This is a genomic window from Aneurinibacillus sp. REN35 (genome assembly GCF_041379945.2).
In the GTDB taxonomy this organism is placed as follows: Bacteria; Bacillota; Bacilli; order Aneurinibacillales; family Aneurinibacillaceae; genus Aneurinibacillus.
Genome location: NZ_JBFTXJ020000019.1, coordinates 1 through 57,671 on the forward strand (window position 1 = coordinate 1; position 57,671 = coordinate 57,671).

The 57,671-nt window shown below is 46.1% G+C and carries 59 protein-coding genes, 2 tRNA genes, 1 other RNA gene and 1 riboswitch (1 of these 63 running past the window's edge); of the genes, 13 read left to right on the top strand and 49 right to left on the bottom strand.

Annotation, left to right across the window (positions count from 1 at the left end; genetic code table 11):
* Positions 1-237: 237 nt before the first annotated feature.
* The 15 genes from AB3351_RS21730 to AB3351_RS21800 form a co-directional block, all read right to left on the bottom strand.
* Positions 238-504, bottom strand: a complete 267-nt coding sequence (locus AB3351_RS21730) for a pro-sigmaK processing inhibitor BofA family protein (protein ID WP_371149215.1) — start codon at positions 502-504, stop codon at positions 238-240.
* 53 nt (positions 505-557) lie between these two features.
* Positions 558-1,508 carry a CPBP family intramembrane glutamic endopeptidase gene (locus AB3351_RS21735; RefSeq protein ID WP_371149216.1) on the bottom strand — a complete coding sequence of 317 codons (951 nt, stop codon included), beginning with the start codon at positions 1,506-1,508 and terminating at the stop codon, positions 558-560.
* Between the two features lie 170 nt (positions 1,509-1,678).
* On the bottom strand, positions 1,679-2,275 hold the full coding sequence (gene recR, locus AB3351_RS21740) for a recombination mediator RecR (RefSeq protein ID WP_371149217.1): 597 nt from the start codon (positions 2,273-2,275) through the stop codon (positions 1,679-1,681).
* 19 nt (positions 2,276-2,294) lie between these two features.
* Positions 2,295-2,615 carry a YbaB/EbfC family nucleoid-associated protein gene (locus AB3351_RS21745; protein WP_371149218.1) on the bottom strand — a complete coding sequence of 107 codons (321 nt, stop codon included), beginning with the start codon at positions 2,613-2,615 and terminating at the stop codon, positions 2,295-2,297.
* 11 nt (positions 2,616-2,626) lie between these two features.
* Positions 2,627-4,357: a DNA polymerase III subunit gamma/tau gene (dnaX, locus tag AB3351_RS21750; protein WP_371149219.1), complete on the bottom strand. Its 1,731-nt coding sequence runs from the start codon at positions 4,355-4,357 to the stop codon at positions 2,627-2,629.
* Between the two features lie 112 nt (positions 4,358-4,469).
* Entirely contained in the window at positions 4,470-5,894 is a 1,425-nt protein-coding gene (locus AB3351_RS21755; RefSeq protein ID WP_371149220.1) for an ATP-binding protein, read from the bottom strand.
* A 152-nt stretch (positions 5,895-6,046) separates the two neighbouring features.
* Positions 6,047-6,310, bottom strand: an RNA gene (ffs, locus tag AB3351_RS21760) — signal recognition particle sRNA large type.
* Between the two features lie 125 nt (positions 6,311-6,435).
* Positions 6,436-7,161: a hypothetical protein gene (locus AB3351_RS21765; RefSeq protein WP_371149221.1), complete on the bottom strand. Its 726-nt coding sequence runs from the start codon at positions 7,159-7,161 to the stop codon at positions 6,436-6,438.
* A 442-nt stretch (positions 7,162-7,603) separates the two neighbouring features.
* The gene (locus tag AB3351_RS21770; protein WP_371149222.1) at positions 7,604-7,975 is read right to left on the bottom strand and encodes a DUF2512 family protein; all 372 of its coding nucleotides are present in this window, start codon (positions 7,973-7,975) and stop codon (positions 7,604-7,606) included.
* An 88-nt stretch (positions 7,976-8,063) separates the two neighbouring features.
* A complete protein-coding gene (gene thyA, locus AB3351_RS21775) occupies positions 8,064-8,897 on the bottom strand; it encodes a thymidylate synthase (protein WP_371149275.1) in 834 nt (277 codons plus the stop codon).
* A gap of 14 nt (positions 8,898-8,911) precedes the next feature.
* Positions 8,912-9,409 (bottom strand): dihydrofolate reductase, encoded by a 498-nt coding sequence (locus tag AB3351_RS21780; RefSeq protein ID WP_371149223.1) that lies wholly within the window; start codon positions 9,407-9,409, stop codon positions 8,912-8,914.
* A 182-nt stretch (positions 9,410-9,591) separates the two neighbouring features.
* Positions 9,592-11,187 carry a sensor domain-containing diguanylate cyclase gene (locus AB3351_RS21785; RefSeq protein WP_371149276.1) on the bottom strand — a complete coding sequence of 532 codons (1,596 nt, stop codon included), beginning with the start codon at positions 11,185-11,187 and terminating at the stop codon, positions 9,592-9,594.
* 279 nt (positions 11,188-11,466) lie between these two features.
* Positions 11,467-11,886, bottom strand: coding sequence for a DUF6678 family protein (locus tag AB3351_RS21790; protein ID WP_371149224.1), 420 nt, complete (start codon positions 11,884-11,886; stop codon positions 11,467-11,469).
* Positions 11,887-11,898: 12 nt separating this feature from the next.
* Entirely contained in the window at positions 11,899-12,387 is a 489-nt protein-coding gene (locus tag AB3351_RS21795) for an SMI1/KNR4 family protein (RefSeq protein ID WP_371149225.1), read from the bottom strand.
* 355 nt (positions 12,388-12,742) lie between these two features.
* Positions 12,743-12,835, bottom strand: a tRNA-Ser gene (locus AB3351_RS21800).
* Between the two features lie 168 nt (positions 12,836-13,003).
* Here AB3351_RS21800 and AB3351_RS21805 point away from each other — a divergent pair.
* From AB3351_RS21805 to AB3351_RS21825, 5 genes are all read left to right on the top strand, one after another.
* On the top strand, positions 13,004-13,591 hold the full coding sequence (locus AB3351_RS21805; protein ID WP_371149226.1) for a TetR/AcrR family transcriptional regulator: 588 nt from the start codon (positions 13,004-13,006) through the stop codon (positions 13,589-13,591).
* A gap of 36 nt (positions 13,592-13,627) precedes the next feature.
* Positions 13,628-14,902 (top strand): HlyD family secretion protein, encoded by a 1,275-nt coding sequence (locus AB3351_RS21810; RefSeq protein WP_371149227.1) that lies wholly within the window; start codon positions 13,628-13,630, stop codon positions 14,900-14,902.
* 2 nt (positions 14,903-14,904) lie between these two features.
* Complete coding sequence (locus AB3351_RS21815; RefSeq protein WP_371149228.1) at positions 14,905-16,095, top strand: ABC transporter permease; 1,191 nt, start codon at positions 14,905-14,907, stop codon at positions 16,093-16,095.
* 200 nt (positions 16,096-16,295) lie between these two features.
* Complete coding sequence (locus AB3351_RS21820) at positions 16,296-16,874, top strand: sigma-70 family RNA polymerase sigma factor (protein WP_371149229.1); 579 nt, start codon at positions 16,296-16,298, stop codon at positions 16,872-16,874.
* Positions 16,850-17,104: a helix-turn-helix domain-containing protein gene (locus AB3351_RS21825; RefSeq protein WP_371149230.1), complete on the top strand. Its 255-nt coding sequence runs from the start codon at positions 16,850-16,852 to the stop codon at positions 17,102-17,104. The genes AB3351_RS21820 and AB3351_RS21825 overlap by 25 nt, the downstream gene beginning before the upstream one ends.
* Before the next feature lie 38 nt (positions 17,105-17,142).
* Here the strand turns inward: AB3351_RS21825 and tadA are convergent, their stop codons facing one another.
* From tadA to AB3351_RS21890, 13 genes are all read right to left on the bottom strand, one after another.
* Positions 17,143-17,637, bottom strand: a complete 495-nt coding sequence (gene tadA, locus AB3351_RS21830; RefSeq protein ID WP_371149231.1) for a tRNA adenosine(34) deaminase TadA — start codon at positions 17,635-17,637, stop codon at positions 17,143-17,145.
* A 75-nt stretch (positions 17,638-17,712) separates the two neighbouring features.
* The gene (locus AB3351_RS21835; RefSeq protein WP_371149232.1) at positions 17,713-18,477 is read right to left on the bottom strand and encodes a phosphodiester glycosidase family protein; all 765 of its coding nucleotides are present in this window, start codon (positions 18,475-18,477) and stop codon (positions 17,713-17,715) included.
* 81 nt (positions 18,478-18,558) lie between these two features.
* Positions 18,559-19,836, bottom strand: coding sequence for a dicarboxylate/amino acid:cation symporter (locus AB3351_RS21840; protein ID WP_371149233.1), 1,278 nt, complete (start codon positions 19,834-19,836; stop codon positions 18,559-18,561).
* Between the two features lie 130 nt (positions 19,837-19,966).
* Complete coding sequence (locus AB3351_RS21845; RefSeq protein ID WP_371149234.1) at positions 19,967-20,608, bottom strand: cyclase family protein; 642 nt, start codon at positions 20,606-20,608, stop codon at positions 19,967-19,969.
* On the bottom strand, positions 20,601-22,145 hold the full coding sequence (gene zwf / locus AB3351_RS21850; protein WP_371149235.1) for a glucose-6-phosphate dehydrogenase: 1,545 nt from the start codon (positions 22,143-22,145) through the stop codon (positions 20,601-20,603). The genes AB3351_RS21845 and zwf overlap by 8 nt, the downstream gene beginning before the upstream one ends.
* A 178-nt stretch (positions 22,146-22,323) precedes the next feature.
* Positions 22,324-23,031, bottom strand: a complete 708-nt coding sequence (locus tag AB3351_RS21855; RefSeq protein ID WP_371149236.1) for an alpha/beta fold hydrolase — start codon at positions 23,029-23,031, stop codon at positions 22,324-22,326.
* 10 nt (positions 23,032-23,041) lie between these two features.
* Positions 23,042-24,178 (bottom strand): acyl-CoA dehydrogenase family protein, encoded by a 1,137-nt coding sequence (locus AB3351_RS21860; RefSeq protein WP_371149237.1) that lies wholly within the window; start codon positions 24,176-24,178, stop codon positions 23,042-23,044.
* A 1-nt stretch (position 24,179) separates the two neighbouring features.
* Complete coding sequence (locus tag AB3351_RS21865) at positions 24,180-25,040, bottom strand: 3-hydroxybutyryl-CoA dehydrogenase (RefSeq protein WP_371149238.1); 861 nt, start codon at positions 25,038-25,040, stop codon at positions 24,180-24,182.
* 26 nt (positions 25,041-25,066) lie between these two features.
* Complete coding sequence (locus tag AB3351_RS21870) at positions 25,067-25,828, bottom strand: enoyl-CoA hydratase/isomerase family protein (protein WP_371149239.1); 762 nt, start codon at positions 25,826-25,828, stop codon at positions 25,067-25,069.
* A gap of 181 nt (positions 25,829-26,009) precedes the next feature.
* Positions 26,010-27,371: a sigma-54 interaction domain-containing protein gene (locus AB3351_RS21875; RefSeq protein ID WP_371149240.1), complete on the bottom strand. Its 1,362-nt coding sequence runs from the start codon at positions 27,369-27,371 to the stop codon at positions 26,010-26,012.
* A gap of 96 nt (positions 27,372-27,467) precedes the next feature.
* Positions 27,468-28,487, bottom strand: coding sequence for a glycine-rich domain-containing protein (locus tag AB3351_RS21880; protein ID WP_371149241.1), 1,020 nt, complete (start codon positions 28,485-28,487; stop codon positions 27,468-27,470).
* A 354-nt stretch (positions 28,488-28,841) separates the two neighbouring features.
* Positions 28,842-29,684 (bottom strand): EcsC family protein, encoded by an 843-nt coding sequence (locus AB3351_RS21885; protein ID WP_371149242.1) that lies wholly within the window; start codon positions 29,682-29,684, stop codon positions 28,842-28,844.
* Positions 29,685-29,703: 19 nt separating this feature from the next.
* Entirely contained in the window at positions 29,704-30,393 is a 690-nt protein-coding gene (locus AB3351_RS21890; RefSeq protein ID WP_371149243.1) for a serine/threonine protein kinase, read from the bottom strand.
* A gap of 464 nt (positions 30,394-30,857) precedes the next feature.
* Here AB3351_RS21890 and AB3351_RS21895 point away from each other — a divergent pair, with 464 nt between their 5' ends.
* A complete protein-coding gene (locus AB3351_RS21895) occupies positions 30,858-31,151 on the top strand; it encodes a hypothetical protein (RefSeq protein ID WP_371149244.1) in 294 nt (97 codons plus the stop codon).
* On the top strand, positions 31,148-31,810 hold the full coding sequence (locus AB3351_RS21900; RefSeq protein ID WP_371149245.1) for a PspA/IM30 family protein: 663 nt from the start codon (positions 31,148-31,150) through the stop codon (positions 31,808-31,810). The genes AB3351_RS21895 and AB3351_RS21900 overlap by 4 nt, the downstream gene beginning before the upstream one ends.
* Before the next feature lie 65 nt (positions 31,811-31,875).
* Here the strand turns inward: AB3351_RS21900 and AB3351_RS21905 are convergent, their stop codons facing one another.
* Complete coding sequence (locus AB3351_RS21905) at positions 31,876-32,154, bottom strand: HU family DNA-binding protein (protein WP_371149246.1); 279 nt, start codon at positions 32,152-32,154, stop codon at positions 31,876-31,878.
* Between the two features lie 302 nt (positions 32,155-32,456).
* Complete coding sequence (locus AB3351_RS21910; protein WP_371149247.1) at positions 32,457-32,996, bottom strand: helix-turn-helix domain-containing protein; 540 nt, start codon at positions 32,994-32,996, stop codon at positions 32,457-32,459.
* Positions 32,997-33,161: 165 nt separating this feature from the next.
* Between AB3351_RS21910 and AB3351_RS21915 the strand changes: the two genes are divergently transcribed.
* Positions 33,162-33,398 (top strand): hypothetical protein, encoded by a 237-nt coding sequence (locus AB3351_RS21915; protein WP_371149248.1) that lies wholly within the window; start codon positions 33,162-33,164, stop codon positions 33,396-33,398.
* 82 nt (positions 33,399-33,480) lie between these two features.
* Here AB3351_RS21915 and cobA read toward each other — a convergent pair whose 3' ends face one another.
* The 15 genes from cobA to AB3351_RS21990 are packed head-to-tail and all read right to left on the bottom strand — an operon-like array spanning position 33,481 to position 48,051.
* The gene (cobA, locus tag AB3351_RS21920; protein ID WP_371149249.1) at positions 33,481-34,956 is read right to left on the bottom strand and encodes a uroporphyrinogen-III C-methyltransferase; all 1,476 of its coding nucleotides are present in this window, start codon (positions 34,954-34,956) and stop codon (positions 33,481-33,483) included.
* Complete coding sequence (locus AB3351_RS21925; protein ID WP_371149250.1) at positions 34,953-36,365, bottom strand: cobyrinate a,c-diamide synthase; 1,413 nt, start codon at positions 36,363-36,365, stop codon at positions 34,953-34,955. Before AB3351_RS21925 ends, cobA begins: the two co-directional genes overlap by 4 nt.
* A gap of 19 nt (positions 36,366-36,384) precedes the next feature.
* Complete coding sequence (locus AB3351_RS21930; RefSeq protein ID WP_371149251.1) at positions 36,385-37,530, bottom strand: cobalt-precorrin 5A hydrolase; 1,146 nt, start codon at positions 37,528-37,530, stop codon at positions 36,385-36,387.
* Positions 37,527-38,303, bottom strand: a complete 777-nt coding sequence (gene cobM, locus AB3351_RS21935) for a precorrin-4 C(11)-methyltransferase (protein ID WP_371149252.1) — start codon at positions 38,301-38,303, stop codon at positions 37,527-37,529. Before cobM ends, AB3351_RS21930 begins: the two co-directional genes overlap by 4 nt.
* Positions 38,303-39,010 carry a precorrin-2 C(20)-methyltransferase gene (cobI, locus tag AB3351_RS21940; protein ID WP_371149253.1) on the bottom strand — a complete coding sequence of 236 codons (708 nt, stop codon included), beginning with the start codon at positions 39,008-39,010 and terminating at the stop codon, positions 38,303-38,305. Before cobI ends, cobM begins: the two co-directional genes overlap by 1 nt.
* A complete protein-coding gene (cbiE, locus tag AB3351_RS21945; protein ID WP_371149254.1) occupies positions 39,011-40,219 on the bottom strand; it encodes a precorrin-6y C5,15-methyltransferase (decarboxylating) subunit CbiE in 1,209 nt (402 codons plus the stop codon).
* Positions 40,198-41,304 (bottom strand): cobalt-precorrin-5B (C(1))-methyltransferase, encoded by a 1,107-nt coding sequence (locus AB3351_RS21950; RefSeq protein WP_371149255.1) that lies wholly within the window; start codon positions 41,302-41,304, stop codon positions 40,198-40,200. Before AB3351_RS21950 ends, cbiE begins: the two co-directional genes overlap by 22 nt.
* A 5-nt stretch (positions 41,305-41,309) precedes the next feature.
* Positions 41,310-41,960 (bottom strand): precorrin-8X methylmutase, encoded by a 651-nt coding sequence (locus tag AB3351_RS21955; RefSeq protein ID WP_371149256.1) that lies wholly within the window; start codon positions 41,958-41,960, stop codon positions 41,310-41,312.
* Positions 41,938-42,747, bottom strand: a complete 810-nt coding sequence (gene cobK, locus AB3351_RS21960; protein ID WP_371149257.1) for a precorrin-6A reductase — start codon at positions 42,745-42,747, stop codon at positions 41,938-41,940. Before cobK ends, AB3351_RS21955 begins: the two co-directional genes overlap by 23 nt.
* Complete coding sequence (locus AB3351_RS21965; RefSeq protein WP_371149258.1) at positions 42,740-43,645, bottom strand: sirohydrochlorin chelatase; 906 nt, start codon at positions 43,643-43,645, stop codon at positions 42,740-42,742. The genes cobK and AB3351_RS21965 overlap by 8 nt, the downstream gene beginning before the upstream one ends.
* 53 nt (positions 43,646-43,698) lie before the next feature.
* On the bottom strand, positions 43,699-45,369 hold the full coding sequence (cobJ, locus tag AB3351_RS21970) for a precorrin-3B C(17)-methyltransferase (RefSeq protein WP_371149259.1): 1,671 nt from the start codon (positions 45,367-45,369) through the stop codon (positions 43,699-43,701).
* Positions 45,344-46,189 carry an energy-coupling factor ABC transporter ATP-binding protein gene (locus AB3351_RS21975; protein WP_371149277.1) on the bottom strand — a complete coding sequence of 282 codons (846 nt, stop codon included), beginning with the start codon at positions 46,187-46,189 and terminating at the stop codon, positions 45,344-45,346. The genes cobJ and AB3351_RS21975 overlap by 26 nt, the downstream gene beginning before the upstream one ends.
* A 23-nt stretch (positions 46,190-46,212) precedes the next feature.
* The gene (gene cbiQ, locus AB3351_RS21980) at positions 46,213-46,995 is read right to left on the bottom strand and encodes a cobalt ECF transporter T component CbiQ (protein WP_371149260.1); all 783 of its coding nucleotides are present in this window, start codon (positions 46,993-46,995) and stop codon (positions 46,213-46,215) included.
* Positions 46,979-47,290 (bottom strand): energy-coupling factor ABC transporter substrate-binding protein, encoded by a 312-nt coding sequence (locus tag AB3351_RS21985; protein ID WP_371149261.1) that lies wholly within the window; start codon positions 47,288-47,290, stop codon positions 46,979-46,981. The genes cbiQ and AB3351_RS21985 overlap by 17 nt, the downstream gene beginning before the upstream one ends.
* A gap of 2 nt (positions 47,291-47,292) precedes the next feature.
* On the bottom strand, positions 47,293-48,051 hold the full coding sequence (locus tag AB3351_RS21990) for an energy-coupling factor ABC transporter permease (protein WP_371149262.1): 759 nt from the start codon (positions 48,049-48,051) through the stop codon (positions 47,293-47,295).
* A 152-nt stretch (positions 48,052-48,203) separates the two neighbouring features.
* Positions 48,204-48,423: riboswitch (cobalamin riboswitch) on the bottom strand.
* Positions 48,424-48,663: 240 nt separating this feature from the next.
* On the opposite strand from AB3351_RS21990, the gene AB3351_RS21995 reads away from it, so the two are divergent.
* The 3 genes from AB3351_RS21995 (at position 48,664) to AB3351_RS22005 (ending at position 53,395) form a co-directional block, all read left to right on the top strand.
* On the top strand, positions 48,664-49,332 hold the full coding sequence (locus AB3351_RS21995; RefSeq protein WP_371149263.1) for a response regulator: 669 nt from the start codon (positions 48,664-48,666) through the stop codon (positions 49,330-49,332).
* Between the two features lie 40 nt (positions 49,333-49,372).
* Positions 49,373-51,334, top strand: a complete 1,962-nt coding sequence (locus AB3351_RS22000) for a sensor histidine kinase (protein ID WP_371149264.1) — start codon at positions 49,373-49,375, stop codon at positions 51,332-51,334.
* Between the two features lie 321 nt (positions 51,335-51,655).
* A complete protein-coding gene (locus tag AB3351_RS22005; protein WP_371149265.1) occupies positions 51,656-53,395 on the top strand; it encodes a right-handed parallel beta-helix repeat-containing protein in 1,740 nt (579 codons plus the stop codon).
* Between the two features lie 63 nt (positions 53,396-53,458).
* Here the strand turns inward: AB3351_RS22005 and AB3351_RS22010 are convergent, their stop codons facing one another.
* The 3 genes from AB3351_RS22010 to AB3351_RS22020 all read right to left on the bottom strand — a co-directional run bounded on the left by AB3351_RS22010 (position 53,459) and on the right by AB3351_RS22020 (position 55,554).
* Positions 53,459-54,244, bottom strand: coding sequence for a TPM domain-containing protein (locus AB3351_RS22010; protein WP_371149266.1), 786 nt, complete (start codon positions 54,242-54,244; stop codon positions 53,459-53,461).
* Positions 54,244-54,825, bottom strand: a complete 582-nt coding sequence (locus tag AB3351_RS22015) for a LemA family protein (RefSeq protein ID WP_371149267.1) — start codon at positions 54,823-54,825, stop codon at positions 54,244-54,246. Before AB3351_RS22015 ends, AB3351_RS22010 begins: the two co-directional genes overlap by 1 nt.
* A 252-nt stretch (positions 54,826-55,077) precedes the next feature.
* Positions 55,078-55,554, bottom strand: a complete 477-nt coding sequence (locus tag AB3351_RS22020; RefSeq protein WP_371149268.1) for a YqeG family HAD IIIA-type phosphatase — start codon at positions 55,552-55,554, stop codon at positions 55,078-55,080.
* A 259-nt stretch (positions 55,555-55,813) separates the two neighbouring features.
* Here AB3351_RS22020 and AB3351_RS22025 point away from each other — a divergent pair, with 259 nt between their 5' ends.
* Entirely contained in the window at positions 55,814-56,047 is a 234-nt protein-coding gene (locus AB3351_RS22025) for a glycine zipper domain-containing protein (RefSeq protein WP_371149269.1), read from the top strand.
* A gap of 597 nt (positions 56,048-56,644) precedes the next feature.
* Here the strand turns inward: AB3351_RS22025 and AB3351_RS22030 are convergent.
* Positions 56,645-56,717: transfer RNA gene (locus AB3351_RS22030), tRNA-Arg, on the bottom strand.
* 209 nt (positions 56,718-56,926) lie between these two features.
* On the opposite strand from AB3351_RS22030, the gene AB3351_RS22035 reads away from it, so the two are divergent.
* Positions 56,927-57,671: the 5' end (the start) of a succinate CoA transferase gene (locus AB3351_RS22035; protein ID WP_371149270.1), read on the top strand. It continues 770 nt past the right edge of the window; the window shows 745 of its 1,515 coding nt (coding positions 1-745); its start codon is at positions 56,927-56,929; its stop codon lies off the right edge, out of view.

The window sequence follows — 57,671 nt, forward strand, 5'->3', positions numbered from 1 at the left end:
GCACACATCGAGTGTCACTGTTCAGTTTTCAAGGAACTTATTAGTACGCTTTCGCACCGCGCTGTATCTCAGCGGCGACTTTATTAATTTATCACACTGTCACCTGATAAGTCAATAGGTAACTTGCATTTGTTTATGATAAATTTTCATTTGTTCTACCATGAAACAAAAAAATAAAAGCCCGCCGCAACGGACTTTTAATAATATATCATAGCATTCTCAGTCATGTCAAGAGTCCTACAAAATAAATTGCTTAATGATTACCAAAGCAGCTAAGCCAGGAAAGCCTAAAAAACCTGTCACTGTTACCGTTACTGGATTAATTGGAATTTCAAAGGTAAACGATTCTGCAACAAGATTGAAGAGAAAAAGAATCATGCTGCCCACAACTAAGTTTCCAACTACCCAGCCGATCCACTTTACCCATCTCCAACTGGCCTGATTCATTACAATAAAAACGAGACCAGCCACAGCAACGACAATTCCCAGTGTCAAGCTGTCCACTTTTCCTCCCCTTCCTATTCAAACTAACAACTTCAGCAATCTACACTACCTTGTTATTGAAAAAAATAAATGAGTACGGTGATGGTGTTGTTCAATGCATGAAATAAAATCGCTGCCCAAATACTTCGATAATAATGGCGCAGAAAACCAAGCATCAATCCCATCATAAATAGAGGCGGGAAAAGTACAGGGTCCACATGAATCGCACCAAACAATAAACTTGAACCAATAATACCTGCCAAGGCACCAAAGCGACGAACAATCGCTGTCTGTAGTACACCACGGAACATCACTTCTTCAGCAATCGGTACAAATAGACCCACTAAGAGCACTTCTAGAATGCCTGTGATTATACTGTTGTTTTTAGCTTGAAGTACTTCTCCAGAAATCTGCTCTTCTCTCCAGGAATCAAGCTCAAAATTAAAGTAATCCGCAATCGGCACTGTAATGATCGAATCTAATAAAAATGTAGAAAATAAATAAAAAAGAAGAACTGTAAAGAATAATTGCTTTCCTTTAATCGGACGGACAAAGCCGATATCATGCAGCCGCCCTCTAAATAGAAGCAGCGCAAACAGCATCATCATACACTGCGGAAGAAACCCTTCTACAAACCCTAAAATCGATTGCTCTGAAAACCACGGATATGGAAAAAACATGTACAGCAACAGAATCAGACCACACGCTACTTGATACAGAGCAAAATAGTACATAGCATATTTCCCAGAAACCCCTGCTTCCCATCCGGGAAACTCATTCCGTATTGTTTTCAACAGAGCGGGAATATAGAAAAATGCGGGCGCAATACTGAAGAATACTGTACTTAAAAAAAGAAGAAAACCTAATAAGGACATACCATCGGAAGACTCTACACGCCACTTCCCATCCTCGGTGGACACCCACTGCAGAAATGAGAACTCCAGCATGAAGCTGCTAACATAGCCTATAAGCAGCAGTACAGCCGAATAAAACGCAATCTTCTCCCACCGCTCTTGTCTATTCACATATTCACCTCGCCATCTGTACAAACTTATTCACGTTGTCCCACAAAAAGAACAAGCCAACAGAAAAAGCGATGGCTCAACACCTCTCCGTCCCCTCTTCGATAATAAAGAAAGAACAACCACGTGTTGAACTCACCGCCTTATTCTTTACCTCGGGCAAAACGATACCTCTATAGCTCTCTTCTTCCTTCTAGAGCTTTAGAGATTGTTACTTCGTCCGCATATTCTAAATCTCCGCCAACCGGAAGACCGTGTGCAATTCGAGTAACACGAATACCGAACGGCTTTACAAGGCGGGATATATACATCGCTGTGGCTTCCCCCTCAATGTTCGGGTTCGTGGCCAGGATTAACTCCTTTACTTCCTCATCCTCTAAACGACGAAGCAGTTCCGGAATACGGATATCCTCCGGCCCAATCCCCTCCATAGGAGAAATTGCTCCATGCAGCACGTGATAATATCCATTATATTCCCGCGTCTTTTCCATCGCAATTAAATCTTTTGGCTCTTGGACAACACAAATAATCGATTTATCACGGGACGTATCCGAACATATCCGGCATGGATCTACATCCGTAATATTCTGGCATACAGAACAATACACCAGATTGCGTTTGGCATTAACCAACGCCTTGGCGATCTCTAGAACCTCGTCTTCCTTCATGCTTAAAACAAAGAAAGCCAGACGCGCTGCCGTCTTCGGTCCAATGCCTGGCAATTTCATAAATCCATCGATTAGCTTTGCTATTGGTTCAGGATAATACACACAGCTCTCCTCTATATCTTTAGAATAAGCCCGGCAGGTTCATTCCTCCGGTAAACTTGCCCATGCTCTTCGATACCATCTCATCCGCTTTATTCATTGCTTCCGTTACAGCAGCCAACACCAAATCTTCAAGCATTTCCACATCATCTGGGTCTACTGCTTCCGGTTTAATTTTAATGCTCATAATTTCTTTATGACCGTTAGCGACTACCGTGACCATGCCGCCACCGGATGTGCCTTCTACTGTCTGATCTTTCAGTTCCTCCTGCGCCTTTTGCATCTGCTGCTGCATCTTTTTCATTTGTTTCATCATATTTTGCATATTTCCGCCACCGAACATATTTGTTCCTCCTAATCTTTTATATCTACCAGTTCTTCGCCAAATAGCTTCATCGCTTCCTCAACCACAGGTTCAGCTTGCGGCTCCGTTTCCACATCCGTCTGATTTTCTTGCTTAGACGGACCGACAGACGCCTCAATCTCTTTCCACTGGTTCTCCATCAATGTAAACAATTCAACAGGCCGATTGATAAATCCTTTTACAACTTCCTCAATAAGCTGTTTATTCAGCTCGCGGGCCGTCGTTTCACAATGAATAACGCTTTTAAAGCAAATGACCAGCCCATCCTGGGATAAAGCGACGGGAATTCCGTCAAGCAGCCATGCATGCAGACGTACGCTTTTTGCCTTTACCTGCTGCAAAATATCCGGCCAAATGGAACGAAGACGGTTCAATTGAGGGTCAATGGAAGCGGAAGCAACCTCACGAACCCGCCCTACCGGGATCTTGACAGTCGGCTGTACGCTCGAACGTCGTGCCTCTCTTCGAGGGACAGACGCAGACACGGAATCCGCAGCGCCGCCACCTGCTGCGAGCTGCTTAATCTGCCGTTCTAGCTCCGTAATGCGCTGCTTGAGCTGATTGACCTCTTCCGAAGAGGTCGCTGCAGGAGGATGAGCTCCTTCATGGGATTGCAAAGTTCCTGATGAGTAAGGCGCTTCCGTCTGGCAAAGCTGAATTAGAATTAGCTCTAACATAATCCTTGTCTGACTTGCACGCTTCATATCATTCTTCGCCTGATTCAGCTTATCGATGATCTGAAAAAGACGGGAGCGCTCTGCATGCTCGCCCAGTTCTTGAAATCGTTCATCTAATATGATCCGGTCTTGAATCTCTTCTAGTTGAGACGCTGTCTTATACAACAGCAGATCACGGAAATAAAAGAGCAGATCATCGAGGAATTGCTCCGGGCTTTTGCCACTCTGCACAAGCTGCCTTACGACGTCCAACGCCTCAGATGCGGAACCTTGCATAATATGATGCGCTGTCTCAGCCAACGTCACTTGCGATGCAGAACCGGTAATGGCCATGACATCTTCAAGACCGATATGATTGCCTCCAAATGATAACGCTTGATCCAAAAGGCTTAACGCATCCCGCATACCACCTTCTGCCATCCGTGCAATGAATGTCAGGGCTTGATCGGCTACCTCCACATCTTCATCGGCAATCGCTTGCTTCATTCGATCAACAATCTGCGCGCTGCCAATGCGGCGAAAATCAAACCGCTGACAACGTGAGATGATTGTAGCTGGAAGCTTATGCGGATCAGTAGTCGCCAGAATAAAAATCACATGGGCCGGTGGTTCTTCCAGCGTCTTCAATAACGCATTGAACGCTTCCGGGGTCAGCATGTGTACTTCATCTACAATATATACTTTATACCGAACCTGGGTGGGAGCGTATTTCACCTTATCCCGAATATCACGGATTTCTTCGATCCTGCGGTTAGAGGCAGCATCAATCTCCATGACATCTACAACTGAACCCTCTGTGATACCCATACAGGCAGCACATGTATTGCAAGGCTCCGCAGCAGGACCATTTTCGCAGTTAACCGCTTTAGCCATAACTTTTGCGGCGCTCGTCTTTCCGGTTCCGCGGGGTCCGTTAAACAGATATGCATGTGAGAATCTTTGCTCTCTTAACGCATTTTGCAATGTCCTTGTGATATGCTCCTGGCCTACGATATCGGCGAATGTCTGGGGCCGCCAGATTCGATACAATGCCCGATAAGCCATCTTGCATCGCCATCTTTCTTGCGTCACATAAAAATGCACGCAGATAATAAATAAATTATACAGCCATTATTATATCATTTTACTGGTTGGACAGAAAAGGGAAAGAGAAGGATTAACAGGAGGGAAGAATAATATGAAACGTTGTGCCGTAGCCTTTGTTTGATACACGGATCGTACCGCCCATATCATGAATGATTTTTTGGCATACAGGTAGGCCAAGACCTGTTCCTTCTTCTTTTGTGGTAAAAAACGGTTCGAAAATTTTATCAGCTAAATACGGTGGGATACCAGGGCCTGTATCATGAATATTGATCTCTATGTGACTTCCCATAGGAAAAATCTTCACTGTCAGCGTTCCTTTTCCTCCCATTGCTTCCATACCGTTCTTACTAATATTGAGCAGGACCTGCTTTAATAGCTCGCTATCCCCCATAACCGGCGGCAGCGTTCCTTCTTTTTTCACGATAACTTCGACACCACGTAAAAGTGCTTCATTCTCTACGATTGGAAAGATCTCCATGCACACCTGTTCAATATCAACAACTTTATATTGTATTTCCTTTTGTTTGCTTAACAGTAAAAACTCGCTGACCAGATCATTGATTCGTTTTACTTCAATCAGCATAATATCCGTATACCCTTTTTCCTTTTCTAATCCGGCCTCAGCGAGAGATCTGCTCATCATCTGCAAAAATCCATTAATGGATGTAAGTGGGTTGCGGATTTCATGCGCTGTACCCGCAGCAATCTGTCCAATCATGGCCAGCCTATCGCTTCGCTCAATCTTATCGGCGAGCGAGCGCATATTCGTTACGTTCTTAAATAAATAATAACCGCCTTTAATCTGCCCTGATGAATCCCTGATTATGTCCGAATCAACAAGTAATTCAAACCGCTGATTGCCATTGAACCAGGAATACGCCTTGTCTGTCACCGTAACACCTTTTAATATCGCAGAGGAAATAAACCCCTGGTCTTCTTTCATACCAGGAAAAGCCTTTTCAATCGTCTGATTAATCACATGCTGTTTCTCGACCCCGAGAATAGTACACGCAGCTTTATTGATTTCCGTAATGCGGGCGTTTTCATTTAATATGATTGCACCTAAATTCATATCCTTAATCATCTGCGGATAAAAATACGGGAGTAACACATTATTAGAAGCCTCTTGAATAGACGGAAGAAGAAAAAAGTGGAGGCCATCCTCATGTTTGGCATCACTGCAGATAATTAAATCGCACATACAAGTATCACCTGAATATAATTTGAAAAGTCCGCGCGGTATACGCTTCAATTTCGTCTGCATCCTGTTACAGTAGCGCACCCATGATGCAAAGGTATCTTTAGTCACAAACAAATCGCGGAATGTCTTCTGCTTTATTTCTTTATATGTATGTCCAGTAGCCTGAAGCATAGCGGCATTAGTCTCTACGATGTTTCCCTCTCCATCGAAAAAAGCGGCAGCAAAAGGAATATTGTGTAATTGATGCCTCATCTCATCGATATCAATTTCCACTTGAAATAAGTTTCCAGGCATTTCTTTCTCACCCCACCGCTGGCGATATTTGCATAATTGTTATATTCGGTTTATTTTTATAATCTCCTTTTTGTTTTCCGATAATGTTACACAAATTAGACAAAATAAAAGCTCTCGGTGTAGAGTACACCGAGAGCTTTATAAAATTATAGCCGCACACCTGTCGTCGATACGCTCATCCGAGCGGCCCCGTGCAGTTAGCTCAAACCAGGCCACCCTGCGGCACACGGAAGGATCCACTTATGGCTGCTTCCTTCCGGACCTGACCAGGTTCATGGGTTCCCGTTGCGCAGGACCCGGTTCTCAACACCACTTACACAGACCTGACCTCACATGAAGCGCACCTCAGACAGGAATTCAACCCCGCTACAGCGGATTGCGGGTACAGGGCACCGCTACCTCCCCGTCTAGTGCGACAAACTTATACACTTGATTATGCAGCATGGCTGCCTAATCATCTTATCAAAAAAGAAAATGGAACGCAAGCAGTCATCCCGGACTGCTTCTACACAATTTTTTGCACAGGAAGAAAAACCTTCATCTACTCCTTTTTCTCTTCTACTTTATCGAAATTCACCAATTTATCTACTTCTTGAATAATCTTAGCGGCTTTATCAAAGGAGGCTTTTCCTTTGGTGATGTATGTATTTACTTCGACGAGTATACCGGTCACTTCAATTAAATCAAGAGAATCCATATACTTTTGCAACTCAGTTACCTGTTTCATCACATCATATGCCAATTGAGTCGTGTACGGTTTCTTTGTCATCTCCGCAATGTCTGCGATCATGACCCGAACAACAGGAAGTGTCTGTCCCTTAGATGGCGACGTGTCTTCTGGAATTTTCGTAGCCCGTCCTTCTCGATTGATGACAACCCCATTCGTATACTTCGCATCCCCTGTAAGCGGATCAATTGTCATTCTATCGGGCTGTCCCTTTTTCGGTTTTTCTAGCGGCTTTTCAAACGGCTGTTCAATTAAGGAAAACGTCTCCTGGATTTTCTCTAGTCGATAATCAGATACGGGGATTTTTGGCTTTTCTATCCTCTGTAATACCAGACGCTTACGCATCTCCTCCTCAAACTGAGATGGAGTAGTATTCTCGTCGATATTCACTTGGTAAGGTGGTTCATTCATAGGCACAATATCTGTAATTCCTTCATCTTCCGCCTGGGCGTTCTGCCAGACAGCAGACGTAATAAATATGCCGGCACTTGTAAGAGACGTAGCAACAATCAGGGACAACACGATATTTCTCTTTCTCATACAGGATTCTCCTCTTCCATACTTCTCCTGAAAGGGAACAAGCCTTCTCTCTTCTGAAATTCCTCTTACTTTATCTCCTCACATTAGTCAAGAGATTTTTTCTCTCTGACTAAGGAATATGCATGTTCTACAAGACGAATTTCTCGAATGCTCTCCCAATCATTATCTATCTCTTCTATAATGCACCTGACCAGCCCAGTATAGCAAGCATGCAGATCGGCCTGAGTTAGACAGGCTTCAAATACCGCGCAATAAATGTCCTGTTTCCCCATGATAATATACCCCCAACAAGATGAATAAAATTGGTTAAATAGTATTACTTTGGATTTTACGGTTGAAATATTGTTAAGTAAAGAGATTCGACAAAAATTCTTATTGATTTACATAAAAAAACGCCTCCGGTTTTTAACTGGAAGCGATTCTTTATTTTTATATCCTATGCTTATTTTGCTTTTTGCTCATGTAGAACATTTTGCATCACAATATGTAGCAGATATTCCCCAAAAGCAACCGCAGCGGCGGCAATAAGAGAAGCTTGTAACACAGGTGTATCCGGATTAAAAAAACCAAGACCGATTAGATAGATGATAAAAAATGCAATAATAAAATCGGCAATTGTTGCAATGAGATTACTGGTAAGCGGTAAAATAATCAAATCCCCTATATAATAACCAATGATGCACAGAAGAAAACTCATGCCTACTATGTCCCTGATGTCTTCTTGGTAAAACAATCCCAGCACAAAAGCTAACATGCCTGTTACTGCCACCACTTTGATTATAATTGTATCGATACTCTCCAATGGTTCATGCACTCGTATCATCCCTTTTACCAGTACTTTTCATATTTATGGTTGCATGGTTATCGGGATTTTATTCACCACTAAACCGAAAGAGGAGAGGTTAAATCGCCACTTCCATCTTGATGGACGGATGGTGCTGGTATTCAATCAACTGAAAATCATCAATGGTAAAATCATCAAAATTCTTTATCTCTGGATTCATCCAAAGAGTAGGGGCAGGGTAAGGCTCACGTTCAATCTGCTCCTTCAATGGTTCAATATGCTTCTCATAAATATGGGGATTATTAATATTGAACGTTAACGTGCCGAGCTGATAGCCTGTTACCTGCGCGATCATCCGTTGTAATACATAGTACTGGAACACATTAAACGGATTTCCCAATGCCATATCATTACTGCGAACTTGAACAACCAGGTGAAGTTGACCATTCTGAACGATCCATTGATTGGACCATACACACGGATATAACTGCATCTGCTCCAAGTCGTCAATATTCCATAAGGAAATCACATTTCTTCGGGATGCAGGATTGTTTTTTAATTCATGTATAAGATTATGAACCTGGTTGGTAATCCTGCCCTTGATCATGATTGGTTTTCCTAATTGATATCCATATGCCTTTCCAATATTGTTTTGCGGATTCGTCCATTCTTTCCATATTTTCACGTTATGTTCATCCAGATAAGTACAGTCACTTGTTCGATGGACATAAAACCAAAGCAATTCATGAATGGCTGTTTTCCATGCAACCTTTTTTGTTGTAAGTATCGGAACTTCTGTCCCGTCAAAGCTCATCTGTCCTGTAACCAAACTCTTTGTATAGGCCGGTGTTCCATCCGCCCATTTTGTTCTAACCTGCTGGTCTTTATCCCATAAGCCGTGATCTAGAATATCGAGCAATAATCCTTTGTATATCTCATCTGCCTTGCTCATCATCCCACTCCTCTCTATGAGCCCTGATTTACTCGTTCATATGTAGTAAAAACATACTCATACACATTCTTTTCATCCGTGATACCTTTTTCTACGGAAACAACCTTCCATTCATCCGGGACAAGCCGGGGAAAGTACGTATCCCCCTCAAACTCATGTTCTATCGTAGTAATGTACAGCTTCGTTGCATAGGGTAAAAATACTTTATAAATTTCTTCCCCGCCAATGACAAAAGGCTCTTCTTCATTCTTCACCATTGATAGAACTTCCTCCACCGAGTGAACAATTTCGCAGCCGGAAGCAGTGTACTGTTTATCTCTTGTTACAATAATATTTCTTCTGCCACCAAGAGGTCTACCAATGGATTCATAATTTTTTCTTCCCATAATCACGGAATGCCCCATTGTTACTTTTCTGAAATAGGCTTGGTCTTTCGGTAGCTTCCAAGGAATATCATTATCTTTGCCAATCACTCTGTTCTTGTCCATCGCTACAATCATAGACATATTCATAATCACTTTGCTCCTTATGCGCTTTTGACATAATAAAAACCTCCCAGTGAGCTTTGTTAGCTTGGAGGTTTCTATTTTTCATCCGATATATGCAGTCACATGCTTGACCCCATATCATTTCCACCATATTATCATACTGCCGGAATCCCCAGCAAATACAAAATCCTATGGTTATGCTTATATCATGCGCCGTTAACAAACCGATCGCTTTCTTGCTCGGTAAAAACGGATTCAAATACAACGCTACAGTTCCTGCCGTTGTTTTTTGCTCTGTATAAACATTGATCTGCCAACTCGATTACTTTTGCCTGTTCAGATGTACATGCAGGATAAGATGAAATCCCGACTGAGATGGTCACAAATTCACCACAGGGGCTTATCTTTGTCTCCATATCCTTACGCAATTTTTCGGCTACAATAAACGCCTCTCTTTTCTCCGTATGAGGCAGAAGGATCGCAAATTCCTCTCCTCCAAAGCGGCAGCATAGATCATGCTCCCTTGCAGCTTCCTTCATCTGTTTTGCCAAAAACTTCAGCACTTCATCTCCTACCGAGTGTCCATACGTGTCATTCACTCGTTTGAATCGATCAATATCTAACAAAAGCAGCGAGAATGAAGTTTTATTTTCTATCCACTTCCTCATATACTCGTCCATTGTTCGACGATTGGCAAGCTTTGTTAAGGGATCTGTCGTCGATTGATACATGAAATAATTAATTTTATTATGCAGAAAAGCCAGACTGTGCAGAAGAGAACTCTTCAACTGAATCGCTTCATAATACCACGCAGACACGGCCTTTATATTTTCCGCCTGGTTATTTTCGGTGCTATTCTCCGTATAATACGCCAGTTGATGCAGCGGCTGAGCAATCTTTCTAGAAATCCACCCAATAATAAGCAAGGAGACCAGCAAGAAAGGAAGTGACTTTTCAACCATTTCATTCACCATATTTGTTGCAGGAAGCAGCGCCTTATCAATCGGGCGCTGTGAGACAACTCCCCAGCCGGTGATCGGAACATAGGCATAGCCAGCCAGCATTTCCTCGTTTTGTGTATTGATAACACGTCCCATGCCACTTTTACCTTGCGCGAGCTGTTGAACCACATCATTCTCTTTTACAGTATCATTGATTCTACCCGCATCCTGATGATAAATAATACGTCCGTCACTATCAACAACATACACATAAGAACCGTCTTGATAGAAGTGCTCACCCAACAGTTCATTCAATACGTTTGCTTCCTTTAAGTAAAGCGTTCCTCCTACCAGTCCAAGGTACTTGCCTTCGCTATCAATAACAGGATGCGAAATAAAAATGACCAGCCGTCCGGTAATCGCTGTATATGGCTTGGAGATCAGAGGCTTCCTTTCTTTTAATGCTTCCTGACCACCAGGAGATGTTAGGAGTTTATCCTTAACTTGCAGAGATTGGGGGGATGTAGCTAAAATGCGTCCTTCAGCATTGGCGATAATAACAGAATTAAAAATATTCATCTGCGTTTTCAAGCGTTTGGCCTCATAAAGGAGTTTAGCTTCATTGGTTTGCATGAAGGGAGCGATATCTGCGGAGCTGAATTGCAGCGTTTGGAGGGTGTTTTTTAATACGATGTTTGTTGTTTTTGCGAGCTTTTGCGCATATACACGATTGGTCTCCAATGTGTTTGTGATAAGTGTCTGTTTATCAATCCGGTAGCCGCTCCAGAGGCTGCTAATTAAGGTTAATACGCATGACAAAAGAGCTACAAACACAATTAAATTTTGTAATGAAAACCTCATTTTTCTCAATATGTTCCGCCTGCTTTTCATTTAATTACTGGCTGTACGTTCCGCTGTAGGTGTGCATTGTATGTAAGGTCTTAAAGGTAGTTTCTTATTTTTTTATTTAACAAAAGAAATAGTATGAACGAATTGGCCTAGTCCGATTTTAACATAAGCTGCATAAAAAACAACATGATTGGATTTACCCTATACTGGACTATACATCTTCTTTTTAATACCTACACTTTGCACATAATGGGACACTTGTTCCTCCCAGTTAAACTCTTTAATTTTCAACTATTCTGTTATAAGTGAGTCAGTATTAGATATATAACCGTAAATGTAAAATGAGTTACTCTCTTCTTTATAAGGAACGTTAAGATTATCTAATAAGGAACGAAAGTCTTCCGTAATATCAATCACTTCCGGTTCTACAAGCATTCCCTGATGCTTCAAATATCTTGGTCTAACTCGTATCCATTCAACTGAATAAAAAGGGAGCAGACCCTCAATCCAGTCACCCCAATACCATACATCACTATCGAATACCTCAGGTTCAGGTGTGTCCTCCAATACATATTTAGCTTGAAAAGGTGGCGTAAATGGTAACGTATGCAGTACTTCATGCTGTAATTTGCCCCATTTAGTGTTATTCATAATGGAACATAACTGTTTTTCCTCTATAACTACTTGTACTTTTTGTTTTAAAGTTTTCATAACAACTCCTTTTCATGCTCTACTCGTGCAAACCTCTAAGAATGAACTTCCTAGTAGTCTCGCATCTTCGAAACCGAGATTCCCTGAATGTGAGATAATTATAGGGTACTCACCGTCCTTCATCTCTTCTCTCATATCAAAAATGTAATGATTTCCGCAACCGTCCATGGCAAAAGATACGGCATTTGGCATCCATAAAGGGAATAAATAGGCTAAATTCATCTCTCTAAAATCATTTGTATTAAAAAATTGGAAATACCTCTCCCCGTTTTGAAAATCGCCTCCGTCAGCATACCTCAAAAAATCAATATAACTATTAGGTAATGGCTTATTGGGCATTTTTAAACATGTAAATACTGTGTGACTCGTATATTCTTTAAACCCTTCACTCTCTTCTACTGATAAATCCCGGTTCCAGCAGCTTAGAAATTCTTTAATTTTATTTTCTGCTGCTCCTTTACGTTTTGAATATTCTACTTCAAAAACAGTATCCCAGTCCATTTACACACTACCTTTCTATCGTATCCACATCACCATTATCAAAACATTCCCGCATATCAAGTCCCTCTATTCTCTCTTACAGAGTTAATCGCATCTTGTTCAATGCGTATCAAGGATACATTTCAGCAGGATCAATCTTATCTGTTTTTGATATAACAAAAAAACCTCCAATCATGCCTTTTAGCTTGGAGGTTTCGAATTTCTATGTGCTGCATAACCAATCATATACCTAGGTGATTCCCTTTTTTTAAGCTGGAATCAGTTAGATACATAAACTCCATTTTCGTCTGCATATCCCGTTCTACTCACGCGTAACAAACGGCAAAATTGTTGATATGGTAAGCTCTTATCCATATGGCGGAGATGGAGGGATTCGAACCCCCGCGCGCCGCAAGACGCCTAACTGATTTCGAGTCAGTCCCCTTCAGCCGGACTTGGGTACATCTCCATATGAATAACTACGCTGTGCTAAAAAATATCCTATCATATTTTTAAATTCTCATGCAACGCCGCCTCTTGGAAAGCACTTTTTGTATTGATTTCTCAGTCCAAGAGCGAGTATAATAAACAATAAATTTGTACTGACTAGTCAGTTTAAAAAATTGAGGTGACGAGTTTGCGCGCAAAAACGAAAGAACTCATCTTCCAGGGCGCACTGAAAGCATTCGCTAATAAAGGCTTTAATGAAACAACTATGGAACAAATCGCTGAAATATGCGGCGTTGCTAAAGGCACGCTCTATTACAACTTTAAGACGAAAGAGGATTTGTATATCTTCGTGATGGAATCAGGCGTGCAGAATTTCACAACGATGATTCAGGATTATATTGATGTCGTACCTAAAGAGGATTTCAGAGAGCGTGTGATTCGATTGATTGAAGCACATCTTGATTTCTTTCAGAATGAGCAGGATTTCTGCCGCATGCTGCTCAGCCGCAGTTGGGGTACACAAGATCGGCATCATACCATCCGCCATGTCTTGCAGCGATACTTTGTTTTATTGGAAAACGAGATACAAGCAGCAAAAGATAACGGTCAACTACCCGCCGAGTTGGATGTTAGGGTCGTTGCCAGCAGCCTTTTTGGCATGATCGGATTCACTGCGATGCGGGCGATTATTCACGAAGAGTCCATTGACGCGCCTGCGCTGCGCTATAGTCTGCAAAATCTTGTTCTGCACATGTTAGGTATTTTTGAAGAATAGATCATTACACGAGAAAATAAGGGTGGAGAGGAAAAAATGAAAGGCTTACGAACCATTATGTTTACGACCATGGCTGTTCTGATCGGAGGAGGTGCTTATGCGCTGTCATCCTATGAAGAGACAGGACGCATCCACGCGGCATCTACGAGTCAGCCGACCGCTTATGTAGAAGCGACCAATATGAATATTAGCTTCAAAATGGGAGGACGAATCAGCGAGATTTACGTTAAGGAGGGCGATCATGTTAAGAAAGGTCAACTGCTTGCCCGACTTGAAAGTAAAGAACTGCAGGATAAGGTTTCTCAAGCACAAGCTTCATTAGACGCAGCCACTGCGGGCGTCAAGCAAGCACAGGCATCCGTGTCCGCTGCCGAAGCCAAGAAGCTTCAGGGACAGAGCGCAGTAAATGTAACAGCCGATACGGCAGAACGCCAGGTTGAACAGGCACAGGCGGCTGTAAAAGCGGCACAGGCGCAGGTTGATGCGCTTAAGAATGGAGCGCGCAAAGAAGAACGAGAGCAGGCACAGATCAAAGTAGATGCCGCAAAAGAAGCATTTCGCTTAGCAAATGATAACTATACACGAATGAAAACACTGCTTCAGCAAGGAGCTGTGCCGCAGGCAAAAGTAGATGAAGCAGAATTAAGCTATCAAAAAGCAAAGGCCGAGTACGATGCTGCGCAAAAACAATACGAAATGGTACAAAACGGACCGCGTAAAGAAGAGATTCAAGCAGCGGAAGCACAGTTAGAGCAGGCAAAAGCAGCAGTCTCTCTTGCCCAAGCCGGCAAAGGCCAGGTAGCTGTGCGCCAGGATGACGTACGTGCTGCAGAAGCCGGAATCTCACAGGCATCCTCCTCTGTTTCTTCTGCCAATGCGAACGTAGCAAAGGCGCAGGCTGCATTAAACGAGGCCAGAACATACATTACATATACAGAACTTCGTGCACCTGCAGATGGAATTATCACTTCACAGTCCGGACAGTTGGGTGAACTGGCTGGTGCAGGCTTCCCTGTATTCACACTTGAAGCTACCAAAGACCGTTGGGCAAAGTTCTACTTCCCGGAAACAGAGCTTGGCACATTGAAAAACGGGGATGTTGTGACGATGAAGCTTGTCTCCACAGGCAAAGATGTAAAAGGAAAAATTACAGTGATTCAACCAGCGGCTGACTTCGCCATTCAAAAACCAAGCCAACAAGCCGGGGATACGGATATTCGTTCATTCGGGGTAAAAGTCATGCTAACTGACTTGCCGGATAGCGCAGCTACCGGTATGACGCTGCAATGGCAGGGCATGGGGACGAATTAACGATGTCATCGCCACTAAAAGTAGGAGATATTATTCGCGAAGAATGGTTGAACATCCTTCGCGATCGCCGTCTTTTTGCGATTCTTTTCCTTGTTCCGCTGCTGTATACGGCGCTGTTCGGATATCTATACTCTAATCAGCGCCTGACGGAAATTCCGACCGTTATTTTTGATGGGGATAACAGCCAGCTTAGTCGGCAAATCGTCCAATCATTCGACCAGACCGAGACCTTCCATGTGACCAAGCGCACACTCTCAGAAAATGAAGTACAGCGCTTAATCGAAACAGGGGAAGCACGAGTGGGTATTATCATTCCAAATGAATTCTCGACCCGCTTAAAGCACGGGGATAATGTGCCTGTCCTCACCTTCGTGGATGGCAGCAATATGCTGTTCTCCAACTCGGCGACGCGGGCGGCCAATCAAGTCATTACGACATTCAGCTACGGCGCTTCTTCTACGAAGCTGAAACAGCAGGGATTACAGGATGAGCAGATCGCAGCAACATTCTCACAGATCCCATTCCGTTCTCGTGTACTGTATAATCCGATGTTTAACTACAATGATTTTCTTATATACGGCTTGATCGGTGCCATTCTTCAGCAGGTTCTCCTGCTTGGCGTTGCCCTCACAGTGACACGGGATAAAGAAAAAGGCACATGGAGCCGCTTTGCAGCATGGCGCAATCTTCCTTGGCGGATTGCCTACGCTAAGACAGCTCCCTACTTCCTTATCGGTATCGTTAATAATGTTAGTGTGTTCGCGATTGCATTATACATGTTCCATCTGCCTCTGCGCGGCATGTTTCTTCCCGCTCTCGTACTTGGCATAAGCTTTGTGTTTGCCCTTCTTGGCATCGGCTATCTTGCAAGCCTCTTTTCAGGCAATCAAGTCGGCTCCACGCAGATTACCATGCTGATTGCCGTACCATCCTTTTTGTTATCCGGTTTCACATGGCCGTTCGAAGCAATGCCGCATGCATTGAATGTAGCGGGACACCTTTTGCCGCTGACGTACTTTTTGGATGGGGTGCGCGAAGTGTTTATTAAAGGACATGGCTTTGATATGATCTGGCGTGATTGTGTAGCGCTTGGCTTAATGGGAACTGTCACCTATTTCCTGGCCTTTCTGCTCACACCTATTTTCGTTAAACCGGAGCAAAAACCGAAAGCGGAAGCTTCTCTTTCTGCCTAGAACCAAAAACCATGCAGCATGAACGAGCGCGACAAGGAGGTATGTTCCTATGTCGCGCTTTTTTGAACCTAAAATAGGAAAAAATAACTTTGCATATGTTCATGATTTTTTATACAATTTTATACGAACAAACGTTCCTTTTTTATGTTGTGATTTTCCCTATCTTTCCCTCTTCTTATAAGAAAAGGAGGGTTATGCCGATGCAGAATTCAATCCACCAGCACACAAATCGAATCATCCGCTATTTTCTGCAGGATGAAACATCCGCTTTTCTTGTCCGGCAAGCCATCGAGAAACCAACATTAGAAAATCGCCAGCGCGTGGAGAAGCGTTTCCAGACTTTCTACAATGAGATCCAACTCATCTCCTATCTATCCGGCCTGATTCACTACCAGGCGATTGCGTATGACAGGCGGCTGCGCGCCTACCAATATCGCTGTCCGCGCAGTTTGGATGCTCCATTGGGCGAAGAGGGGGATGGAACACTGCTTGATATCATGACAGCGACGGAAGAAGAGCTCACAGACTTTGACACCTTCACAAGCCTTGAGGAGATCAGCGAAAGCAAGGAGCTGTACTATGCGTTGCGGCTCCTTACAGAGCATGAGCGAAAAATTATCGAATGGGCGTATCTCTACTGCCTATCGGATACCGATATCGCCCGCCAGCTATACGTATCGCAGCAAACCGTCTCTAGAACTCGAAGTAAAGCACTGGCCAAGCTGCGTATGAGTGTAAAGGAGGAACAACAACCTTGCCAATCTCCTGCGATCATGTAAGCCTAACTACACTTCTTAAAAAAGCGCAGAAGCAGGATAAAGAAGCCATGCTCTGTCTTCTGCAGCGATTTCAACCAAAGATCGAACGATCGCTTTACCAAACCTCTCATAAGGAGCGGGAAGACTTAAAACAGTATTTATATGTAAAAGTAATCGAAGCTGTTCACAACTATCGAATTCATCAGGCACCGGCTTTCTGGGAATTGTATCAACAGGATGATCCAACATAAAAAACGGAGAGGCAGATTCGTCTGCCTGCTCCGCTTTTTTATTCATCACACACGTTCGTTCGCTGCTTGCGTTTTTTGCGCAGCGCGCGAAAAAAATCAGTAAGGAGCGCACCGCACTCTTGTTCACGCACGCCCTGTATCGTCTCAACCTGATGATTAAACCGCTCCTCCTGAAGCAAATTCATCAGACTGCCTGCACAACCTGCCTTCGGGTCTACCGCTCCATATACAACGCGGGGAAGTCGTGCTTGTACGATCGCGCCTGCACACATGGGGCATGGTTCTAGCGTTACATACAGGGTGGCACCGATCAGGCGCCAGCCCCCAAGCGTCCGGCTCGCTTCCTTGATGGCAATCAATTCCGCATGCGCCAGCGGATCCTTTGTCGTCTCGCGCAGATTGTATCCGCGGCCCACAACTTGTCCATCCCGCACAATGACAGCGCCAATCGGCACTTCCCCTAATGCGCCTGCCTTCTTCGCTTCTTCCATTGCAAGCCCCATATAATAGTCGTCGTTTCGCTGTTCGCTCATCTGTTCACCATCGTTCTTTGTTTCATTCTCTACGCCATATTTTCGCAGTTTTTCATTTTAGCTGTCAAATTCACATTACTTTTTGCGGGGAACGACAACCAATGCATTGCTCAGTAAGCGTCCTGGTTTTGTAAGCTGACTTCCGTTATAATACAATCCCGAAGAAGCACCGCCATCCATATTTAGCGCAGCTTCCAGCCCTAGCGCTTTACAGATCTGCGCTAATTGTGCTACCGTCACATTGGGTACTGTTCCCATAACCAACTTCTTGTCCTTCGTATAGCCGATGAAGCTGCGCTGTCCGCTTAGCTTCGTAATCTTCGGATCATTCATCTTCTCTGCCTGTGGATTTACTATGATTTTGCCGTCTCTTAACAATGTTGGTCCTGCACTTGTAATATGCTTGTACGTATTATCGCGCGGAAGAGCACCGGAAAACATGATCGCAGGCGTACCATCCTCCATAAAACCAATCGAAGCACCGGACCACCCTTCATTTTTCTCTTCGTAATTAATAACAATCTCCCCATGCGCTCGCTTGTCGGTATATGCGTTAAAAAATGTGCCATTTATAGCAGCATAGGCGCCTGTGCGTTTCGCCATACTATCAAGACTTTCAGTTGAGCCGATTTTGTCTTTGGCAAGTACGGGCCGTACCTCTATGTTTTTGTCATTCAGATTAATATAGACCAGCGTTACCGTACGCTTTCCTGCTGACGTCGTAACTACCTTCTTCGCTGACACTACGCTTGCCGGTGCCGCTGCCGACACAAAAGAAGTGCCGCCATTCCATAGGAACAGCAGCACCGCCAATGCGCACCACCCGATTTTTCTTCCCATGCTCTCTCTCCCCCATCCACGATATAGGATATATTTACTATAGTTCAATTTCCCACAAATAGAGAGAGATGTCTAGGTGATTTATCTTTCTTTTTGTCGCTCCTTATGCATAGTAAAGCTTACTTCATAATCATCATGATTTTGGCGTACTGTCGTGTGCTTTTCTTCAGAACGGGCTACGATTACAGCACAAGCGGCATCCCCTGTAATATTAACGGAGGTACGAAGCATATCAAGAATGCGATCGACCCCAAGAATGAGCGCGATCCCTTCTGCCGGAAGGCCGACAGAATTCAATACCATCGCAAGCATAATCAGCCCTACACCCGGTACACCGGCGGTTCCGATACTGGCAAGCGTCGCTGTAAGAATAACGGTCATGTAATCGCCTAATCCGAGCGCTACTCCATATACCTGCGCAATAAATACAGTAGCGACCCCCTGCATGATCGCCGTCCCATCCATATTAATCGTAGCACCAAGCGGCTGTACAAAACTGCTGATCGGCTCAGGTACATCCAGTTCTTCCTGCGCTGTCTGCATCGAAATAGGAAGGGTCGCGCTGCTGCTAGATGTACTGAATCCTACAGTTGCCGCAGGAAAAAACTTCTTAAAGAACACAAACGGATTCTGTTTTGCCAGCAGCGCCAAAGCGGAACCATATGTGATGAGAGTGTGAAGCAGAAGGGCTAGAATGACAACAAACATATACATCCCCATCAGCTTCAAAGCGTCTAGCCCTTGCTTTCCAACCGCCGAAGCAATCAGGGCAAATGCACCATACGGAGCAAATCGCATGACGATATGCACCAGGAACATCATAAGATCATTTCCTTCTTCTATTACCTGATAGATTCGCTTCGTCTTGCTTCCAAGCACCGTCAATCCATAACCCACAAAGATGGAGAAGGCAATAATCTGAAGCATCTCCGCTTCCGCCATCGCCTTAACCGGATTCTCCGGTATAATGTTTAACAGTGTTTCAGAAATAGGCGGTGCTTTCTCCGCCTGATAGGAAGCATTCGTATCAAAGCCTCCGCCAGCACCTGGCTGAAAAATATAAGCAAGAATCAAGCCGATCACAATAGCCATCGCTGTCGTTACTAAAAAGAAAGAAATTGTTTTTACGCCGATTCGTCCAAGTTTCTTCGGATCTCCAATCCCAGCGGCACCAAGCACAATCGAGAAGAAAACAATCGGCACAACAAGCATCTTAATTAGATTTAAGAAGGTCTTTCCAACCGGTGTGAATACATACGTATCCAATGTTTTAAAGGCGCCTGGCGCAAAGATATTTAGCAATAATCCGACAATTACGCCTGCAACTAATGCGATAATGATTTTTTTCGTTAGGCTCATATATAGCCTCCTTTCTGTGGATGTAGCAGTTAGACAGTTAGACAGTTAGACACTTATTTTCTTTATTACCCTTTTTTCATGCTTTAAAAATAGGGCAAGCCCCCCATTTTTTTGGGAGGCTCGCAAAGATTTAATCCGGATCAATCGTTATACCCGAAAATAGCAAAGCACGTGCGGGAGCAGCTTCTGTCTCAAGCACTTTAATCGGTGCGATCACCATAAAGTACTCTCCCCCCGGAACATCACCTAGCCGAAGCCCTTCGACAATAACACTATCTGCAGCAAATAGCGCCTTATGTGTCGGATGTCCGGATTGGTCACGCTCCACGCCCGGCGCATCGATCCCTACACCGCGTACGCCGACTTCTGCAAGATATTGGGCACCGTCTGCGGCTAGAAAGACAAAGTCCTCTCCAAAATCATCGCGGAGGGAGTTGCTTGTCTTCAGCAGAATGAACTCCTCTTTTTTCGGTGCAAACCGTACAAGATCATCACTTGTAATATGATCCTGTACTTCCGTCAAATCAAGCACTCGACACGACCCAATCAGACGCTCAATAGAGATGCTTGCCATCGTTCCGCCATCCGGCAGCATATGCAGCGGAGAGTCTACATGCGTTCCCGTATGCATATCCATATCAATTCTTGATTCATAAGCTGATGCTTGACTGAAGTCCTGTACTACACGAATATTTGGCTGCTTCGCCTGTTTATTTTTATAGGTGACCATTCCATAATGGATGGGCATGGAGATATCATATATCTTATACATGCTTACCGCCCTCTTCTCTTGTATTCTGTCTTACCGCTTTGAGCATTGAGCGCTCTTCACCATGCGTTCCGGTCCACCATCTGGTTCCGTCCCGTTCAAGTATTTCGTAGGAGACTTCAGGTCCCCATGTATCAGCCGGATAGAAGGTCAGTGACTGTGCATCACGCTCCCACGCACGGCGAATCGGGTCCACAAATCTCCAGGCAAGGGAAACTTCATCCCAACGTGTAAAGAATGTGGAATCGCCAAGCAGCACATCATGAAGCAAGCTCTCATAGGCTTCAGGAGAAGAATGTTCACAGTCATTGCAATACTCCATGCCAATAGGGATGACCTGACTCTCAGCTCCCGGCTTTTTGGCGTTTAAACGTAAGGTAATGCCTTCATTCGGATGAATACGAAAGATCAATAAATTCGGCAGTAAATCATTATTTTTATTGAAATATAGGTGTTTTGGCAGCTCTTTGAATTGAATAACAATCTCCGTTACTTTTTTCGGCATTCTTTTGCCGGTTCGAATATAGATCGGAACTTCTGCCCAACGAAAATTATCAATAAAAAGCTTGGCAGAAACAAATGTCTCTGTCGTCGAATCAGGACGGACATTCAGCTCCTCACGATACGCAGCCATCTTACCGCCTTCTCCGTTACTCTGGGTATACTGTCCCCGCACAACATAGTCATCCACTTCCTCTTCACTGTAGCAGCGAAGCGCGCGCATCACCTTTACTTTCTCATCGCGAATCGCTTCTGTTAGCAAGCGGCTTGGCGGTTCCATGCACACCATCATTACCATCTGCAGCATATGATTCTGTACCATATCAAGCAGTGCGCCTGCCGTATCATAATAGGAGGCTCTATCTTCAATACCAACCGTCTCACTTGCCGTAATCTGAATGTTAGCGATATGACGATTGTTCCACAGCGGCTCGAACATCGAATTAGCAAATCGGATCACTTGAATGTTCTGTATCATCTCTTTGCCTAAATAATGATCAATACGGTATATTTCCTCTTCTATGAATGTCTGTTTCAATTCTTCGTTTAATGCTTGGGCAGAAGAATAGTTATGGCCAAACGGCTTCTCTACAATAACACGCTTCCATCCTTTTGTATCCGTTATTCCACTCTTTTGCAGGTTGGTTGTTATCGTTCCGAATAGTGACGGTGTAATTGCTAGGTGGAACAATCGGTTGCCGCAAAGCCCCATCTCCTGCTCCTTTCCACGCACTGCGGCACTAAGGGATTCATATGCGGACCTATCTGTCACATCGAGCGCGATATAGTCAAAACGTGCCACAAACCGCTGCCAATCTTCCCCTTCATGTAATGAAAGCCGACCATACGCCGCTATCGCTTCTTTAACAAAAGCGCGGAACGATACGGAGTCTATCTCGGTCCTTCCTACACCTAGTACCGCAAATTCAGCGTCTAAGAAACCGGAACGATACAGATTGTACAGAGCGGGGAATAATTTGCGCTTGGCGAGATCGCCTGTCGCGCCAAAAATTACGAAAACAAACGGCTGAATAGACAAGGACGGCCCCTCCTTACGTCACTAATTTTTACAGCCCAACACGCTATGTATGAGTATAACTTATCTTACCCCTTCTCTTAGCTTGTGATGTGGCAAGCTGATAGATTAAGAAAATAGAAATCCCTCCGCCTGCTCATATCAGACGAAGGGATTATGATGTATTGTTTAGATTGTTTTTTTATACTTTTGCAAGCAGCAACTGACGAAATTCGTTCAATGCTTGAGCGAAGGCTTCCGGCTGCTCTAGCATAATATAGTGACCGGAGCCAGGAATCGTCTTCGTCTGCACATTGTCGTTCAGCTCAGACGCACGCTCAGCAGCACCCTTCGGAAGCAGCTTATCTTCTGCCCCGTATACAGCAAGCACAGGGATTGTAAGCTGTGCAAACGTATCTGCACCCTGATATTGACCGCAGGCAAAGAAATCATCATGGACGACTTCAGTCTTCACCCATGAGATCTGCGCGCGCTCCTCTGCCAGCAGATCCTCAGATGCATCCTTGCTATAGGAGGCTTTAAACAAAAAATCAGGGAAGGTGCCTGCCGACAGATCTTCTAAAATTTTCGGGTGTACCGGCATCTCATAATGGCTGGCATCAAGTACAAGCCCTTTGATATTCGAATTGCTTGCAGCCGCCTCGATTCCGATCATACCGCCCATCGAATGTCCAACGAGAATGACTTCCTCATCTCCAAGCTGTTCATTGACCCATTCTGCATATGCGCTAATGCTGTTGTATCCGGCTCCACCCGTCTTCCCGTGCCCCGGAAGATCAAGCACACGGCACGGCGCACCGCCCACTTTTTCTTCTACACCGCGGAACTTGGCACCCGTTCCACCAGCACCATGAATGAATACAAACGGAAGTTGTTGAGATACGTTCATCGCTTTCCTCCTACATGATGGATTTCGAGATAACTACGCGCTGAATCTGATTTGTACCTTCATAGATTTGAGTGATTTTTGCATCGCGCATCATCCGCTCTACCGGAAACTCCTGAATATATCCATATCCGCCCAGAATCTGTACCGCGTCAGTCGTCACCTTCATTGCGACATCGGACGCGAATACCTTGGCCATAGAAGCCAGGCGCATCATAGATGCATCCTTGCCCGTGCTGCCCAGCGCATCCAGCGCGCCTGCTGCACGATATACAAGACCTCGTGCCGCCTCAATCTGTGTTGCCATGTCCGCAAGCATAAATTGTATGCCTTGGAACGAACCGATTGGACGTCCGAATTGTTCACGCTCTTTTACATAATCAAGGCAGACATCAAGCGCCCCCTGCGCAATGCCCAACGCTTGTGCTCCGATACCCGGACGAGTCTTATCAAGCGTCTTCATCGCGACAACAAAGCCCTGCCCCTCTTCGGCAATCCGATTTTCTTCCGGTATGCGGCAATCTTCGAAGAAAAGTTCGGCTGTCGGTGAACCCTTGATGCCCATCTTCTTCTCGATCTTACCTACAACAAGTCCCGGCGTTCCTTTCTCAATAAGAAAGGCGGTAATGCCTTGATCCGTCTTAGCAAAAACAGTATACACATCCGCAATGTTTCCGTTAGTGATAAAGCATTTTTGACCGTTAAGGCGATAGTAGCTCCCGTCTTTTTCTGCGCGTGTTTTCATGCTTTTAACATCAGAACCTGCACTCGGTTCGGTCAGACCGAAACACGCAATCTTCTTGCCGACAGCCAGATCAGGCAGAAAGCGCTGCTTCTGCTCCTCATTTCCGCTTAACAGCACAGGTAGAGAGCCGAGCTCTTGTACGGTAATAACCTGAGAAGACGAGGCGCAGACACGCGCCACCTCCTCCACAATTAAGCAATATGTTAATAAGTCCAGTCCTGTACCGCCATATTCCTCCGGCAGATTGGCTCCAATATATCCATACTCGCTCAGCAAGTCTTTAATATCAAACGGATACTCGCCCTTCTCGTCAATCTCTGCGGCACGCGGCTTAATCCTCTCCTGTGCCAGCTTATAGATCCCCTGCTGAATCTCTCTCTGCTCTTCTGTTAATGCAAAGCTCATCTTACTTCGCACCCTTCGTATAATCATAGAATCCTTTGCCCGTCTTCCGGCCGAGATGGCCCGCCCGTACCAACTTACGGAGCAGCGGAGCGCTGCGATATTTGGAATCCTGTGTCTCTTCATACAAGGAATCCTGTACATACAGAAGCGTATCAAGTCCGATAAGATCCGCCAGTGCCAACGGTCCAATTGGGTGATTTGCGCCAAGCTTCATACCTGTATCAATATCTTCAGCGCTGGCTGTACCTTCTGCCAATACGAAGATCGCTTCATTAATCATCGGTACAAGAATACGGTTTACCGCGAACAGCGGAGCCTCTTTCACATCGATGGTTTGTTTGCCCATCGCCTCAACGAGCGATTTTGCTTCCTGATATGTTTCCTCAGCAGTGCTCTGTCCGCGAATGAGTTCAACTAACTTCATAACCGGTACAGGATTGAAGAAGTGAACACCGATAATTTTCTCTGCACGCTTTGTTACACTGGCGATTTCCGTTACACTTAGGCCGGATGTGTTCGTCGCAATAACAATATCTTCGCCAACAATTTCATCCAGCTTTTTGAACAGCTCTTTCTTCAATTCCATATTCTCGCTAACGGCTTCAATAATAAAATCAACGTCTTTTAAGCTGTTCCACTCAACCGTCGTAATGAGCGCGCCTTCTAGCTCCTGCTTCTTCTCTTCTGTCAGACGGCCCTTCTCGATGCTGCGGCTCCAGTTCTTCTGAATGCCGGATAGACCGCGGTCAAAAAATTCCTGCTTCTGTTCTACCGCTATAACTGTATAACCTGCCTCTACCGCTGCTTGAGCAATTCCTGAACCCATTGTTCCAAATCCGATTACGCCGACTTTCTTTGCCATTTGCTATCTCCCTCTACTTTCTGTATTTATTTATTTTGGAAATTCGGTTCCCGACGTTCAAAGAACGCGGCAACCCCTTCATTTTTATCCTCGGTTACACAAATGTCACCAAATGCCCGTGCCTCTACATTCATCCCTTCTTCAAGTGAGACGGCAAGGCCTTGATCAATCGCTCGCTTTGCTGCTTTCACTGCAATCGGACCGCGCTGTAGAATCGTAGCTGCCCATTTTCTAGCTTCCGATAGCGCATCCTCATCCACAAGCTGCTCTATGAGTCCAATGCGATAGGCTTCCTCAGCCGATACGAATTCACCGGAGAAGATGAGCTGCTTTGCTTTACCCGGTCCGATTAGACGAGCCAGACGTTGGGTGCCACCATATCCTGGAATGATGCCTAACTTCACTTCAGGGAGGCCGAGCTGCGATTTACGGCTCGCTACGCGAAAATCGCAGGCAAGGGCTAACTCCAGCCCACCCCCTAATGCAAATCCGTCAATCGCTGCGATGACTGGCTGTGGGAGGTTGGCAATATGCTGAAATAACGCCTGACCCCGCTTACACAATTCTTCCCCTTGTTCTCGACCCAACTCAGGAAATTCTTTAATGTCGGCACCAGCTACGAATGCTTTCTCACCTGCGCCGGTAATAATCACGACATCACAACTGTCACCAATTTTATGTATAATCTCATTCATCTGTTCAAAAAAATCTTTGTTCAGCGCATTGACGGGCGGCGCATCAATCGTAATCAATCCTAGTCGACTCTCTACTTCCCATGTTACGTTCACTCCACTGCACCTCCATATATCTTCATAGTTTTCTCACTACTTTATATACAAGCAATAATAATGCCAATGTTTTCACTATTTTTTCGCTGCATATCCGTTATCAAAAGGGAATATTTGTTTACTTTAGAAACAAACTTGTTTCTATTTGAATTTTTGTTTCTTTATGATACAAAAAATATTCTTATTGTATATTGTACTTTTTTAGTTTCTGATAAAAGGCCTTGCGACTAATCCCCAGCTTTTGAATGGCTTCTGTCCTTGTCCTACTTGTTTTTAAGACTTCCTCCAGCATTTCTTTCTCCGTGCGTTCAATCACTCCCGCCAGATTTACACTAGAAAAGGCTGTTTTCTCTTTTTCCGCTGTTTCGTTTGTTTCCTTATTGTTTCCTTCACACACAAATAAAGGAACATCCTCAGGCGTAAGATAGGATTTCGCACAAATGGCAATCATTCTTTCTAGTACATTGCTTAACTCCCGTACATTCCCCGGCCAATTGTACCGCTCAAAAATTTCATACACTTCCTGGGTTACCGTGACCTGTTTTTTATATTTGACACGCAAATCATGCAAAATATTATGCACGAGAATCGGTATGTCTTGTCTTCTCTCACGTAAAGGGGGAATATGAATCGGTACAATATTCAGTCTATAATAAAGATCTTCGCGGAACTTCCCTTCCTTGATCAGCTCCTGCAAGTTCCGATTTGTAGCAGCCATGATCCGTACGTCCAATGGGTACGTAACAGTACCGCCCACTTTCATAAACGTCTTCTCCTGCAGAACACGCAGAATTTTGGCCTGCAAATACAGCGATAACTCGCCAATCTCATCTAAAAATAGCGTACCTCCATTAGCCAGCTCAAACAATCCTTTTTTTCCGCCTTTGCGGGAGCCGGTAAAGGCACCTTCTTCAAATCCGAATAGTTCACTCTCAAATAACGATTCCGGCAGGGAAGCCATATTAATGGCGACAAAGGGCTTGTCCGAGCGAGGGCTTGCATCATGAATTGCACGGGCAAATACTTCCTTACCTACCCCCGTCTCCCCAAACAACAATACCGTTGCTTCGGAATCGGCGACCTTCTTGGCAATTCGTACAGACTGCCGCATGGTAGGGGCATGGCTCTCCAACAAAGAGAAAATCCGCTCATGCAGCTGCTCCTCCAACTGTGTAGAATAGGTCTTATACCGATGCAATTCCTCTTGCAGACCGTAGAATTCACCGATATCCTTCATAATCGCTACCGCGCCGATTAGCTCCCCCTTCTCGATCAGCGGGGTAATATTGGCGAAGATATGGACATTCAGCGAATGAAGATAGCTATAGTCGTTGATTAATGGCTGGCCTGTCTTAAGTACCTCCAGAATTCGCGCCTGCGGCTCAACCTCGCTGAGTTTTCGGTTGATAATCTTATGGGCCGGTACACCAAACTGCACAGAATACGCCGTATTTACGTAAATAATCGTATGATCTGTAGAGATAACCAGCACCGCATCATGGAGCGATTCCAGTATGGAAAGCAGATGCTTCTCTAACTCCATTTCCTTCACCCCCTTCTTTATTACGATACACATATTTTGAATCGTTTTATATACATATACAAAAAGAGAGCTGCATGCGCAACCCTCTACTGCTCATTAACTGCTACCACAACCGCCTCCACAGCTGCTGCCGCAACTGCTGCTACTGCACCCGCTAGTAGATGAGTCACTGCAATCGCGCCCTGAGCTGCCACTGCAGCTTGAGCCGCAAGAAGAGCCCCCAGAAGAGCTTGCTGCTGCTCTTTTCTGCATCTCCATTCCTAGCAGAAGATCCATCTCCCTCTGAAATGCCATTGGATCGACCAGCGAATATACTACCCCTGCGACCGCTATTCCCTCCAAATTACCGTACCGTGATTTTTTGCTTTTTTTCCTCAAGTACGAGGCGGATTGGGCTGAAGCCTTCCTGACCCGATCCTGCAGACGCTGAGCAAGAGCTTTCGTCTGTGCATCCACCGCCTCATGCGCGCGAAGCCATTGTGTACAAATGTCATCTATGCTTCCTTTACTTATCATATGTGCTATCTCCTGGGGAAGCGGATGACGGAAGAACGGCCCCCAGATATCCCAGCTAGCCGGCTTGATTTCATATAACAGTCCATACTGCACGTCAAAAGCAGCCCGTGCGCCTGAATCCGGCTTCCGCTCACCATGCGGTTCATGGTGCACCATCTCACCTGCTACGGCAAAGCAAAGCTTTTCATACTCTCTTGTAAAGACCAGCATCTCATGCCATATCTCATCCACATCATCGCTATACATTGGCACGGACGTAAACAAGGAGGCCATAATAAAATACCGTTTCCACTCGAATAAAAGCCATTCATATTCTTTCTCTGTCCATGCCGGATGCTTCGCCATGATTCTTGCTTTAATCATTTCACCGAATTCGCCGTTCAGCGCTTCGTCTAAACGTTTTGCCAGATCGTATAATGGCACGTGTGGCAGCAGGCCTAATCGTTCAGGAACTGGATCATTATAGCTTTTTGGCGTCTTACGAAACGAGAGCTTCATCGAATTCACATGTTTCTTTTCTTTTTTGGATACACGTTTCTGCATAAGCATAGCGATAAAGGAAATGGAAAGAAAAATAACAGCCAACAAGCTCCAATCCATATAACTTGCCTCCTTTGCTAAACAATAAATACCAGTATATTTACTTATACGGTACAAAAGAAGAAAAGTAACAAAAACGGAAAATTTTGAATTGAAATTCTATTAATTTCTTGAAAGTTTTCGCTAGACCGAACTCCTTGTACTCACTATAATAAATAGTGCAAATGATTGAGTAAGGCAGGGAAGCATAGATGGAGCGATTAAAGTCGGCACTCACACTCTTTATGACGATGATGCTGGTTGTATCTGTATATATCATCATCTGTCTTGGAATTGCCCAGATTTAATTCCAGACGCAAACAGAGGTAGCTCCTACGGAGGCGCTACCTCTGTTTTTTTATAAGAATCGGTACATTAATTCAGCGGTGTAGGCTGCTCCCACTCATCTGATATATGTTCAAGCTTCTCTAAGATACGACGCTTACGATACAGCATCATACCTGCTTCAGCTACATCTTCTACCGTAGATTTATTCAAATATGCACCAAAAATAATACCTGCTACCGGAACAAGCTGAAACAGCTTCTTCCATCCAAAGTTATCCCGATATGCCATGACAACCTCGCGCCATCCCTGCAACTGCGAAATTGTCTGGACACCTCGTTTTCCTGCTTCGTAATCAAACAATTCATCTATAATCGCCTGTTTGCCAACAATATCAGAAGATGCAAATTGCAGGCACTTTACAACAAACAACCGCTCATCCCGCTGCTTTGGATCATAGCCATACGCAATCGCGATCTCCTGCAATACTTTCAATGATAAACCAAGCAGAGCCGGAATATCCACCGCCAGCGTAAAAATTCCACCGATTCCTGTTGTTGCGCCCTGGAAGGTGGCAATTTTCGCCCGGGAACCGCGAAGTTCTTCTGCAACCCGGTTCATATCTTGAAGCGAACGCTGCGCTACATCCTCTACTCGCAGCGGCTCTACAGCAGCATCCTTCTCTTCTGTATGCATCGGAAATCTTCGCAGCACTTCCTGCTCGCTAATCAAGTACCTGCCGCCTGTCTGAATGTAGTTTCCAACTTCATCAAGTGCCTGGCCCACTTTCTCATGCACGAAGGAAGGAGTAACTCGATCAAGCAATTTGAATGGAATACGGCCTAACTTCTCCCAAAACCATAAATCTTTCTGTTCTTTTTCCCATTTTTTAATTTTTTCTAGTTCGATAAGTAGATCGCCGCGTGTTTCCATACATTCACCTCATTGCTTTTTATATGGATGCATTCTTTTCTTTGCCTCTAAATAACACACGAAACAAAGAAGCACCGAATCGTTTGACAGAAAAACCAGGCCCTTGCTGTTTCCTATACCTCTTTTTTACAAATTCAATCACCTGTCTGGGAATTTTTTTGCGGGCAATGAAACGGTAAAATAATCGATAGCCCTCTTTCAAATGTTCCCAGCGTTGATCATTGCCTTCCCGCATATACTCCGATACATCAATCAGCCGTATATTCCCATCCTGCAAAATGATGTTCTTCAGATGAATATCCCGTGGATTTAATCCTTGCTGCCGCGCATACTGAATGGCCTCGTCCACTTGATGAAGCGCACGTCTTGGGATATAAATTCCTTGCAGCAAACAATCATACAGATTGGTTCCTCGTTCATAGCTTAATACGATAAAATTCGAACCTTCTCCATAAAAGAAAGGAAAATAGGGATTTTCTCCAAGCATTCGATATACCTGCTCTTCATCCCGCAGTTTGTTTTCTCTACCAGTCGCGTACACTTTAAACGCATAAGATTGATGTGCTCTGTGAACAAAGACAGCCGCATCGGTTCCCCGCCCCAGACATTCCATCTCTTCCGGTACGTGTGCAATCTGTACGAGCTCATTCTCACCGACTGCTGTGACTTTGATCAGTTCAATGAGCGGTACTACCTGTTTCCAAGTCATAGCCCACAACCTTTCTTACAGTATTTTATACATCAAGCGCGTTCCTCTTCTTTGTTTTCCATAATTATCCTGTATCATTCATAAAAAAGACCTTCACATACTTCCAGAAAAACTGAAAGGACGCGAAGGTCTTGCTTACCCTGTATATAGCAATGGGCTCAGCACACCGAGCGGATACGCTCCGCTGTATTGACGATGTGCCGACCGGATTCATATCCGGTAGCTACTCCCCTTATATGAGTAACAGTATATATTTACACCTATGATATTATATTAACCTTCTTTCCGTAAAATGAAAAGTCCATACATAAAAAAACATATTCTTTGGCCGAAGGGCCGATTCCTCCCTCCGTCCCAAGACGTAGCAAAGATCAAACGGGCGCCCGTTATGGGCATAACGTCACTCAGGATATGATAAAGACAAGAACAGAACACGCCAAGTTAACAAGAAGGGAGGCTTACATATGCGAAAGAAAGGTTCCTACCTCTTCGGTATGGGAATGGTGGGTATCGGCACAATTATGCTGCTTGGTATCCTGAACCTGGGAGTGCTTATTCCGATTTTTATCGCCGGATTTTTCATCTATTTCGGCTGGAGTATGATTAAGAAGGCAAAAGGAGAAGAGCCCTCGCGGCCAATGGTTGATCCTCTGCACGATATGATGCCACACCATCCTTACGGAAATAAAAAAGTATATCCTGCTGATGAACTTGATTTATGGGAAAAGGAAATGAAACAAGGAGGGACAAGCCAATGAGCCTGTTCAAACGCGTACGAGATATTACGGTAGCAACGATGCATCAGATGTTAGACCACGTAGAAGATCCAGTGGCTATGCTTAATCAGTATATGCGTGAGATGGAGAATGAGATCTCCCAGGCAGAGCTTGCCATCGCACGTCAAATTGCGGTTGAAAAGAAATGGAAAATGATGCTTGAGGAAACACAAGCACGCATCGAAAAACGCGAGCGCCAGGCACGGCTCGCCATAGAAGCAGGAGATGAGATGATCGCCCGGCGCGCACTAGAGGACAAGCTTCTCTGTGCAGGAAAAGTGGAAGAGTATCGCGTTCAATATGAGACGTCACATAAGCAAACCCATATGCTGCGAGAACAGCTCCAAGAACTCAAGGATACGTTCTATGAGATGCGTAACAAGAAAGCCATTCTACTCTCCCGTGCCAATGCTGCACGTACCAGCAAGCAGATGAACCAAACGCTGTATTCTATCAACACAGAAAATGCAGCACGAGGTTTCAGCCGCATTGAAGAGCGAGTCATGATGATGGAATCGGAAGCGGAAACCTTACGGCATATGCGCCCCTATCACCTATCATTAGACGAGCAGGTTAAGAATGAAGAACGCAGCGCGCAGGTAGAAGCAGCCTTAGAACAGTTGAAAGCAGAAAAACAGTAATCCGGCTTATGCAGCCATAAAAAAGACTGCCGTGAAAATGTCACGACAGTCTTTCTGCATGTCTCTTATCGTCCGTTTACAGCATCTTTCAATGCTTTACCAGGAGAGAATGCAGGTACCTTTGTTGCAGCAATCTCAATTTCTTCTCCCGTTTGCGGATTACGGCCTTTACGTGCCGCACGCTCACGGCTCTCAAAGTTTCCGAAACCGATCAATTGTACTTTTTCACCGGATTTCAGTGCGCCTGAAATCGACTCAAGAATTGCATCAACAGCTTGTGATGCTTGCTTCTTCGTCATTTCTGTTGATTCAGCTACCTTTTCAATCAGCTCTGTCTTATTCATATGTATCCTCCTTTAATTTCAATAGAGTCTCTTATTATATACCCATTCTTCCAAAATACTAGCCTGTTTAAACATTGTTACGAAAAACAAATAGAAATTCTTATGTTTTTGCTGCAAAGGATGCGGTTGTAAGCGCTTTTTCTGCTCTTCTATCATCATACTTGCCAAGCTAGGGAATGACAATCCTATTTTTAAAAAATAAGGAGAACAGATGCAAGGAAGTACTATACTGCCCATATTTTCATATTTTCCGTTCACGGTCAACCCCGGACCATAGCGCCAACATATAGCCTCATGCCAGATTACTCAGTAGGCTCCGGAATGACAATGGTCGCAATATTCCTCTGTCTGCGCTCCTTGCTCGGTCTTTTGTCCAATGCTCTCTTATATACAGCCACCAACTCTTGCTTAAATTCTGTAAATTCCTCATCTGTCAAATGCATAGCAGCATGTCGATACATCACTCCATCTCCTAGCATGTCAAAGGAATCCTGAGCCAGATACCGGCCATAGTCTCCCATCAGCACAGCAAGAAACGTAGTGAAATATCGCATATGATCATCCACTGTAGCCGTGCTCATGTCCTCGGATGTAAGGTTCGCACCCTGCTCCTCTAATGCATAGACCTTCTCTACTGCTCCACGAATTTGCCGCTGTTCTACAACGGTCAAAACCCCTCCTGTAAGCAGCTTGTTAAGATGGCGATAAAGCGTAGCCTGCGGCACATCAGGCAGCTTTTCTGCCATCTGTTGTACGGTCATGGACTCACGGGCAGCGATCGTCTGTATGATGCGCATACGTACCGGATGAAGAAGCAAGTCGGCCTTCGCGTCTTTTTTCATGCAGCCTCCATCCTCCGTTATCATTTTTAATAGCAATAATAATTATGTTCACTCCTTCTGTCAACGTATTTTGCAGAAATACAAGAGGAAGGAATGTCAGGACAAGCCCGGTTTTCATACACTGTCAAAGAATAAAGGAACCATAAAGGAAAGAGGGCGACGGACATGGCAAAAGCAAGCAAAAAACCGGCAAATAAAAAGCCAGCAAGCAAAAGCAAATACGGACAAATGTCTACAGAGGAGAAAAACCGTTTTAATATGAAGGTCGTGACGGTGGATAAATGCATCGTGTGCAAACAACAGTGCGAGCGTGGGCTCGCTTATATTGATAAAATGGCACAGCCAGGTACCATAGGCTATGGTGTTCCCTGCATCCTAACAAAAGGGAAAGGATACAAGTAGCTTGCGTGTCTACGTACGCCTTCCAACTTCCGATAAAGCGCTCTTGTCTAGATAGGACACTTTATCGGAAAGGCAGGCGGTGCTAGTAACCGGCTTCTTGCAGCGTCAAACAGGCAAGCAAATCCGGAAGGGATGGAGATGCACTCATTCGGTCTACCGTGTAGCCTGCGAAGCGAACAGCCTGAGATGTTCTCTCCCCCATACAAACAAGCGAAGCAGCTCTCAGAACCGTGTCGGCTCCAATCTCATCTAGTTCAAGGAAGCGGACAAGCATGTCTACAGATGCTGCACTCGGAAAAACAACCGTATCAACAGGCTCTTCTTTTAGCAGTCGTACCATATTCTGATTGTATTCATGACACGCTTCTTTCTTATAGAGGACTGCGATGTCACATGCCCCCCATGCCGCCTCATACTGTGCCTTATTCTCGGCTATCGTCTCTTCGCCAACAATGAGCCATCTATCATCTGCCATAAAGGGGGTTGTAATCTCTGCGGCAAATCCTCGCTCTCGAAGCCGGCGAGCCGTGCGAGCAGACAATGCATAGAAAGCAGCCGTAAGCGTGCGCACATCCTTTTCTCTCCGCTGATACGCTTCGAAGAAGAGTGGGACGCTTTCCGGCGAAGTAAACAAAATGCGCTGATACTCTTCACTTCGTTCCATTACTTCTTCAAGAGCATCAGAGTGTGTAGCATGCATAGTAAAGTACGGATACTCGATAACATCGGCTCCCTGCTCGGCTAAGGCAGAGGCAAGATTCCCTGGTTCTGTACCGGTACGGGCTACTAAGATACGACGGCCGAATAATGGCTTTTTCTCAAACCATTGGATGTGTTCACGTACTCTCACGATCTCACCGACGAGCGTAATAGCCGGATTCGTAATGCCTGCTTCTTCAATACGCTGTACAATATCCTCTAGTGTTCCTTGAACCGTTCGCTGGCGCCCTGTGGTTCCCCAGCTAATTAAGGCAATGGGAGTCTTAGGATGACGACCATTTATTATTAAATTCTTGCAGATATAGGATAGATTTTTTACTCCCATATAGAATGCGACAGTATCAATACCTGCAAGTGAAGACCAATCGGCCGTCGGGGTCCCGTCCTCTGTCTTTGCATGCCCGGTCACTAAAGCAAAGCTTGATCCATACTCCCTGTGTGTAACCGGAATACCCGCATACGCAGAGGCGGCGATTCCTGCCGTAATGCCCGGAATAATCTCGTATTCAATCCCCTGATCAGCAAGCACCGCCGCTTCCTCACCTACACGGCCAAACACGGAAGGATCGCCTCCTTTAAGACGGATTACCAGCTTTCCTTCTTTCGCCTTTTGCACAAGCAACTCATTGATCGCTTCTTGACGAAGAACATGATGCCTTGGAAACTTGCCGCAGAAGATAAACTCGGCCCCAGGCTTTGCAAAACGCAGCAGGCGCGGATTAGCCAAGCGATCATAAACTATCGTGTCGGCCTGCCGCAGGCATTCGATCCCCCGAACGGTAATCAGTTTCTCATCACCCGGACCTGCGCCTACAAGGTATACTTTTCCTCCGCTCATACACTTCCTCCCCGATCCAGCCGCTGTTTGCGATAGGCTAGCGAAGCGGCAATCCAACGCTTTACCAGAGAGGGGGCTGAGGCAAAATGGAGATGCGTATAACCGGCTACCATATTTTTTCGTAAAACACCTTCCTGCTTACAACCAAACCGTCCTTGGGCTCCATATGCGGGCGGCAGCTTCTCTTCCGCTTCAAATGTAGAATAGTGAAACTCATGCCCGCGTGCCGTCTCACCTTCCGGCAGCAGAAAGTTGCCTGCCAAGCCGCTTACCTCTCTATAGCCAAGCGCGGCACGCTTCATCTGCATGCGTGTCTTACCCGGAACAACACCCACCATCGGATAGCTTGTTCCATCCGTGGTAATCATCTCTTCTGCTAGATACATAAAACCGCCGCATTCAGCAAATGTCGGCAGCCCATTTTCGATGGCGGTACGTATGGATGTACGCACAGGCTCTCCCTGTGCCAATTCAGCGGCAAACTCTTCCGGAAACCCGCCCCCAATATAGAGACCATCCACATCTTCCGGTACCTTCTCACCAGCCAGCGGGCTGAAGAAAACGCATGCTGCTCCCGCTTCTTCCAACATCTCGAAATTCTCCGGATAATAGAAGTTAAAGGCAGCATCCTTAGCTACTGCGATACGCACCGGAAGCTCAGACGACGGTGTGGCGGTGAGAGGAAATAAACGTACGGCATTCTCCTCACTACGAAGAGGAGCAGTATCTGCCAATGCAAGTAGTCGATCAAGGTCAATATGCTCCGTAACCATCTCCCCAAGCCGGTCAAATAACGGCTCCAACTCACCTCGCTCCACAGCCGGAAGCAGGCCGAGATGCCGCTCAGGAATCTCAATATCAACAGTACGGACAAGCGTACCTAACAGCGGAATTCCGCATTCCTTCTCTACCGCTTCACGGATTAATGTACCGTGTCCCACACTTCCCGCATGATTGGCAATTACACCGACTATTCGAACCTTCGGATTCAATGCTTGAAATCCTTTGACAACCGCTGCCGCGCTGCGTGCCATGCTGTGCACATTCACCACAAGAACGACGGGCGTATCAGTAAGCAGGCTGATCTCAGCCGTACTTCCGGTATCTTCGGTTGGGCTTTTGCCATCGTATAAGCCCATAACTCCTTCAATGATAGAAATATCGGCATCCGCACTGGCACGTGCCAGCACGCCCCGCACAACCTCTTCTGCAAGCATCCAACTGTCCAGATTACGTGCAGGTCGGCCGGTGATCGCCGTATGATAAGCAGGATCAATATAATCGGGACCGCATTTAAATCCTTGTACAATCAATCCCCGCTGCTTCAGTGCTGCCATTAAACCGATCGTAACCGTTGTTTTTCCCGCACCGCTGCCCGTACCAGCGATAATGATGCGTTTGCTGCTCATATCCACCCTCCTCTACACGTCACACCAATACACCGACCGAAATGGTAACATTTCCTGATTTTCGCTTGGTTACTGTAAGTCTATCAAGCCCGCTGTATCGCTTGCAGGCTGGCTCGCTTACCCCATAAGCACCAGTAAATTTGTATACCGTATCGGACGGCTCTTCTATAGTCATCTCATTCAATTCTTCCGGTGTATAATAGACAAAATCCCAGCTATATTTCTCACACACCGCAAGCAAGCCTTGTTCATCTTTTTTCAAATCAATCGTACAGACCGCTTTCACGCTCTGGATCGAAAAGCTGAGTTCCTCCAATGTCGCACAAATAACCCCTTCAATCTCGTCTGCCGATGTACCTCGATTACAGCCCATACCAAGTACGATCACCTTGGGCCGATAGAGGACACCATTTGCTAGAATCGGCAGTTCTTCTTCATTCAACTGCCGATGAGAGATTAATAGCGCAGCATCTGGCCGAGCCAGCAATGCTTGTTCAATAGAATCATACTGTTTCAGTGATGGAGGCATCGGCGTATCGTGCATCCACCAATCTTTCTCACCTGACTCCTGAATAATCGCCACATGCTCCTCATTAACCACGGAAGCACTAACGGGAGTAAGCTTCTTCTCAGACATCAGGTCCCATGTCCAGCCAAATCGGCGTCCAAATAAGTCAACAGGGATTGTCTTCTGCACATCGGATGCAGTCGTAACAACCGGACGGGCTCCCAGTAGCGCGGCGACCTCATGTGTTAGTTCATTCGCTCCGCCCAGATGCCCGGACAGTACACTAATCGCGTGTCGACCCTTATCATCAATAACGACGACACCAGGATCGGTCTTTTTATCCTTTAGCACCGGGGCAATCATACGCACAACTGCCCCTAGCGAGATGAACAGGATCAAGCCGTCATACGCCGGGAAAAGCGCTGGAAATAACAGACGTACCGTTCCGGTGAACATTTGAATGCCCTGCGCCTCCTCATCACCGCGCGCAAACTTATTCATATAATATACATCCGCATCAGGAAACTGCTTTACAAGCGAGCGGGCCATCTCTACTCCGTGCCGCGTAATTGCGACGATGGCATACCGCCCCGTCTGGCGAATCTCCGGAACCACGCCTTCCACTAGTTCGATTGCAGTCGCCTCGACCTGACTCATGAGTTCACACCCCGCCGGAACCGATGCGTGAACTCTTTATCATATAGCTTAGAGCGGAATTCGTCCCGGTCTGTAATCGTAGGATCAAGCGCCCAGCCTGCAAGAATCATCGCATGAGAGCGGATACCGTGCGAACGCAAGTCTTCCGCTAGATTCTCAAGCGTAGAGCGGACAATGATCTGATCCGGCCAACTTGCCCGGTATACGACAGCAACCGGCGTATCCTCACGCCAGCCTGCGGTGAGGAATTCGTCTACGACTTTCTTAACCAAGGTCGCGCTTAAAAACAGAGCCACTGTGCAATGGTGAGAGGCAAGGTCATGCAGCTTCTCACGTTCCGGAACCGGAGTGCGCCCTTCAGCCCGTGTGAGAATGAGCGTCTGCGTTAAATCAGGCACCGTCAACTCCGCCCCCACTGCCGCAGCCGCTGCAAATACCGAACTCACCCCCGGTACAATCTCATATTCCACTCCGCTCTGCTTAAGCAGCACCATCTGCTCAAGAATTGCACCATATACTGCTGGATCACCCGTATGTACACGGACAACTTGTTTTCCCTGCTTTACACGATCGACCATAATATCGACCATCTCTTCTAAGTTCATGCCTGCCGTCTTTAGCACTTCCGCTTCCGGTTTAGCCTTAGCAACGAGTTCTTCATTAACCAGTGAATCGGTCCATAACACAACATCGGCCTGCTGTAATAGCGTAAGTCCTTTCACTGTAATCAAGTCGGGATCGCCCGGTCCAGCACCAATAATATAGACTTTCATTATTTTCTCACCACCATCAGCGTTAAGTATTCAAGCTCCAGCCCTCTCAATTCCGCGACATTCGGCCAGACTACCTCTTCCCCCGAAGTCACCTTCGTTACGACGGATGCTTTAGTAAGCAAGCCCAATTCATCGAGTAGATCCACCATCATATCAATTACTTTGGCGACTTTAATAAAAACGACACAGTCATGGCCCAAAAGCGCCCTCTTCATCTGTTCGCGGTCATCCGTTGCCGGAATGACTGCCACATGCTCGTCGCCATCGGCCAGCGGCAGCCCCAGCCGGGAGGCCACGCCATTTACGGAAGAGATACCTGGGATTGAGATCACGGGTACGTCCGGATGCTTCTCCTGCATCAACCGCATCATATGGATAAAAGTGCTGTACAACATGGGATCTCCTTCCGTAATGAAGGCCACGTCGTGTCCTTGGGCCAGACGTTCATACACCTGAGCTACTGTTTGACCCCATTCTCGATCCAGAATCGCCTGATCTTTTGTCATCGGGAATACAAGACCAAGCATTTCCTTATCCTGCTGGTCAATGTACTGCTCTGCAATCGCATAGGCATAGCTTTTGCTACCCTTTCTCTTACGCGGATATGCGATGACCTTTGATTCCTTCATAATCCGATAGGCTTTCACCGTTACTAGTTCCGGATCACCCGGCCCTACTCCTACGCCGTATAGGGTCCCTGTTGCCATCTAGTTTTCCTCCTTACGTTTTGCTGTAATGATATAAATAGGATTTAATCCTTCGAATCGGTTCATATGTAAAATTGGCTTGCTGCGTGAGATTTGAGCCAGCGTCACGGAAGTTTCGAAGCCCTCTGCTGCAAAAGCCTGCATCGCTTCATATAACGTCTCAATTGTGGCCGCGTTTAGCACGATACGTCCACCTGCCCTAAGACGCGTACAGCACACATGCAGCAATTCTTTCATCTCTCCGCCGCTGCCGCCGATAAATACCGCGTCCGGATCGGCAAATTCTTCTAACCCGGAAGGTGCTCGCCCATGAATGGCCGTAAAATCAGCCCGAAATTTTTTCATATTTTCCCGGCAATTCTCAAGATCGCTTTCGTTTTTCTCAATGGCATATACAGCCCCGAATCGGCACATACGAGCCGCTTCAATAGCCATGGAGCCTGTGCATGTGCCGATATCCCAAACAGTGCTTGTCGGAATAAGCTCCATCGCCGCCAAACTCAAGATGCGGACTTCACGCTTCGTAATCAAGCCTTTATCCGGTTTCCGCTGTGAAAATTCATGATCGGCGATGCCAAGCGGCCAATTCGGGGATGGTGCATTTCGCTTCAGCACCACTACATTAAGTGGGGAGCACTCCGCTTCCGCCATGTCTTCAAGAGACATGCGGCTTATCCGCTCGTCGGCCCCTCCCAAATTCTCAGCAACAAACGCCTCATATTCTGTCATACGAAAAGAAAGAAGATAGCGGGCGATTGCTGCCGGACTGTTTTCCTCATCCGTTAGCAAGCATACTTTATCTTGACCATCGATCTTCTGCGCCAAGCCCTTCATGCTGCGGCCATGCACACTAATGCATGGACAATCCTGCCAGCTCTCACCCAATTTGGCGAATGCCTGCTGAAGCGAACTGATGCCCGGATAAATCTCTACAGGCAGCCGCTTTGCCAAATAGGACCCAATTCCATAGAATAGGGGATCGCCCGATGCCAATACGACAGTTGGTTTATCCGCTTCCGTGATGTGCGCAACAAGTGAAGCAAGACCACCTTTCACGACCAGCTTCTCTCCTTGATAATCCGGAAAAAAAGCAAGATGACGCTCGCCACCCACCAGCAGTTCACTCTCTTCAATCCATTGTTTGTAGAGCGAAAGCAGACTCTCTGCTCCATTGTCTCCTATACCAATTACTTTGACAGTACTCTGCAATCCACTCTCTCCCTTCCAAGAATCTCGCTTTTCATTGTAATAATAACGGTCTCTAGTTCCGCGTCGCCGCCCATCTCCCGCAATCCCGCGTCACATGCATGACGGCACAGCGCTCCAAAAAATGCGTCATATCCGTGCTCTTTCATTAGATCGCCAACCTGGGACGCCGTATTCGCTTCCCTCACCTGTGCTACCATATGCTCTGCGACCCCGGCTTCTTTAGCGATGTCGCTAAGAAATCCGAAATCCACAGGGGCACTCTTGGAATGCACCATCATAACACCCTGTGCCACTTTGGAGAATTTGCCCATCATCCCGACAAGCGAGACACGCTTGATCCCGTATTTCTTGCACATTTTCAACGTGAAACCGACGAAGTCTCCCATCTCAATGAAAGCTTCTTCTGGGTACCCTTCATACAACTTCATGGCGAACTTCTCGCTGCGGCCACCGGTTGTAGCAATAATATGGTCACAACCACCCTGTACCGCTACGCTGATTGCCTGCGCGATGCTCGCTTTGAACGCCGCTGTAGAAAAAGGAACAACCGTACCTCGGGTGCCAAGGATGGAGATGCCGCCAAGGATGCCTAATCTAGCATTCAATGTCTTCTTCGCGATCTCTTCCCCATCCGGAACCGAGATCACAATACGAATCCCCCGCTTCGCTCCATGCTCGCCAAGCACCTCTTGGGCTGTCGTCATGATCATGCGACGCGGGACCGGATTAATAGCTGCTTCACCAACCGGTACAGGGAGTCCCGGCTTGGTCACACGACCGACTCCCACTCCTCCGTCCAGCAGAATGCCCGGCTCCTCCCGCCAGCTTACCGTCGCTACAATCCGAGCTTTGTGAGTTGCATCCGGATCATCTCCCGCATCCTTAATTACTTCCGCTTCCGCACACGTTTCATTGAAGATTACACGCTCCATCTGAAAGGACACCCGTTCTCCAATTGGCAAAAGGATCTCCGCATCCACTACTGGCTTCTGATGGATAAGCGAAAGCAAGGCGGCTTTCATAGCCGCCGTCGCATTCGATCCTGTCGTATATCCGTGACGCATCGGCTTCGCTTCGTCAGCCATACCTGCTACCCCCGTTGTTCGGCCATAATCGACAGCGCATTGACCGCAGCAACTACGACCGTACTTCCTCCTTTACGTCCTATGTTTGTAATAAACGGTATATCAAGCTTTGCCAGCTCTTCCTTCGATTCGGCCGCCGATACGAACCCAACCGGCATGCCGATAACCAATCCGGGGCGGGCTATGCCTTCTTTTACAAGTCGAATGAGCTCAAGCAAGGCTGTTGGTGCGTTACCAATAGCGAAAATACCCCCATCCGCTTCCTGTATCGCTTTGCGGATTGAGATGATGGCACGTGTCGTATTTAATCGCTTGGCTTCCTCAATTACGTCAGGATCAGAAATATATACGTGAACGCTGCCGCCGAATTTTTCAAGGCGAGGCTTGCTGATACCGACCTGTACCATCTGAACATCAGCCACAAGCTTCTGCCCTTCCCGTATTGCACGAATCCCGGCTTCGATCGCATCCGGATGAAACACCATGCTGCGTCCTAACTCAAAGTCAGCCGACGCGTGAATAACGCGCTGTACGACAGGGTATTGTGCTTCCGTAAACGGATGCTCACCCAATTCTTCCGTAATCATTTCAAAGCTTTTGCCCTCAATCTCCTGTGGTTGTACCGTCAATGGTTTAAACTCTGTATGAAAGTCCATCTTTTTCTGCCTCCCCCAATTTTTCGCACAAGCCTGTAATCACTTGATGAAACTCGGAAAATACGGTGCCGTATTCGATTTTTGGCCGCGCAATCATAATGGTCGGAATGCCCAGCTCAAGCGCCGCCTCCAGCTTCTCATCTACGGAGCCGACTTTTCCGCTCTCCTTTGTAATCATCATCGTCACACCATACTGCTTGTACAACGCGGCATTCAGCTCCTTGGTAAACGGCCCTTGAATGGCAACGATGTTCTTCTGCTCAACGCCTAGCTGCTCACACTTCTCCATATTGTCCTTACGAGGCAGCATACGGGCGATCAATCTTACATCGGGAAGCCCGATGAGCCTCTCCGCAAAAATCTGCAATGTCTTACTCCCGGTCGTCAGCATGACAACCCCTGTATGCTGTGCTGCCAGATCTGCCGCTTCGACGTAATCCGAGACGGTCGTAATGAGCGGATGCACTCTATCCTCTACAGAGGCGCGTTCATAGCGGATATAAGGCACTTCTGCATCCTTCGCCCCGTTCAATGCATTGCGTGATGCCTCTTCTGCAAATGGATGGCTGGCATCAATCACCGCATCGAAGCCTTCTGTCTTAATCAAATGCGCAATCTCCTCTGTATTCATTCGGCCAATCCGCACGGGAAGTCCTACTTCCTCCATGCTTTTTGCCGCACTGTCCGTCACCACCGTCGTCAGAAGTGAATAGCCGGCTTGCCGAACCTGAAGCGCCAATTCTCTCGCATCACTCGTACCTGCTAGAAATAAGATCGTCTTAGACATGTTCTTTTTCACCTGCATGATGATGATGTTCGTGCGCATGATCATGCAGGTGATGTGAATGCCCGTGATCATGATCGTGGTCATGATGCAGATCCATATGCTCAACTGCAAACAGTCGGTATTGGCATGTATCACAATTCATCTTCACTTCATCCTCAAGCGTCTCTGCAATCCGATCGAGAAATACTGTCTGCAAGCCTGGATGAAATCCGATGTAGTCTGTCATAAGAAACTCACGATCTTCATATGTACTGCGGAAATGTGCCAGCTTATCTTCCATGCGCTTCATCAGAATGCCTGTAAACAACAAATACGGAATCATGATGATTTTCTTGGCACCTAACGTGAGGCTGCGCTCGATCCCTTCTTCTACCGACGGCTGTGTCACCCCGATAAAGCACGTCTCCACCCATTTCACATGAAGGCGTTCCCACAGCATTCTTGAGAGCTTGCATACATCGCTATTGGCATCCGGGTCACTGCTGCCACGTCCAACGACCAATACGGCAGTATCTTCCGCTTCCTTCTCAATATCCACACCTATTTCCGTAAGGCGGGAAGCTAGGATGCGAAATACTTCATCATGAATACCGATAGGACGGCCATAAATAAACTGTACATGCGGATATTTTGCCTTCGCTTCGTCAATCGCCGCCGGAATATGAATTTTCGAATGCCCGGCTGCAAATAACATCATTGGAATCACAGCGACCTTCGTCGCTCCCCGTTCTACACAAGTGGTCAATCCTTGCAGCATATTCGGCGCCTCGAATTCAAGAAAGCACGTCTCGATAATCGGTACTGCTATATGTTTCTTCATGCCCTCTACGAAGCGAAGCACTTCTTCATTTCCCTGTGGGTCCCGGCTTCCGTGTCCTACAAACAATACCGCCTGCATATGATAAGATGCCTCCTTTTTTCTTATATATCAACCTATACGTATCGAATACGTTAGTCTCCACAGACCGCGTCTACTAAGACTTGAACCGGCGCTTCCCGGTAGGTGAAGCCTTCGATCTCTTTCACCCGCTTAAAGAATTTGTGGAAGCGTTCATTCGGGTGTCCTTCTTCCTTGTATTTGTGCACAATGCGCTCAAGCAGACCAACAATCTCTGCCGGTTCAATCCCTTCGGCTACAGGTTGGCCTACATGGGCATTACGGCCAACCGTTTTGGCACCAAGGAATAGATCGAACTTGCCTTTTCTAAAGACGAGACCGATATCTTCTGTTACCGCGCCGTAGCATGCCATACCGCAGCCGTTAATGCCGACCTTGGTCTCTTTCGGCATGCTGATTCCCCCTAATACATGCTGAATCTGCTCTGCATATGGAATGGAATCCGTCTTCTCTCCGTCACAGAAATCACAAGCCTTAATGGTTAATACATCGCCGACAGGCTGGATGAGCATCCCAGCTTCCACAAGCCTACGGGTGATGTGCTCCGGGTCGGTGGTCGGGACGCTGATGAGCATCTGATGGTGCGGCGTATATTCTATGCTTCCTTCTTCCCCGACAATTTCGGCAAGCAGCAGCATTTGCTTGGCACTCAGCTTCTTATTGGCTACACCGGGCGAGACGGAAAATTCGAAAATTGCCTCCTGCACAAATCCGGCCGCTGCTACAGGAGCCGCTTCAGGTGAAGTGCCAAGCAGGCGGCTTAAGGCCTCCTCTGCCATATCACGGGAAGAAGTCCGTATCGTTGGAGCTTCAGATTCAGATCCAGGGTTCTCTTTTTGTATATCCGGCGCTACGCTATGCAATGCCCACGGTTCATTCTCTTCCCGCAGACGCTGATGGGGAGCCAGCTTTTGTTTTTCCGCACTTAATGTATATTTGCGCTGATAGCCGCGCGGGGTAATCATTTTTCCATCATACAGGCGTGTAGAATTGTTACCGATCACTACCGTAGTAAGCATGCCGATATCGTGATCAAGCATATGGGCAAGATCTGTAATGACTACGGACTGACGCTCGCGGTAAGCGCTCTTCACCAGGCCAACCGGTGTATCCGGTGATCTGTACTTCAATAAAATACGCTGCGTCTCTTCGATCTGACGTGTTCTGCGTCCGCTTTTTGGATTGTACAGCGCAATGACAAAATCTGCTTGTCCGGCCGCTTCCACACGTCTGGCAATCAACTCCCACGGTGTCAGGTGATCACTGAGGCTGATCGTACAAGCATCATGCATGATCGGCGCACCTAACAAGGACGCGCAGGAATTAATGGCCGAAATGCCCGGAATCACCTCTACCCCGATCCCTTCCTTCTCTGTCCAGCCCTGCTCCATCAACACTTCATATACCAGACCGGCCATACCATATACACCCGCATCTCCGCTGGAGATAACACCGACGATCTTGCCTTTTTCCGCTTGGCGTACCGCTTCTTGGGCGCGTCCTACCTCTTCAGTCATTCCCGCCTGAATTACGGTCTGGTCTTCTCGCAGCAGGCCCCGGATCAAATCAACGTATGTCGTATAACCAAGGATGATTTCACACTCTTCAATGGCCTCGCGAGCCCGCTGGGTAATATGTTCGAAGCTTCCCGGTCCAAATCCGATAATCAGTACTTTTCCGCTTTTTTTATCCATACGATCACCCCATTTTTTGTTTGCTTTCATTCCTTCTCTTCTTTAATTCACATCTCAACTTCGCTGCTGTGCGCGGATATGTCAGTGAAACAGAGTCAAGTGAAGGAGCCAGCGCCTCCCACACATCGAACAGAAGCGGCGTGCCTACCTGCAGAGAGGCCAGTACATCACGCTGCGCAAATACATCTTCTGGCACTCCCTCTAATACCAAACGCCCTTTGTCCATGACAAAAATCCAATCTGCCCATTCGTAGGCCAAATCAATGTCATGCGTTGCCATGAGCATTGTTGTCCCCTCTTCTTCGTGAATGGTATCAAGTTCTTCAAGCAGCCGCCTTGTATGCAGGCAATCAAGATACGCCGTCGGCTCATCTAGAAGCAGAAGTTCCGGCCGCATCACCATGACACCAGCCAACGCTACACGCTTTTTCTGACCCAAGCTTAAATGATGCACTGGCCTTGCATGCAGCTCATCTAAGCCAAAACGCGACAGTGCATGTGCTACTCTTTGATTAATCTCGCTCTCGGCCAGGCCAGCATTGCACAATCCGTAAGAGAGATCTTCTGCAACGGTACTTGCAATCAACTGCTGTTCCGGGTCTTGAAAAACCAGGCCTACCTTTCGTCTAAGTTCTGATAAAAAGGTTCGGCCATATATATAGGGCTCGCCCTTCCATCTCATCTCTCCGCGCTCCGGTTGATAAATACCATTCAGATGCAGGAATAGTGTCGATTTGCCGCAGCCGTTATGTCCAATTAGCGCACAGCGGGCTCCCGTGGGAATCCGCAGGGTTACCCCGTCTAATGCAGGCTGCGTGCTTCCCGGATATGTATAGGACACATCATCCATTTCTATAATCCAAGCCAACCACCTTACCTCCTCGTCCACCATTCAAGCGCCACAAGTAAAACAAAACCAACAACAGCCTCGACCCCATAGCGTCCCGCTCCTGAAAAAGATGCCGTAGATATGACCCGCAAATCGCCGGTAAACCCACGGGCGGCAAGTCCGATAGAAAGCTGCTGGTAACGCTGAAATGTACGGGTAAAAAGCCGAACGATCAGAAAACCTGCATCCCGTATTTTCTTTCGAAATCTTCCGCTCCCGCTCCGTGCCTGCTGGGCGGTCCACAACTGTTCTGCCGTCTCCAAAAAAACAAAGACGAAACGGTACATAACAAGCAGCAAATCAGTTAGAAGCACCGGCACTTTTACGCGCCGCAGGACCGTAAGCAATTCCGTAAACGGCACCGTCAACAAGATAAAATACAGGCAGGATACCGAAGCCAGCGAACGAATGAGCAGCATACCAGCCTTCTCCACGCCCTCTCTACTTCCGTATATGTGCCAGGAGGCGGCAGAAAATTGGAATAACACCGTGTCCGTTGGTGGTGCAGCGGATATCTCCACCACCAACGGAGGCAGGCCGAGCATCAGGAACAATGTCACTGCCCCAAGCAATCGCACATACACCCGACCCGAAATACCGGCACGAAGGACAATCCATGCACTCATCCACATGAACACAGCAGCATGCACCAACGTATGTGATAGCAGGACAAACAACAGCATGCAAAGCCCGAAGCCTACCTTTTGCGCCGGATAAATATGACGAAGTCGGTTCGTATATGCGATGGCATCAAGCTGAATCTTCATCCAACTGGTCTCGCTTTAAAGACCGGCCCTTATAATAACCGATGCCATACCCGATAATACCGGCTCCAATCGCAGCCTGCAGAGCAAACAAAAGACTCTCCGTCTCACCGCCCGGTAGCTCAAACAATGGCTCACTCCACGGCTCGTAAGTCGGTGCTACTTCACCGATGGCTTCCTCCGCCGCTCCATCTGCGCCTCCAAATTCAGAATCCTTGATGAGCAGAAGCGGAAGCGCAATCAGCGCGATGACACTAAGGACAAGCACGATATTTAACCAACCTTTTGATTTGTTCATCGTTACGCTCCTCGTCTAATAGATTGCAATTGCATCAATTCTTTTCCGTTATAGGCAACAAGCCAGTTCCATACAAGCACCGTCAATAATCCTTCACTAATAGCCAGCGGCACTTGGGTTACAGCAAAAATCCCTGCAAATTTTGCAAATGATGCCGCAAAGCCACCGCTTGCCGCTGGAAAAGCAAGCGCCAGTTGTACAGAAGTTACAAGATATGTCGTCAAATCAGCCAATGCGGCTGCCATAAAAATCGCCAGCCGCTGCTTTCCTGTAGAACGAGCGATCGCTTGGTACACAGCATATGCAACAAAGGGTCCCACTACCGCCATAGAGAATGCGTTAGCCCCTAGCGTAGTTAATCCTCCGTGCGCGAGAAGAAGAGCTTGGAACAGAAGAACAAGTGTCCCTAGTACCGTCATAGCAAGCGGACCGAACAAGGCTGCCCCAAGACCTACACCCGTCGGATGTGAACTGCTGCCTGTTACAGAAGGAATTTTTAGTGCGGATAGAACAAAAGCAAAAGCACCTACCAGACCAAGCAGAAGCTTCGCCTCTGGGTTTTCTCTTGTAATCCGTGTCAATGACCGAACACCCAACAGGAAAAAGGGCAGAAATAATACCCACCAGAATACGGCCCATTTTACAGGCAGAAATCCTTCCATAATGTGCATAGCATAAGCGGTCTGCGGATCATTCCATACGAAATACAGCACAAATCCCAAAACCACAGCTATGCTTGATAGCGTACGCTTTCGTTTCATTCATCTTCCCCCTCTTAACTCTATATACAAATAAAAAAAGCATCCTCTCCCACGGAAAAGATGCTTAGGTATACAAAAGCGCACAATCGGTTAACCAAACAAGCCAAGCGTACATCATGCCCCTTCGAACACCTACCCATCCTCGTGGTGTAGCAGTGTTGCTCTTTACGGCAGGTCTCCTGGCTTCGAGTCAATGAACAATCACCCCCTTCCCGCTTCGCAGGCGAAGCAGTGGGTGAATCGATGGGATTGTTCTCCTCTTCACAGTGGCGGGACCGCGTCGGTTTTGCACCGAACTTCCCTTTTAAACTTTCCATTCCGATCTTCCTTTCTATAACCGGAATTTTAAGTACCATAAAGCTATTCCTATTCAGTTTAAAATTGTGCTCATTATACCACACACCCTAAAATAGCGCTATATTCAATATGCCGTATTTTATGACCATTTTTATGACTGTACGCCCTTATATTGTGACTTCTACGCCTTTATAATAAGCGATAAGGCACACTATCTATCTCATAACACAATTTGAGAATATACCGTCTCCATCTCTAGTAAAAAAGAATTATAATAAAAATACCAACTCTGTAATAAGGAGAGCGGAAAACTGTATGATCAAAATCCTGATTGCTGACGACCAGACACTTATGAGAGAGGGCCTTAGAACAATACTGGATTTAGAAGACGATATGCAGGTGATCGGCACTACAGAAAACGGCCTCGAAGCCTATGAAATGGTGGCAAAATTTCAACCCGATATTGTCTTGATGGATATTAAGATGCCGGTCATGGATGGCATTGAGAGCACCAAAAAAATTAAAAAAGACTATCCTGCTACCCTTATTCTCATTCTGACGACATTTGCAGAAGATGAGTACATCGTAGAAGGTCTATCCAACGGTGCAAGCGGCTTCTTATTGAAAGATATGCCGGGTGATAAGCTGATTGCAACCATCCGCGACGCGGCCATAGGACAGATCATGCTGCCTGCCGTCATCGCCGCCAAACTGGCGGCACGCCTCTCACACTTCTCCTCTCAAGCACAACATACGATTCATACCGAACGACTTAAGCAGCAAGGAGTCGAATTGTCCGATCGTGAGAAAGAGATTGCGGCTCTTATGCTTCAGGGCATGAACAACCGACAAATCGCTAAAACATTGTATATCAGTGAAGGTACCGTGAAGAATTATGTCAGCATGATCTATGCAAAAATCGGCACGAATGAACGCTCAAAAGCCATTGTGTACTTAAAAGATTTAGGAGTGGAACCGAAGTAAACACCTGCTAGTAGCATACATAAAAAGGGGGCTGCCTAGCATGAAGGGGAATGCTTTTGCCTTCGTTATTCTTTGTGTGTGCGTATTCCTCACCGGCTGCACAGCCCGGTCCAATCCGCCTGTAGCATCTTTCGGTATTCTCGATGCTTCCAGTTGGAACTTCGCTAAGCAGGGGCCTATTGAACTGAATGGAGAGTGGGGACTTACATGGGGGCAATTTACTGCACCGAGCAACTCACTGCCTGCCTCTACAGCCGAGATGTCCACTATTTCTGTTCCTTCGATATGGAATGGAAAACAGGTTGGGGGACATTCTCTTTCCGGTAAGGGATATGCAACGTACACAATTTCCATCCGCTTTAATCCTGCGGATAATATGTCTCTCAAAGCTCTATACATCCCGATTGTTTTTACATCCTACACGCTTTATATCAATGGAGCACCTACTGCTTCCGCAGGTACTCCCGGCATGAATAAGCACAGTACGAAGCCGCAAGATATAACGCAGGTCGTCTATTTTCATCCGCGACATAACCAGGTGACACTCACCTTTCACGTGTCCAACTTTGCCCATAAAAAGGGTGGCATTTGGAAACCGATTCTTCTCGGGGATTATAAGCAGATCACAGATCTACGGGAGAAGAGACTGATCTTCGATGCAGCTCTCTCATCAAGTCTTCTCATTGTCGGAGTCTATCATGTTGTTATTTATCTATTGCGCCGCAAGAACACATCAGCGCTGTATTTTAGCTTATTCTGCATGCTGATCGGCGTACGCTCCATCATTAGCGGACGTGATGTTCTCCTCACTAAGCTGTGGCCCGACTTCAACTGGGACCTTGCTTTGCGCATTGAATATCTTGCCTTTTACCTTGCTCTTCCGTTTTTTTCAATGTTCATTCGTTCGCTATATCCGGAAGACATTCATTCGATTTTTATTCGCACAGTACAGATCTTATCAACACTTTTCAGTCTGATTACCGTTCTGACACCTTCTACTTTTTATACGGAAGCAATCGTTCCGTTCTATGGAGTTATGCTTGCCAGCATTTTTTATCTTATAGGGTGTCTCGTCCTTATTGTGATGCGAAGAAGAGAATTTGCACTTCTCAATGCATCTGTGGCTGTGTTTTTCCTAATTACGGCGATTAATGACGTATTATACTACAATCAAATCGTCCCCATCGGCAACATGACACCATTCGGATTGTTTTTGTTTATCTTCGTACAATCCTTCACGATCTCAATTAAGTCTTCACGTGCCTTTACTGAAGTGGAGAGAATCTCAAGGGAGTTAAAGGAATTGAATAATACCCTTGAAGAAAAAGTTATAGAACGAACAGAAAAGCTAACGTCCTCACTTAAAGAAATGGCAGCAGCCCGGGCTGAGATGTCCGCCCTTGCAGAGCGGAATCGAATCGCTGGAGAGATTCATGATATTGTAGGACATACCTTAACAACTACCGTCGTGCAGATTGAGGCCGGCAAACGCCTCCTTAGCAAAAACCTCCCGCTTGCGATTGAGAAACTGGACTTATCGCAAGAACTTGTGCGTAATGGATTAAATGAAATCCGCCGCACCATTCATACGATTAAAGAGGACGAGACTGATCTTAATCTTGAGGAAGAATTGAAGCAATTAATCCATCTGACAGAAAAGCATGCAGGCGTGAATATTTCCTATTCGATCTCCCCCTTACCCGAACTCCATGCTTTACAGAAAAAATTTCTGTACCACGCTCTTCAGGAAGGGCTAACGAATGGAATCCGGCACGGACAAAGCGCACGTTTTTATTTTACGCTGCAAGAAAAGGATGGGGAGATCACTTTTGTATTAGAAGATGAGGGGCGCGGATGCGAGAACATCGTATACGGATTTGGTCTTCAAACTATGGAACGCCGTGCTCATGAGCTGCATGGTACGCTATCGCTTACATCCCGGCCGCAGCAAGGCTTACGACTCACCATTTTACTCCCGATAAGAATCGAATCTACATCATAAAGCAAAAAGAGTAGAGACCACCTATTGTAAGGTGGTCTTTTTTCCTGCCTTTTTTATATGTTTTATATTCAATATTTCGTAACTACTTTCTTTTTCACTATATTGATATGAATAATAAAGTCTACTATATTATACATATATAGTATAAATTACTTACAAAAGTATAAAGAGAAAAGAAAAGGGGAGAATAACTCCTATCATATGACCCATATTATTTTGAATTATTTAACTGTTACTAGCGGATTTAGTTTATAAAGGAGCGTCCTATTTCCTAAATCATCAAGAAATAAGCAAGGATAGGACTTCGGAAGGAAGATTATCATGAAGCAATACATTGTATTTTTCATCTCATTTTTCTTACTTTTTGGCTTTGGCTTGTCAAACGAAGCAAAAGCGGGAACAGTAAATACTATGGACATACAAAATGTATACATGGATATACGAGATTTTGGCGCAAAAGCAAATGATCAGGCAGACGATTCGGCTGCCATTATGAGCGCGATCCAAAAAGCGGATCAGGCAGGTGGAGGGACGGTATTTCTTCCGGCCGGTACATACCAGGTCTCTGCGATCAAAGCGACCGTACGCAACCCCATCTCTATTGTGGGCGAGCCCGGTACCGTACTGGACGGTAAGCGTTCCACCCAACCTACTCTAGTAAGCATCGGCGGCACAAGACAAGAATCCGCCCCATTAACAACCAATGCAGTCAAAGGCAGCCATACGATCAACACAGCCCTTTCCATCGCCCCTGGAGATATCGTCTTACTTCACTCTACCGATCTATTCAACCCAGCACGCAGCTATTATTATCGTGGTGAGCTGGCTGAGGTTCAATCCGTCGCAGGCAATGACATTACATTAACCAATCCGTTATTCGACACCTACAATGCAGCTTCTACCGTTGTCTATAAACTCACCATGCCAAAAATTAGTATCACAAATCTTATGATTGAGCGTGACTCTTCTCATGCCGGTCTCATCGTACAATATGCAAAGGATGTGCAGATCAATAATGTTGAAGTGGCCGGCGCCCGAGAACGCGGAATCGGTGTCGCATATGCATACGGCGGTACATTAGAGAAGAATGAGGCGAGCGATTGCTGGTATGAAGGAAGCGGGACAAGCTATGGCCTAAGCATCGCGTCTTCTCAGCATCTTATGGTTAAAAATAACTGGTTCCATGGCGGACGCCACGGCCTCTCGCTTGGCGGACAGGAGCCAACGCGCGATATCACAATTACACAGAACGTTATTGATAACTATGAAAAGTCACGAGTTGGCGCATTGAATACCCATGAAAATGTAGAATACATCAACGTATCGCAGAATGAAATACTAAACGGTGTCTCCACTGTCGGCGACTATCTTACATTTGAGAATAATAACATTACAACACGCGTGGATTATCCCGGCATTATTGTAAAGCAGAACTGGAACAGCGACCAATTGGTGTTTCGTAATAATAAGATTACGGCTCCTGATCACTTTGGCATTCTATTAGAGACGTATCTGCCGTCCCTTGAAGTTCAACAGGTACTGATCGAAGGAAACACGATCCGCTCTAAATCAGCAGGAATTGGCATTAAGCCCCGCACAGAGACAGCGACGGACACCAAAATCAAGAACCTAATCATTCGAAACAACAACATCGTCTCTTCCATCGACAGTGCGATCTCGATTCGAAACTATAAACAAACGCCGATTGAAGTAACGAATATGACAGTAGAGGGCGGTACATATACATCGACCGCCAATAAAGGAATCTTCGCCCAAATCGCTCCTACTTCCGGACAAGTTGCGGTAAATGGTGCTACGATTCGGACAGATAAGAATACAGAATACGGAATGATGCTGATTCACTTCAAACGCATTGCCATTGATGCATCACGTATCGAAGGTCCGGCAACGTTAGGAAATTCCAGCTTCTTTCAATATGCCGATAACGTAGTAATTACCAACAGTAAGCTCAGTAACTGGAGCTACAAAAACGGCATTCGGACCCTCAATGTAGCGCAAATACAAATGGAAAACAATACGTATGAGAACACTCCTTTCTAACGAATAAAAAGGCGAATGGCAGCGGCTGTATCAGCTACCATTCGCCTTCTTTTATTATGGTTACTACCAACTACGGCCAGCTCCCCCACCTCCCGAGGAGCCTCCCCTACCTCCGGCAGAACCACCACCGCCTCCACCGCCGTTCCTTCCAGAGCGGAGTAACGATAAAATGGCATAGGTTATGGTTCCGCCAAAATATTTCATATCAATATAGATAAGAAATACAAGGCCAATCACAAAGACAACCTTCACCCAGGACGGCAGCGCATCCCACCAAGCTAATTGATCAGACTCCTGATTCGTATACGGAGTAGCGGGTACCTGCAACTGGTCTGCGACATTGTATTCCTTTGCCACCTCATTGATCAGTACCTTATATGTTTCCGTTACAGCTACATTCGGCCGGTCTTCTTTCAGGTAGGGAACGGCGTAGTCATCCAAAATGCGTCCCACCTTTCCATCAGGAAGCGCACCCTCTAACCCATATCCTACTTCCACATAGATTTTCCGATCTTGGACGGCTACCACAAGCAGCACCCCGTTATTCTTCTTAGGGTCGCCAAGACCGTACTTGCGAAAGGCCGCCGTCGCGTATTGATTGATGGAGGCAGGCTCCGTCGAATCCACTGTAAGCACAGCTACTTGCGCAGTGGTACGTTGATCGAGACGCCTTCCATATTGACGCAACGCGTTTTTTTCTTCCGGGGTAAGAATAGCGGCCTGATCCTGTACATAGATGTCTCCTACCGGACGTGGAATCTGTATAGGAGCTGCCGCACTGGCGATAACGCTCGTAAAAAATATAGCGATAAAACTAACCAGGAAGCCATACATTATTCCCTTGCGCATTATTGTCCACCATTAAAATCCACCTGTGGAGCTTTTGCGGCACCAGGGTCCGCTTTGAAATATTCTTTTGCCTCAAATCCACCCATTCCGGCAATCATGCTTCCTGGAAATCGCTTAATATCCTTATTGAACGCAGCAACCTGTGTATTATAATCCTGCCGGGCAACCGCAATGCGATTTTCTGTGCCTGCTAGCTCATCCATCAGTTGGGTAAACTGACGATCTGCTTTAAGGGTCGGGTAGTTCTCTACAACGACCAACAGACGGCTCAGTGCATTACTTAAAGAAGCGTCCGCATTTGCTTGCTCTGCCGGTGTTTTTGCTCCGGCCAATTGCGCCCGTGCATTCGCAATATCTGTCAGCACCTCTTTTTCATGGATGCTGTACCCTTTCACTGTATTAACAAGGTTTGGAATAAGGTCCGCTCTGCGCTGCAATTGATTATCAATCTGCGCCCAGCTTTGGTTTACATTCTCCTCGGCACTGACCAGGCTGTTGTATTTGCCCATACCGAGGAAGGCAACCGCAAGGAAGGCAATAACTACTACAATAAGTATGGTTTTGGACGAGCTGCTTTTCATGTGATCACTCCTTTACCTTTTTATACGTGTCCGCTTGTTTATCTCTCTATACGCGCTTCATCCCGTTAGGTTACAATATCTCCCTTATATTTATTGTACAGATTGCGTTGCTAGTACACAAAACAGCCGGGATGGTCCTGATGATTCTTTCCCCTAAAAGAAAAAAATGACACAGCCTGCGCAGAGAGCTGTGCCACCTAGTGTACGCGGTGTTCCGTTTTTCGTTTATCGAGCGCAGCACCCGTCTGTTTTTTATACTCGAAGCAATCGTACGACAGCTCGTTTCATGGCTTCTACGATTTGCGGCTTTGCTCGGGGAGAAGACACAAAGATCGTGTGCATTCCTAATCGATTGCCGGCCCATATATCCGTCATAATTCCATTGCCAATTACCGCTGTCTCCTTTGTTTGGGTGCCGAGAATATTCATCGCTGCAAAAAATGCTTTCTTTTTCGGTTTTCCCGCTTCAAATAAAGCCGGAATCTCATCAAATACCTCGTGGCTTCGTCGCGGAGGTTTGCTGTTTGAGACAATCACCAGCTTGATTGCATAGCGAGACTGAAACTCCTGTGCCCATGCTTTTAGTGTATTCAGCATAACATCAGTGTTACTATCCGTTACTGTATTACTCCAATCCAGGATGATTCCTCTAATCCCTGCCTGCTGTAATGCCTCTCCGTCTATCTCATAAATGGACCGTGCAGTTTGGGAAGGTTGTAAAATAGGCATAAGCTTCCCCCTGTTGGGCTGTACTCATTGTCAACCAGTTATATATAGCTTGGCTTTATTTTTAAAAATTATAAGCACCTCTGCGCGTAATAAGGCGATAAGTACCGTTGCGAAGCATCCGGTCGTTCCCTGGCAGAAGTTTACCCGTATCTGATCAAAGAGGATAGGGGCGTAATTCCGTCCTTGATTGGGCAGAATATGTTCTGGGACTGTGCTAGTAAAGCAGCAATTCCCCATCATAAACAAAGGAGTGGGATAGATGGCTGAAAACAAAGATCGCAACCGGAACAATACAGTTAATGATGACGTGACAAATAACAATGTCGGTGAGGCTGTAGGTACTGTGGGCGGCGGTGTTGCCGGCGCTGCTGTCGGATCCATTTTTGGACCGCTTGGCACTGTTGCAGGTGCAATCGCTGGCGGTGCATTGGGGAACCAGGTCGGTGAAGGTGTAGAAGATACCGACGACGACACACAAAGTCGAGACGAATAAAATACGCAGTATGATCTGGTAAGAAGAAGCGAGGGACAGAGGCAATGCTGCGCCCTCGCTTCCTTGATGAAGTCAAAATTCCACTGCCCTTTTCGGTACCCATCTCCAAGGCAAAATAAAAAGACCTACCTCATGAATCATGAAGGCAAGCCTTTTTCAGTTGGTATTTACTTCGTAGCAGCAACTCTCAACTGTTCATTCTTTTTAAGCAATTGCGTGAAGGAAGGCGTTATTTTAATCTTGAAAGGACGCCTTACACCTTCTTTTAATCTAGGCATCGGAATCATGTCAAAACCTCCTTTCTATATCATCCTTGATAACTATATTTTAACAGAATGTATGAGATGAAAATGTAATCCAAATTACAAACCTGTATTTTATACGAACCCTACATACAACGGTTATGATACAGCTATCGTTTATGACGATAAAGAGTACCCTGATAAGATCAGCAGACGCTGCGATCATTGCGGTAACACTCATTAACGATGTCGAAAAAACTCTTTAGTTTAGTAAAGGATTGCACCTCACCTTGAAACAAAAAATGACACAGCCTGCATGTGTGCAGAAAACTGTGTCATTTTTTTATGATAACAGCGGCCCCGAGAGGAATCGAACCTCCGACGCACGGTTTAGGAAACCGACGCTCTATCCGCTGAGCTACGGAGCCAATGGAATTATTATATATAACTTCTTTTTGATTTTCAAACACCAACTTCAACTGCAAATATACTTCCATGTTTATTCATGAAATCTCTACTTCATCCGCCATATTTCTCTTTTACCGAGAAAACCGTTTGATTTTCCCTCCAACATGCTACTGTAATATTACAGTTCAAATAAAACAACAACAATTATAGCACAGGCGGGGTGGATCACATGCTATCAAACCGTTTACGAAACAAAGCATTATTCAGTAAGATTGTTACCAGTAAAGAAGCAGCCGGTTGGGTCCAGCACGGTATGACTATCGGATTCAGCGGGTTCACTTCATCCGGTGATCCGAAGGAACTTCCTACCGCGATCGCCGAGCGAGCACGCGAGAGTGGACAACCGTTTAAAATCAATGTATATACCGGGGCTTCCGTCGCTCCTCATGTTGATTCCGTACTAGCAGAGTATATGGATCTTCGCCTTCCATTCCAATCTGACGCTGTACTACGCAAAGAAATCAACAAAGGAAATGTACGCTACATTGATCAGCATCTCTCAGAGGCAAGTGATGCATTGAATACAGGCGCCGTTCCCCAAGTTGATATCGCGATCGTGGAAGCGCTTGCGATTACAGAAGATGGCGGCATTATCCTTACTACTTCCTGTGGTAATACGCATACGTATGTAAAAAATGCAAAAGAAGTCATCGTAGAGGTAAATCTCGCTCAACCTCTTTCTTTAGAAGGTGCACATGACGTATATGATATTGCTGATTTTGGTGAACGCCAAGCCATTCCGCTTACGTCTGTCGATCAACGCATTGGACACACGTGTATTCCTGTTGGACTCGACCGCATCAAGGGCATTGTCATAACCAATACACCGGATACGGCGAAGACACTCATCGAACCGGACGCGGAAACCATTATGATCGCAGATCACCTGCTTACTTTTTTACGGGAAGAAATGA

Coding starts and splice junctions, on each gene's coding strand:
- AB3351_RS22025 (WP_371149269.1), top strand. CDS start 55,814: ATGGCTGAAAACAAAGATCGCAACCGGAACAATACAGTTAATGATGAC.
- AB3351_RS21835 (WP_371149232.1), bottom strand. CDS start 18,477: ATGGGAAGAAAAATCGGGTGGTGCGCATTGGCGGTGCTGCTGTTCCTA.
- AB3351_RS21925 (WP_371149250.1), bottom strand. CDS start 36,365: ATGAGCAGCAAACGCATCATTATCGCTGGTACGGGCAGCGGTGCGGGA.
- AB3351_RS21890 (WP_371149243.1), bottom strand. CDS start 30,393: ATGACTTGGAAACAGGTAGTACCGCTCATTGAACTGATCAAAGTCACA.
- AB3351_RS21820 (WP_371149229.1), top strand. CDS start 16,296: ATGCAGAATTCAATCCACCAGCACACAAATCGAATCATCCGCTATTTT.
- AB3351_RS21880 (WP_371149241.1), bottom strand. CDS start 28,487: ATGGATTGGAGCTTGTTGGCTGTTATTTTTCTTTCCATTTCCTTTATC.
- AB3351_RS21975 (WP_371149277.1), bottom strand. CDS start 46,189: ATGGATGATGTGTCCTATACATATCCGGGAAGCACGCAGCCTGCATTA.
- AB3351_RS21995 (WP_371149263.1), top strand. CDS start 48,664: ATGATCAAAATCCTGATTGCTGACGACCAGACACTTATGAGAGAGGGC.
- AB3351_RS21990 (WP_371149262.1), bottom strand. CDS start 48,051: ATGAAACGAAAGCGTACGCTATCAAGCATAGCTGTGGTTTTGGGATTT.
- AB3351_RS21915 (WP_371149248.1), top strand. CDS start 33,162: ATGGCAAAAGCAAGCAAAAAACCGGCAAATAAAAAGCCAGCAAGCAAA.
- AB3351_RS21905 (WP_371149246.1), bottom strand. CDS start 32,154: ATGAATAAGACAGAGCTGATTGAAAAGGTAGCTGAATCAACAGAAATG.
- AB3351_RS21865 (WP_371149238.1), bottom strand. CDS start 25,040: ATGGCAAAGAAAGTCGGCGTAATCGGATTTGGAACAATGGGTTCAGGA.
- AB3351_RS21745 (WP_371149218.1), bottom strand. CDS start 2,615: ATGTTCGGTGGCGGAAATATGCAAAATATGATGAAACAAATGAAAAAG.
- AB3351_RS22020 (WP_371149268.1), bottom strand. CDS start 55,554: ATGCCTATTTTACAACCTTCCCAAACTGCACGGTCCATTTATGAGATA.
- cobK (WP_371149257.1), bottom strand. CDS start 42,747: ATGTCTAAGACGATCTTATTTCTAGCAGGTACGAGTGATGCGAGAGAA.
- AB3351_RS21790 (WP_371149224.1), bottom strand. CDS start 11,886: ATGAAAACTTTAAAACAAAAAGTACAAGTAGTTATAGAGGAAAAACAG.
- AB3351_RS21840 (WP_371149233.1), bottom strand. CDS start 19,836: ATGAGCCTAACGAAAAAAATCATTATCGCATTAGTTGCAGGCGTAATT.
- thyA (WP_371149275.1), bottom strand. CDS start 8,897: ATGAGCAAGGCAGATGAGATATACAAAGGATTATTGCTCGATATTCTA.
- AB3351_RS21755 (WP_371149220.1), bottom strand. CDS start 5,894: ATGCCTGGAAACTTATTTCAAGTGGAAATTGATATCGATGAGATGAGG.
- AB3351_RS21860 (WP_371149237.1), bottom strand. CDS start 24,178: ATGAGCTTTGCATTAACAGAAGAGCAGAGAGAGATTCAGCAGGGGATC.
- AB3351_RS21765 (WP_371149221.1), bottom strand. CDS start 7,161: ATGAGAAAGAGAAATATCGTGTTGTCCCTGATTGTTGCTACGTCTCTT.
- AB3351_RS21845 (WP_371149234.1), bottom strand. CDS start 20,608: ATGTATAAGATATATGATATCTCCATGCCCATCCATTATGGAATGGTC.
- cobJ (WP_371149259.1), bottom strand. CDS start 45,369: ATGAAAGCAAACAAAAAATGGGGTGATCGTATGGATAAAAAAAGCGGA.
- AB3351_RS22010 (WP_371149266.1), bottom strand. CDS start 54,244: ATGCGCAAGGGAATAATGTATGGCTTCCTGGTTAGTTTTATCGCTATA.
- AB3351_RS21795 (WP_371149225.1), bottom strand. CDS start 12,387: ATGGACTGGGATACTGTTTTTGAAGTAGAATATTCAAAACGTAAAGGA.
- dnaX (WP_371149219.1), bottom strand. CDS start 4,357: ATGGCTTATCGGGCATTGTATCGAATCTGGCGGCCCCAGACATTCGCC.
- AB3351_RS21965 (WP_371149258.1), bottom strand. CDS start 43,645: ATGCAGGCGGTATTGTTTGTAGGACACGGAAGCCGGGACCCACAGGGA.
- AB3351_RS21910 (WP_371149247.1), bottom strand. CDS start 32,996: ATGAAAAAAGACGCGAAGGCCGACTTGCTTCTTCATCCGGTACGTATG.
- cobA (WP_371149249.1), bottom strand. CDS start 34,956: ATGAGCGGAGGAAAAGTATACCTTGTAGGCGCAGGTCCGGGTGATGAG.
- AB3351_RS21955 (WP_371149256.1), bottom strand. CDS start 41,960: ATGGACTTTCATACAGAGTTTAAACCATTGACGGTACAACCACAGGAG.
- AB3351_RS21815 (WP_371149228.1), top strand. CDS start 14,905: ATGTCATCGCCACTAAAAGTAGGAGATATTATTCGCGAAGAATGGTTG.
- AB3351_RS22000 (WP_371149264.1), top strand. CDS start 49,373: ATGAAGGGGAATGCTTTTGCCTTCGTTATTCTTTGTGTGTGCGTATTC.
- cobM (WP_371149252.1), bottom strand. CDS start 38,303: ATGAAAGTCTATATTATTGGTGCTGGACCGGGCGATCCCGACTTGATT.
- AB3351_RS21950 (WP_371149255.1), bottom strand. CDS start 41,304: ATGGCTGACGAAGCGAAGCCGATGCGTCACGGATATACGACAGGATCG.
- AB3351_RS21855 (WP_371149236.1), bottom strand. CDS start 23,031: ATGAACGTATCTCAACAACTTCCGTTTGTATTCATTCATGGTGCTGGT.
- AB3351_RS22005 (WP_371149265.1), top strand. CDS start 51,656: ATGAAGCAATACATTGTATTTTTCATCTCATTTTTCTTACTTTTTGGC.
- AB3351_RS21900 (WP_371149245.1), top strand. CDS start 31,148: ATGAGCCTGTTCAAACGCGTACGAGATATTACGGTAGCAACGATGCAT.
- cobI (WP_371149253.1), bottom strand. CDS start 39,010: ATGGCAACAGGGACCCTATACGGCGTAGGAGTAGGGCCGGGTGATCCG.
- AB3351_RS21885 (WP_371149242.1), bottom strand. CDS start 29,684: ATGGAAACACGCGGCGATCTACTTATCGAACTAGAAAAAATTAAAAAA.
- AB3351_RS21930 (WP_371149251.1), bottom strand. CDS start 37,530: ATGAGTCAGGTCGAGGCGACTGCAATCGAACTAGTGGAAGGCGTGGTT.
- AB3351_RS21780 (WP_371149223.1), bottom strand. CDS start 9,409: ATGAATATGTCTATGATTGTAGCGATGGACAAGAACAGAGTGATTGGC.
- AB3351_RS21875 (WP_371149240.1), bottom strand. CDS start 27,371: ATGGAGTTAGAGAAGCATCTGCTTTCCATACTGGAATCGCTCCATGAT.
- AB3351_RS21785 (WP_371149276.1), bottom strand. CDS start 11,187: ATGAGGTTTTCATTACAAAATTTAATTGTGTTTGTAGCTCTTTTGTCA.
- AB3351_RS21895 (WP_371149244.1), top strand. CDS start 30,858: ATGCGAAAGAAAGGTTCCTACCTCTTCGGTATGGGAATGGTGGGTATC.
- cbiQ (WP_371149260.1), bottom strand. CDS start 46,995: ATGAAGATTCAGCTTGATGCCATCGCATATACGAACCGACTTCGTCAT.
- tadA (WP_371149231.1), bottom strand. CDS start 17,637: ATGAGCGAACAGCGAAACGACGACTATTATATGGGGCTTGCAATGGAA.
- AB3351_RS21985 (WP_371149261.1), bottom strand. CDS start 47,290: ATGAACAAATCAAAAGGTTGGTTAAATATCGTGCTTGTCCTTAGTGTC.
- AB3351_RS21810 (WP_371149227.1), top strand. CDS start 13,628: ATGAAAGGCTTACGAACCATTATGTTTACGACCATGGCTGTTCTGATC.
- AB3351_RS22015 (WP_371149267.1), bottom strand. CDS start 54,825: ATGAAAAGCAGCTCGTCCAAAACCATACTTATTGTAGTAGTTATTGCC.